50 protein-coding genes, 1 pseudogene and 1 riboswitch (1 of these 52 only partly in view) are annotated in these 57312 nt (G+C 72.5%); of the genes and pseudogenes, 35 read left to right on the plus strand and 16 right to left on the minus strand.

What is annotated here, in order from left to right; translation table 11 throughout:
• The coding region (locus AB0B33_RS37695; RefSeq protein ID WP_360781293.1) for a class II fructose-bisphosphate aldolase at positions 1–146 on the minus strand (146 nt) is incomplete at its 3' end.
• Between the two features lie 204 nt (positions 147–350).
• On the opposite strand from AB0B33_RS37695, the gene eno reads away from it, so the two are divergent.
• On the plus strand, positions 351–1634 hold the full coding sequence (eno, locus tag AB0B33_RS37700; RefSeq protein WP_360781048.1) for a phosphopyruvate hydratase: 1284 nt from the start codon (positions 351–353) through the stop codon (positions 1632–1634).
• Positions 1635–1667: 33 nt separating this feature from the next.
• Here the strand turns inward: eno and AB0B33_RS37705 are convergent, their stop codons facing one another.
• Positions 1668–2276, minus strand: coding sequence for a MerR family transcriptional regulator (locus tag AB0B33_RS37705; RefSeq protein ID WP_247024776.1), 609 nt, complete (start codon positions 2274–2276; stop codon positions 1668–1670).
• A gap of 190 nt (positions 2277–2466) precedes the next feature.
• On the opposite strand from AB0B33_RS37705, the gene AB0B33_RS37710 reads away from it, so the two are divergent.
• The 5 genes from AB0B33_RS37710 to AB0B33_RS37730 all read left to right on the plus strand — a co-directional run bounded on the left by AB0B33_RS37710 (position 2467) and on the right by AB0B33_RS37730 (position 7234).
• Complete coding sequence (locus AB0B33_RS37710; RefSeq protein WP_247024774.1) at positions 2467–3198, plus strand: alpha/beta hydrolase; 732 nt, start codon at positions 2467–2469, stop codon at positions 3196–3198.
• The gene (locus tag AB0B33_RS37715) at positions 3195–3737 is read left to right on the plus strand and encodes a TetR/AcrR family transcriptional regulator (protein ID WP_247024773.1); all 543 of its coding nucleotides are present in this window, start codon (positions 3195–3197) and stop codon (positions 3735–3737) included. Before AB0B33_RS37710 ends, AB0B33_RS37715 begins: the two co-directional genes overlap by 4 nt.
• Positions 3738–3822: 85 nt before the next feature.
• A complete protein-coding gene (locus AB0B33_RS37720; RefSeq protein ID WP_360781053.1) occupies positions 3823–4959 on the plus strand; it encodes an LLM class flavin-dependent oxidoreductase in 1137 nt (378 codons plus the stop codon).
• Positions 4956–6239: an NtaA/DmoA family FMN-dependent monooxygenase gene (locus tag AB0B33_RS37725; RefSeq protein ID WP_360781056.1), complete on the plus strand. Its 1284-nt coding sequence runs from the start codon at positions 4956–4958 to the stop codon at positions 6237–6239. The genes AB0B33_RS37720 and AB0B33_RS37725 overlap by 4 nt, the downstream gene beginning before the upstream one ends.
• 101 nt (positions 6240–6340) lie before the next feature.
• Entirely contained in the window at positions 6341–7234 is an 894-nt protein-coding gene (locus tag AB0B33_RS37730) for an ABC transporter substrate-binding protein (protein WP_360781295.1), read from the plus strand.
• A gap of 388 nt (positions 7235–7622) precedes the next feature.
• Here AB0B33_RS37730 and AB0B33_RS37735 read toward each other — a convergent pair whose 3' ends face one another.
• Entirely contained in the window at positions 7623–8441 is an 819-nt protein-coding gene (locus AB0B33_RS37735; RefSeq protein ID WP_360781059.1) for an alpha/beta hydrolase, read from the minus strand.
• A 100-nt stretch (positions 8442–8541) separates the two neighbouring features.
• Here AB0B33_RS37735 and AB0B33_RS37740 point away from each other — a divergent pair, with 100 nt between their 5' ends.
• Positions 8542–8922 (plus strand): helix-turn-helix domain-containing protein, encoded by a 381-nt coding sequence (locus AB0B33_RS37740; RefSeq protein ID WP_247024765.1) that lies wholly within the window; start codon positions 8542–8544, stop codon positions 8920–8922.
• A gap of 16 nt (positions 8923–8938) precedes the next feature.
• Complete coding sequence (locus AB0B33_RS37745; protein ID WP_360781062.1) at positions 8939–11956, plus strand: P-loop NTPase fold protein; 3018 nt, start codon at positions 8939–8941, stop codon at positions 11954–11956.
• Here the strand turns inward: AB0B33_RS37745 and AB0B33_RS37750 are convergent.
• A complete protein-coding gene (locus AB0B33_RS37750) occupies positions 11953–12549 on the minus strand; it encodes a TetR/AcrR family transcriptional regulator (protein WP_247024761.1) in 597 nt (198 codons plus the stop codon). The genes AB0B33_RS37745 and AB0B33_RS37750 overlap by 4 nt on opposite strands.
• A gap of 57 nt (positions 12550–12606) precedes the next feature.
• Between AB0B33_RS37750 and AB0B33_RS37755 the strand changes: the two genes are divergently transcribed.
• Complete coding sequence (locus AB0B33_RS37755) at positions 12607–14076, plus strand: FAD-dependent oxidoreductase (RefSeq protein ID WP_360781065.1); 1470 nt, start codon at positions 12607–12609, stop codon at positions 14074–14076.
• Here AB0B33_RS37755 and AB0B33_RS37760 read toward each other — a convergent pair.
• A complete protein-coding gene (locus tag AB0B33_RS37760) occupies positions 14073–14735 on the minus strand; it encodes a lytic polysaccharide monooxygenase (RefSeq protein WP_247024757.1) in 663 nt (220 codons plus the stop codon). The genes AB0B33_RS37755 and AB0B33_RS37760 overlap by 4 nt on opposite strands.
• Positions 14736–14893: 158 nt before the next feature.
• Between AB0B33_RS37760 and AB0B33_RS37765 the strand changes: the two genes are divergently transcribed.
• A complete protein-coding gene (locus AB0B33_RS37765; RefSeq protein WP_247024755.1) occupies positions 14894–15349 on the plus strand; it encodes a MarR family transcriptional regulator in 456 nt (151 codons plus the stop codon).
• On the opposite strand, the gene AB0B33_RS37770 is transcribed toward AB0B33_RS37765, so the two are convergent.
• Positions 15321–16475: an alpha/beta hydrolase gene (locus AB0B33_RS37770; protein ID WP_360781070.1), complete on the minus strand. Its 1155-nt coding sequence runs from the start codon at positions 16473–16475 to the stop codon at positions 15321–15323. The genes AB0B33_RS37765 and AB0B33_RS37770 overlap by 29 nt on opposite strands.
• A gap of 188 nt (positions 16476–16663) precedes the next feature.
• Between AB0B33_RS37770 and AB0B33_RS37775 the strand changes: the two genes are divergently transcribed.
• Together AB0B33_RS37775 and AB0B33_RS37780 are read left to right on the plus strand one after the other, a co-directional pair.
• The gene (locus tag AB0B33_RS37775; protein WP_360781073.1) at positions 16664–17317 is read left to right on the plus strand and encodes a VCBS repeat-containing protein; all 654 of its coding nucleotides are present in this window, start codon (positions 16664–16666) and stop codon (positions 17315–17317) included.
• A 60-nt stretch (positions 17318–17377) separates the two neighbouring features.
• Complete coding sequence (locus AB0B33_RS37780; protein WP_360781076.1) at positions 17378–18208, plus strand: NAD(P)H-binding protein; 831 nt, start codon at positions 17378–17380, stop codon at positions 18206–18208.
• Here AB0B33_RS37780 and AB0B33_RS37785 read toward each other — a convergent pair.
• The 3 genes and pseudogenes from AB0B33_RS37785 to AB0B33_RS37795 form a co-directional block, all read right to left on the minus strand.
• A complete protein-coding gene (locus tag AB0B33_RS37785; RefSeq protein ID WP_360781079.1) occupies positions 18205–18552 on the minus strand; it encodes a transposase in 348 nt (115 codons plus the stop codon). The two genes, AB0B33_RS37780 and AB0B33_RS37785, sit on opposite strands and share 4 nt — an antisense overlap.
• Before the next feature lie 118 nt (positions 18553–18670).
• Positions 18671–18886, minus strand: a pseudogene (locus AB0B33_RS37790) (transposase); the annotation flags it as partial.
• A gap of 23 nt (positions 18887–18909) precedes the next feature.
• Entirely contained in the window at positions 18910–20079 is a 1170-nt protein-coding gene (locus AB0B33_RS37795; protein WP_360781082.1) for an MFS transporter, read from the minus strand.
• 82 nt (positions 20080–20161) lie between these two features.
• On the opposite strand from AB0B33_RS37795, the gene AB0B33_RS37800 reads away from it, so the two are divergent.
• Complete coding sequence (locus AB0B33_RS37800) at positions 20162–20698, plus strand: ABATE domain-containing protein (RefSeq protein WP_247024745.1); 537 nt, start codon at positions 20162–20164, stop codon at positions 20696–20698.
• Between the two features lie 53 nt (positions 20699–20751).
• Here the strand turns inward: AB0B33_RS37800 and AB0B33_RS37805 are convergent, their stop codons facing one another.
• A complete protein-coding gene (locus tag AB0B33_RS37805; protein WP_247024743.1) occupies positions 20752–21186 on the minus strand; it encodes an OsmC family peroxiredoxin in 435 nt (144 codons plus the stop codon).
• Entirely contained in the window at positions 21173–21631 is a 459-nt protein-coding gene (locus AB0B33_RS37810) for a MarR family transcriptional regulator (protein ID WP_360781087.1), read from the minus strand. The genes AB0B33_RS37805 and AB0B33_RS37810 overlap by 14 nt, the downstream gene beginning before the upstream one ends.
• Before the next feature lie 273 nt (positions 21632–21904).
• Between AB0B33_RS37810 and AB0B33_RS37815 the strand changes: the two genes are divergently transcribed.
• A complete protein-coding gene (locus tag AB0B33_RS37815; RefSeq protein WP_247024739.1) occupies positions 21905–22408 on the plus strand; it encodes a DinB family protein in 504 nt (167 codons plus the stop codon).
• Here AB0B33_RS37815 and AB0B33_RS37820 read toward each other — a convergent pair.
• Positions 22395–23165: a DUF1295 domain-containing protein gene (locus tag AB0B33_RS37820; RefSeq protein WP_247024738.1), complete on the minus strand. Its 771-nt coding sequence runs from the start codon at positions 23163–23165 to the stop codon at positions 22395–22397. The two genes, AB0B33_RS37815 and AB0B33_RS37820, sit on opposite strands and share 14 nt — an antisense overlap.
• Complete coding sequence (locus AB0B33_RS37825) at positions 23162–24436, minus strand: cyclopropane-fatty-acyl-phospholipid synthase family protein (RefSeq protein ID WP_360781091.1); 1275 nt, start codon at positions 24434–24436, stop codon at positions 23162–23164. The genes AB0B33_RS37820 and AB0B33_RS37825 overlap by 4 nt, the downstream gene beginning before the upstream one ends.
• 82 nt (positions 24437–24518) lie before the next feature.
• Between AB0B33_RS37825 and AB0B33_RS37830 the strand changes: the two genes are divergently transcribed.
• The 11 genes from AB0B33_RS37830 (at position 24519) to AB0B33_RS37880 (ending at position 33632) form a co-directional block, all read left to right on the plus strand.
• Positions 24519–25787, plus strand: coding sequence for an FAD-dependent oxidoreductase (locus AB0B33_RS37830; RefSeq protein WP_360781094.1), 1269 nt, complete (start codon positions 24519–24521; stop codon positions 25785–25787).
• Positions 25781–26515 (plus strand): DUF1365 domain-containing protein, encoded by a 735-nt coding sequence (locus AB0B33_RS37835; RefSeq protein ID WP_360781297.1) that lies wholly within the window; start codon positions 25781–25783, stop codon positions 26513–26515. The genes AB0B33_RS37830 and AB0B33_RS37835 overlap by 7 nt, the downstream gene beginning before the upstream one ends.
• A complete protein-coding gene (gene sigK / locus AB0B33_RS37840; protein WP_360781097.1) occupies positions 26508–27113 on the plus strand; it encodes an ECF RNA polymerase sigma factor SigK in 606 nt (201 codons plus the stop codon). Before AB0B33_RS37835 ends, sigK begins: the two co-directional genes overlap by 8 nt.
• Positions 27114–27124: 11 nt before the next feature.
• The gene (locus AB0B33_RS37845) at positions 27125–27880 is read left to right on the plus strand and encodes an anti-sigma factor (RefSeq protein ID WP_360781299.1); all 756 of its coding nucleotides are present in this window, start codon (positions 27125–27127) and stop codon (positions 27878–27880) included.
• A 244-nt stretch (positions 27881–28124) separates the two neighbouring features.
• A complete protein-coding gene (gene ftsZ, locus AB0B33_RS37850; protein WP_360781100.1) occupies positions 28125–29432 on the plus strand; it encodes a cell division protein FtsZ in 1308 nt (435 codons plus the stop codon).
• A gap of 82 nt (positions 29433–29514) precedes the next feature.
• On the plus strand, positions 29515–30219 hold the full coding sequence (pgeF, locus tag AB0B33_RS37855; RefSeq protein ID WP_360781103.1) for a peptidoglycan editing factor PgeF: 705 nt from the start codon (positions 29515–29517) through the stop codon (positions 30217–30219).
• Positions 30216–30944: a YggS family pyridoxal phosphate-dependent enzyme gene (locus tag AB0B33_RS37860; protein WP_360781106.1), complete on the plus strand. Its 729-nt coding sequence runs from the start codon at positions 30216–30218 to the stop codon at positions 30942–30944. Before pgeF ends, AB0B33_RS37860 begins: the two co-directional genes overlap by 4 nt.
• Positions 30945–31041: 97 nt before the next feature.
• The gene (gene sepF, locus AB0B33_RS37865; protein ID WP_360781109.1) at positions 31042–31641 is read left to right on the plus strand and encodes a cell division protein SepF; all 600 of its coding nucleotides are present in this window, start codon (positions 31042–31044) and stop codon (positions 31639–31641) included.
• Positions 31642–31756: 115 nt separating this feature from the next.
• A complete protein-coding gene (locus tag AB0B33_RS37870; protein ID WP_013224824.1) occupies positions 31757–32032 on the plus strand; it encodes a YggT family protein in 276 nt (91 codons plus the stop codon).
• Positions 32033–32084: 52 nt separating this feature from the next.
• Positions 32085–32933 (plus strand): DivIVA domain-containing protein, encoded by an 849-nt coding sequence (locus AB0B33_RS37875; RefSeq protein WP_247024724.1) that lies wholly within the window; start codon positions 32085–32087, stop codon positions 32931–32933.
• A gap of 123 nt (positions 32934–33056) precedes the next feature.
• Positions 33057–33632 carry a hypothetical protein gene (locus tag AB0B33_RS37880; protein WP_360781113.1) on the plus strand — a complete coding sequence of 192 codons (576 nt, stop codon included), beginning with the start codon at positions 33057–33059 and terminating at the stop codon, positions 33630–33632.
• Positions 33633–34145: 513 nt separating this feature from the next.
• On the opposite strand, the gene AB0B33_RS37885 is transcribed toward AB0B33_RS37880, so the two are convergent.
• A complete protein-coding gene (locus tag AB0B33_RS37885; protein ID WP_360781116.1) occupies positions 34146–34892 on the minus strand; it encodes a metalloregulator ArsR/SmtB family transcription factor in 747 nt (248 codons plus the stop codon).
• Between the two features lie 64 nt (positions 34893–34956).
• On the opposite strand from AB0B33_RS37885, the gene AB0B33_RS37890 reads away from it, so the two are divergent.
• A complete protein-coding gene (locus AB0B33_RS37890) occupies positions 34957–36525 on the plus strand; it encodes an MFS transporter (RefSeq protein ID WP_360781120.1) in 1569 nt (522 codons plus the stop codon).
• Positions 36526–38974: 2449 nt separating this feature from the next.
• Here the strand turns inward: AB0B33_RS37890 and AB0B33_RS37895 are convergent.
• Positions 38975–40744, minus strand: coding sequence for an HSP90 family protein (locus tag AB0B33_RS37895; protein WP_360781123.1), 1770 nt, complete (start codon positions 40742–40744; stop codon positions 38975–38977).
• 470 nt (positions 40745–41214) lie between these two features.
• On the opposite strand from AB0B33_RS37895, the gene ileS reads away from it, so the two are divergent.
• From ileS to AB0B33_RS37935, 8 genes are all read left to right on the plus strand, one after another.
• Positions 41215–44373, plus strand: coding sequence for an isoleucine--tRNA ligase (gene ileS / locus AB0B33_RS37900; protein WP_360781126.1), 3159 nt, complete (start codon positions 41215–41217; stop codon positions 44371–44373).
• Positions 44374–44452: 79 nt separating this feature from the next.
• The gene (locus AB0B33_RS37905; RefSeq protein WP_360781129.1) at positions 44453–46075 is read left to right on the plus strand and encodes a penicillin-binding transpeptidase domain-containing protein; all 1623 of its coding nucleotides are present in this window, start codon (positions 44453–44455) and stop codon (positions 46073–46075) included.
• Between the two features lie 142 nt (positions 46076–46217).
• A complete protein-coding gene (locus tag AB0B33_RS37910; protein WP_360781132.1) occupies positions 46218–46901 on the plus strand; it encodes a metalloregulator ArsR/SmtB family transcription factor in 684 nt (227 codons plus the stop codon).
• Between the two features lie 97 nt (positions 46902–46998).
• Positions 46999–48477 (plus strand): potassium/proton antiporter, encoded by a 1479-nt coding sequence (locus AB0B33_RS37915; RefSeq protein WP_247024708.1) that lies wholly within the window; start codon positions 46999–47001, stop codon positions 48475–48477.
• A gap of 265 nt (positions 48478–48742) precedes the next feature.
• A riboswitch (SAM riboswitch) is annotated at positions 48743–48857 on the plus strand.
• Between the two features lie 39 nt (positions 48858–48896).
• Positions 48897–50297, plus strand: a complete 1401-nt coding sequence (locus AB0B33_RS37920) for an aminotransferase class V-fold PLP-dependent enzyme (RefSeq protein ID WP_360781136.1) — start codon at positions 48897–48899, stop codon at positions 50295–50297.
• Between the two features lie 16 nt (positions 50298–50313).
• Positions 50314–50931, plus strand: a complete 618-nt coding sequence (locus AB0B33_RS37925; protein ID WP_360781140.1) for a hypothetical protein — start codon at positions 50314–50316, stop codon at positions 50929–50931.
• A 77-nt stretch (positions 50932–51008) separates the two neighbouring features.
• Positions 51009–51605 carry a signal peptidase II gene (gene lspA, locus AB0B33_RS37930; protein ID WP_247025186.1) on the plus strand — a complete coding sequence of 199 codons (597 nt, stop codon included), beginning with the start codon at positions 51009–51011 and terminating at the stop codon, positions 51603–51605.
• Positions 51602–52531 (plus strand): RluA family pseudouridine synthase, encoded by a 930-nt coding sequence (locus tag AB0B33_RS37935; protein WP_247024703.1) that lies wholly within the window; start codon positions 51602–51604, stop codon positions 52529–52531. The genes lspA and AB0B33_RS37935 overlap by 4 nt, the downstream gene beginning before the upstream one ends.
• Here AB0B33_RS37935 and AB0B33_RS37940 read toward each other — a convergent pair.
• Positions 52528–53553, minus strand: a complete 1026-nt coding sequence (locus AB0B33_RS37940) for an AsnC family protein (protein ID WP_360781143.1) — start codon at positions 53551–53553, stop codon at positions 52528–52530. The two genes, AB0B33_RS37935 and AB0B33_RS37940, sit on opposite strands and share 4 nt — an antisense overlap.
• Before the next feature lie 135 nt (positions 53554–53688).
• Here AB0B33_RS37940 and AB0B33_RS37945 point away from each other — a divergent pair, with 135 nt between their 5' ends.
• On the plus strand, positions 53689–57312 hold the 5' portion of the coding sequence (locus tag AB0B33_RS37945) for a DUF885 domain-containing protein (RefSeq protein WP_360781146.1). Its footprint extends 3000 nt past the window's final position; only the first 3624 of its 6624 coding nucleotides appear in the window; its start codon is at positions 53689–53691; its stop codon lies beyond the right edge, outside the window.

Here is a 57312-nt window from a genome sequence, read left to right on the forward strand (position 1 = left end):
ATGCCGTCGCTCTCCGCCTCGGCGAACCCGCGGATGGCGGCGTTCACGGTCTCGGACGAGGTCACGTTGATGGCGGGGTAGGCGAACTCGTTCGCCTTCGCCCGGTCCAGCATCTCGCGGTAGACCTCGGGGGTCGCGATGGGCATGCGGGCTCCACTTCGGACTCGGATGGGGTTCGGCCGGAACGCTAGCGGCGCGATGCTGGGGTTTTCCCCAGTGGCGCCCCGGTAGAACGGTGGTACCGGTCCGGCCGGTGGCAGGTGACGACGTCGTCCCGCCCGTGCCGTGTTCGTCCCGCCGGCCTTCCCCTGAACCCGAGGTGCGACCCCGTCGTGCCGCTGAGGAGAAAAATGACTGCCATCGTCCAAGTCACCGGCCGGGAGATCCTGGACAGCCGCGGCAACCCGACGGTCGAGGTCGACGTCGAGCTGGCCGACGGGTCGTTCGGGCGCGCGGCGGTGCCGTCGGGTGCGTCGACGGGCACGCGCGAGGCCGTCGAGCTGCGGGACGGTGATCCGAGCCGGTTCCTCGGCAAGGGGGTCCGCAAGGCCGTCGACGCGGTGAACGGCGAGATCGCCGCCGCGGTCGTGGGTCTCGACTCGCGGTCGCAGGTCGAGGTGGACCGGGTGCTGTGCGAGCTGGACGGCACGCCGAACAAGGCGCGGCTGGGCGCGAACGCGATCCTCGGGGTGTCGCTGGCGGTGGCGAAGGCGGCCGCGCAGGCGCACGTGCTGCCGCTGTACCGGCACCTGGGCGGGGAGGGCACCTACCGGCTGCCGACGCCGATGATGAACATCGTCAACGGCGGCGCGCACGCCGACAACGGGATCGACTTCCAGGAGTTCATGATCGCGCCGGTCGGCGCGTCGAGCTTCGCCGAAGCGGTCCGGGTCGGCGCCGAGGTCTTCCACACGCTGCGCGGGATCCTGCGCGACGCGGGGCACAGCACGAACGTCGGCGACGAGGGCGGGTTCGCGCCGCAGCTCGACACCGCCGAGCAGGCGCTGGACTACGTCGTGCGTGCGATCGAGCGGGCCGGGTACGTGCCCGGCGACGACGTGGCGCTGATGCTGGACCTGGCCGCGTCGGAGTTCCACGAGGACGGGATCTACCACTACCGCGGCGAAGGCGTGAAGCGCTCGGCGTCCGAGCACGCCGGCTACCTGCGCGACCTGGTCGCCCGGTACCCGATCGCGTCCATCGAGGACGCCATGGCGGAGGACGACGTCGCCGGCTGGCAGCTGGTGACCCGCGCGCTGGGCGAGGAGATCCAGCTCGTCGGCGACGACGTCTTCTGCACCAACGTGGCGCTGCTGTCGGAGGGGATCGAGCAGGGCGTGGCCAACGCGATCCTGGTCAAGGTCAACCAGATCGGCACGCTGACCGAGACGCTCGACGCGGTCGAGGTGGCTTCGCGCGCCGGCTACGGCGTCGTGCTTTCGCACCGCTCAGGGGAGACCGAGGACACGACGATCGCCGACCTTTCGGTCGCCGTGGACTGCGGTCAGATCAAGACGGGGTCGCTGTCGCGGGCCGACCGCACGGCGAAGTACAACCAGCTGCTGCGGATCGAGGAGGACCTGGGCGCGGCGGCGGAGTACGCGGGCCGCGCCCCGCTGAACCGGAAGCGCTGAGCGAGCCGGCGCCGGGGCCCGCGGGTCCCGGCGTCAGGCTTCGGCCGGTGCCGCGCCCAATGCGTCGACGAGCGCGAAGTGCCGCAGCCCGGCGAACAGCCGCTCACCGAGCAGGGTCGCGATGAGCGCGGTCTCTGCCGGGCGCCGCGCCGGCCCGACGTCGTCGATCAGGGCCGCGTCGACGGCGGCGACCTCGCGGGCGAGCGCGAGGTAGTCGGCGAGCCTGCCGGAGACGGCGTCGTGCCCGAGACCGTGGCAGACGGCCAGCACGGTGACCAGGTTCGCCACGGCGGGATCGGTGTCGTCCGCGGGCTCGCCGAGCAGCTCGCCGACCCGCCCGAGCGCCCACGCCCGCGCCGGCGCGGAAACCGGCCGCACGGTGACCCGCCCGTCCTGCGCGACCCCGAGCACGACCCGCGCCGCACGGCCGGCGTCGAGCGCGCCGAGCACGTCGGCCACCTCGGCCAGCGACAGCCCGCCGATCTCGCGCAGCGCGCAGACCAGCCGCAGCCGCTTGACGTGCTCGGGGGAGTACTGCGCCTGGTTCGGCCCGACCCGGCGGCCGGCGGGCAGCAGGCCCTCGCGCAGGTAGTACTTGACGGTCGCGACCGGAACACCCGTCTCCGCGCTGAGTTCAGCCATCCGCATTGCGCCCGGTTCCCCCTTCTCCGCCCGCTCGCGCGGGGAGTCCAGTGAACCGCCCGCGGCCGCGCCGGGCCCAGCACCGGGCGCGAAGTCTGGTGGGATGCCCAGATTTCGGGCCCGCTCGACTAAGTGGGACAATGTCCCGTATGTTAAACGGGACAACGTCCCACTTGAAGGGTGACCGTTCATGACGACGACGTACGTGCTGGTCCACGGCGCTTGGCACACCGGCCAGGCCTGGGCGCGAGTCGTACCCCGGCTGGCCGCGAGCGGCAGCCGGGTCTTCACCCCGACGCTGACCGGCTACGGCGAGACCACCCACCTGCTCGGCCCGGACGTCGGGCTCGGCACGCACACCGCCGACGTCGTGCGGCTGCTGGTCGAGGCCGACCTGCACGACGTCGTCCTGGTCGGGCACAGCTACGCGGGCCTGGTGATCTCCGCGGTCGCCAACCAGGTGCCCGAGCGCATCGCGCGGCTGGTCTACCTCGACGCGATGGTGCCCACCGACGGCGAGAACGCGCTCGACGTCATGCCGGTCACGCGCACCATGCTCGGGAACGGCTGGCGCGTCCCGCCGCTGCCCGAGCTGCCCGCGCCCTTCGGGCTGTTCGGCGTGACCGATCCCGGGGACGTGGCCTGGGTGCGGACCATGCTGTCCGACCAGTCGCTGCGCTGCCTCGAAGAGCCGGTGGCGATGGACAACCCGGCCCTCGCCGCGATCCCGCGCACCCACATCCACTGCACCGTCAAGCCCGCGGGGTTCGACCGGCGCCCGGTGCCCGCCGTGCAGCCGAACGGCGAGCCCGCCGACGTGCGGGAGCTGGCCACCGGCCACGACTGCATGATCACCGAGCCGGCGGGGCTCGCCGCGCTGCTGCTGGACGTCGGGGAGCGGGCCGGTAGCCTGCGGACGTGAAGCGTGCCGACGCGCGGCGCAACGCCGAGAACGTCCTGGAGGCCGCGGCCGCGGTGTTCGTGACCACCGGCGTCGAGGCGCCCATCCGGGAGATCGCCGCACGGGCCGGGGTGGGCACGGCGACCATCTACCGCCACTACCCGACCCGCGCGGACCTGATCCTCGCGGTCTACCGGCTGCAGGTCGAGTCGCTGGCCGAAGCCGGCCCGGCGCTGCTCGCGGCCGGAGGAGGCCCGCACCGGGCGCTGGTGGCGTGGATCGACCGGTTCGTCGACTTCGTGATCACCAAGCAGGGGCTCGCGTCGGTGCTGCAGTCCGACGACCCGTGCTACGACCCGCTGCACGCCTACTTCCTCGAGCGCCTCGGCCCGGTGTGCACGCAGCTGCTGGAGGCGGCCGCGGAAGCCGGCGAGATCGCCCCCGGCCAGGACCCGTACGAGCTGATGCGCGGCGTCGGCAGCCTGTGCGCCGGCGCGGGCGCCGCCTACGACCCGCGTCACCTCGTGCGGCTCCTGGTCAACGGGCTCCGGCGCGCCTGAGCCGTCCGAGGGGTGGAACGCCCGCCGCCGGCCGGAGCGGTTTCTGCACGATGACCGCGTACCCCCGGCGCGAGCGAGGAACGCGATGAGATTCCAGGTCCTGGACATCCTGCCCCACCTGACGAACCCGGTGACCGGCCGCCGGATCCGCACCGACGAGCGCTTCGCGCAGGCGCTCACGTCGGCGCGCTACGCCGAGGAGTTCGGGTTCGACGCCGTCGCGCTCGGCGAGCGCCACGCCGGGCACTTCCTGAGCAGCGGCGTCACCGTGCTGCTGGGCGCGATCGCGGCGACGACGAGCCGCGTCCGGATCCAGACCGGCGTCTCCGTGCTGTCGGTGCACGACCCGCTGCGGGTCGCCGAGGACTACGCCACCGTCGACCAGCTGTCCCGCGGGCGGCTGGAACTGGTGATCGGCAAGGGCAACGAGCTGCGCCAGCTGCCGATGTTCGGCATCGGGAACGGCGACCAGTGGGACGCGCTCGCGGAGAAGTACGCGCTGCTGCGGCGGCTCTGGCGCGAGGAGGACGTCACCTGGACGGGCCGCTTCCGCGGTCCGCTCGACGCGGTCACCAGCCTGCCGCGCCCGTTCGCCGGCGCGCCGCGGGTCTGGCACGGTTCGGCCACGACGTCGACCTCGGCCGAGCTGGCGGCGCGGTGGGGCGACCCGCTCTTCTCGGCCAACGCGATCCAGCCGCGGGACAACTACACCGTGCTGATCGAGCACTACCGGAAGCACTACGCCGAGCACGGCCACGACCCGCGTTTCGCCTACGTCGGGGCAGGGGCGGGGTTCCTGTACCTGGCCGACACCACGCAGGAGGCGCGGGAGGCGTTCGGCCCGACCTACGAGCGGATCGTCGAGTACTTCAACCAGCCCGGGAACCACACGCCGGGCAACGCGATGGAGTTCCCGACGATCGACGACGCGATCGCGCGCGGCCCGGTCCTGGTCGGCAGCCCGCGGCAGATCACCGAGAAGATCCTGTGGTGGCACGAGGCCTACGGGCACGACCTGCAGTCCTTCAGCCTGCCGACGATGATCCCGCACGAGCAGCAGCTCGCGATGCTCGAACGCTTCGCCGCCGAGGTCGTGCCCGCCGTCCGCGCCGCGGCTTCGACGACACTGTGGACGGAGCACGATCCCTACGGCGGCCGCCCGGCCGTCCACGGGCGCACCGCCGCCGACGCGGCACGGACCGTCGAAGGAGCCTCGCTGTGAAGTCCCTGCACTTCAACGCTTTCATCTGGCCGAACGGCTACCACGAGTCCGCGTGGCGGGTGGTGGACGACGACGTCCGCGGCGTGCTCGGGCTGCCGTACTACGCCGGCATCGCGCGGACCGCCGAGCGCGGCCTGATGGACTCGATCTTCCTCGCCGACAACATCGCCATCGCCGAATACCGCGCCACCCACCTGCCGCAGACGCAGTTCGACCCGATCGCCGTGCTCTCCGCGCTGGCCGCGGTCACCGAGAAGATCGGCCTGATCGGCACCGGGTCGACGACCTACAACAAGCCGTGGGAGCTCGCGCGGAGGTTCGCGACGCTGGACCACCTCAGCGGTGGGCGCGCGGGCTGGAACATCGTCACCACCATCACTTCGCTGGCGGCGGCGAACTTCGGCGAGAAGGCCCACCCCGACCACGCCGACCGGTACGAGCGCGCGCACGAGTTCGTCGACGTCGTCACCCGGGTGTGGGACAGCTGGGACGCCGACGCGATCGTCGGCGACCGCGAGAACGGCGTCTGGGCGGACCGCGCGAAGCTGCACGCGCCGCGGTTCCACGGCCGGTTCTACGACGTCGAGGGCGTCCTGCCGTTCCCGCGGCCGCCGCAGGGGTGGCCGGTGCTCGTCCAGGCGGGACAGTCGGCCGCCGGGATCGGGCTCGCGGCCCGGTACGCGGAGCTGGTGTTCTCCGGGCCGCCGTCGCTGGAGGCGGCGGTGAAGTTCCGCGCGGAGCTGGACGCCCAGGTCGTCGCGGCGGGCCGGGACCCTGCCGGCGTGCGCGTGCTGCCCGCGCTGATGGTGACGCTGGGCGGCACCGAGGCCGAGGCGAAGGCCCGCGCGGAGCGGCTCGAAGAGCTGGCCAGCCCGGAGTTCCGCTGGCAGAACGCGTTGTACACGGCGGGCCTCGACCCGGACGCGTTCGACCCGGACGCCCCGCTGCCCGCCGAGCTGCGGGCGGAAGGCGGCTCGTCCCGGCTGCAGCAGCTCGCGGCGGCCGCGCGGGAGCGGCCGGAGGCCCCGCTGCGCGAGATCGCGGCCCGGATCACCGGGGGAGCGGGGCAGGTCCACTTCGTCGGCACGCCGGAGCAGCTCGCCGACCACGTGCTCACCTGGCAGGACGCCGGCGCCGTCGACGGGTTCACCATCATGGGATCGACGCTGCCGTACGAGCTGACCGCGTTCGTCGACCACGTCGTGCCGATCCTGCAGGCCAAGGGCCGGTACCGGACCGAGTACGAGGGCTCGACGCTGCGTGAGCACCTGGCCGGGTGACTCCCAGCATGTGGTTTCTGTCGGTGGTGCTGGTTAGGGTCGGAGACCGTCCGATCTTGACGACAGGAGTGTGGGACGTGGGCTGGACCCGGAACATCCGAGTGGCCGCGCTGGTGGCGGTGGCCGCTCTGGGCCTGACAGCGTGCGGCGGCGGGGACGACAAGCCCGCCGCGGCGGGCAAGGGCGGGGCGCCGATCGTCGTCGCGTCCTTCAACTTCACCGACAGCCAGATCCTGGCCGAGATCTACGCGCAGGCGCTGGAGGCCAAGGGCTACCCGGTGACGAAGAAGCTGAACCTGGGCTCGCGGGAGCTGATCTACCCGTCCCTGAAGTCGGGCGAGCTGCAGTTCATCCCGGAGTACCAGGGTTCCGCGATCGCGGCCGGCTTCGGCAAGGAGCCGGTGAAGGACGCGAAGGGCGAGCACGAGCAGCTGGCGAAGCTGCTCGAGCCCAGCGGCGTCTCGCTGCTGGACTACGCCGCGGCCGAAGACAAGAACACCTACATCGTGAAGGCGGACCTGGCCCAGTCCAAGGGCCTGGCGACCATCGGTGACCTGAAGAAGCTGGACAAGGTCGTCCTGGCCGGAGGTCCGGAGTGCGAGAAGCGCGCGACGTGCTTCAAGGGCTTCACGGACGTGTACAAGCTGACGAACGCGACGTTCCAGACGGTCCAGGAGCTCGGGCCGCGCGCGCAGCAGCTCGATTCCGGCGCGGTGACGGTGATCCCGGTCGACTCGGTGAGCCCCCTGGCCGGTGACCCGAAGTACGTGGCGCTGAAGGACGACCTGAACATCGTGCCGACCGAGAACGTGGTCCCGGCGGTGACCAAGAAGGTACTGGACGAGCGAGGAGCCGACTTCGCGGCGGCGGTGAACGCGGTGAGCGCGAAGCTGACGACGGAGGGGATGCGGGAGCTGAACAAGCGAGTGGATTCGGAGGGCGAGAAGGCAGCGGACGTGGCGAAGGACTGGCTGGGACAGCAGGGCTTGGGCTGACGCTTCGAGGACCCGGGCGCCCGCCCGGGTCCTCCCTCACCAGCAGCTGCTCGGCCGGCGGTCGGCCACAGCTCGGCTGCTCGGGGCGTGGATCGTGCACTTCTTCTGCGCGCTCGGCATGGTCGTCGTCTGCCTGTGGCTGCTGGGACCCCTCGCACACTGGGACCTGCTCGGGAAGCCTCGCCCGCGGGGTTGTCCCACGCCGGCGTCGCGGCGGCCGACGCCCAGCTGCGAATCTCGCCGCCGGAGGGCCGTCAGCGCCTGCGGCGCACCGGTTCCGCGGCACTTGTGGAACCGGCAGGGGCCAGTCAGGCGTGGTACATCCGCGCCGGTTGTTCGAGTCGGCCTCGGGCGTAGCGCTCGTTCGGCGTTGGCCGGTCAGCTCCGGTCAGCCGGCGAGCAGCAACGGCACCAGGGCGTCGGGCCGGTCCAGCGGGATGATGTGGCCGCAGTCCTCGAGCAGGTGCTCCGTGAGGTCGTCGGCCACCGGGCGCAGCTGGCGTGCGAGCGCAGCACCCACCGGGTGCGCGCCGATCGCCGTGGTGGGCACCGTGAGGCGGCCGGCCGCGGTGGCCTCCGCGATCTGCCGCGCGCTCTCCGGCATCGCCCGGTAGTGGCCGAAAGCGCTCCGCAGCGCCTCACTCCCGGTGTAGGCCGCGGTGAAGTGGTCGCGGACCGCGGGCGGCACCCCACGCCCGTGCGTCCCCGCGGCGAGGAACCAGTCGATGTACTCGGCCTCGTGCCCGGCGAGCACCGTCTCCCCGAGTCCGGGGACGGCGTGGAACCCGAACCACCACGGCGGCCCGCCGGCCAGAAAGTCCTCGGCGCCGGGCAGCCGCCCGAGCAGCGACTCCATCAGCACGAGCCGCCGCACCCGCTCCGGCCGTCGCATCGCGAGCAGGAACGCGGGTGGCGCACCCGCGTCGATGCCCGCGACCGTCGCCTCGGGTTCGCCCAGCGCGTCGAGGAGCGCCTCGGCGTCGTCGGCGAGGGTTCCGGCGTCGTAGCCGCCGTCGGTGCGGGTGGTCGCACCGAGGCCGCGCAGGTCCGGCGCGATGACGCGGTGGTGCCGGGCCAGGTGCGGGACGACCTCCGTCCACAACCGCCAGGTGTGCGGGAAGCCGTGCAGCAGCAGAAAAGCCGGTCCCTGCCCGGCGACGGCCACGTTCACCTCGATGCCGTTCGCCCTGACCCGCTGCTCGCGCACGTGACCTCCTCAAAGGGGTTACCATTGGTTACCGGCTGAGCGTAAGTAACCAGCCCGGCCGAGCCAAGAAGGCACTTCCCCGACAGGTGGTGAGCTCCAGGTGACCCCCTCACCCCGAGGCACGCGCGGCGACCTCTTCGACCCCGCCTGCCCGACCCGCAAGCTCCTCGACCGCATCGGCACGAAGTGGACGTCGATGGCGGTCAAGGTCCTGGCCGAAGCCGCCCCGGCCGAGGTGCGGTTCGCGGAGCTGCAACGCCGCATGCCGGGCGTCTCGCAGAAGATGCTCTCGACCACCCTGCAAAGCCTCACCCACGACGGCCTGGTCGCCCGCCGGGTGGAGCCGACGGTCCCGCCCAAGGTGCACTACCGCCTCACCGAGCTGGGCCTCTCCCTGGAGGTCCCGCTGGCCGCGTTGCGCACGTGGGCGGAGGAGAACATGCCGGCGATCGACCGGGCGCTGAAACAATCGACCGGCTGAGGGCGACTCACCGGTGGTGAACGACACCCCGCCCACCGTCAGGCGAATCATCGAGGAGGAGGGCCGCACGCCGGGCCCCCGGATCGCCGAGTTCGCCTCGATGGTCTCGGCCGCGCAGCGGTACCGCCGCGAGCAGGGCGCGAGCGACACCACCGGCGTCACCAGGTCCACCGCGCTCCTGGCGCTCATGATGATGGACGAGGACATCAGGCGCGCGTTGCTCAAAAGCGGCGTGGAACCCGATCGGCTCGGCTCGATCCTCTCGCTCGAGCGAGTCACGTTCAGCTCGGCCGGCGAAGAAGGAGCGGTGCACGAGTGGTTCGCCCGCGCCCTCGCCGCCCACCTGCGGTCGCTGCCCCGCGACCAGCAGGTCGTCGACCTGGCCGACATCGCCGTCGCGATCATGCGGTCGGCCCGTGACGACCGAGGCGGCGCGTTGCCGGAACGGCTGAGGCAGATGGGCGCCGACGTCGATGCGGCTTTGACCGGCCTTTCGCGGCTCACCGGGCCGCGCGCCCGCCGTCCGGTACCGTTGTCGCACAGCATGCAGGCGGTGGCCGACAGCCTTCCCGCGACCGGGCTGACCACCGTGGAGATCGTCCGGGCGATCGGACGGCGGCACCCGGAATACGCCGCCGGCCGGCTGGGGTCGGTCGTCACCCGGAGTCCGCGCCGGCAGCGCGACTGGGCCGAGTGGTACGAGCTGGTCACGCGCTGGTTCGACGCCGACGTCGTCGCGAAGACCCGCCACGAGGTGCTCGACGGGCGGCTGTTCCTGCTCGGCCTCGGTCTCGAAGCCCCCAACCTCTTGGACTCGCTCAAGAGCGAAGGCGCCTGGAGCGCGCTGCTCACGGAGATCGACGAGGCCGTCGCCCCGCCCGGCTCACCCCTCTGGCCCGTCCTGAACGGCATCCGCTTCGCCCACGGCTACCGCAACGACGGCACCGGCGGCGCCGACCAGCTGGACGTCCAGGGGTACGTCAACGCCGTCTGCGAAGTCATCACCGATCCCGACGTCACCCCGCCCCTCTCCATCGGCCTCTTCGGCAAGTGGGGCACCGGCAAAAGCTTCTTCATGGAGAAGATGCGTGAACGGATCGCCGGACGCATCCCCGGTGAAGACGGCTTTTCCATCACCCAGATCCGCTTCAACGCCTGGCACTACGCGGACACCAGCCTCTGGGCGAGCCTCGCGATCGAGATCTTCGAGCGCCTGGCCGACCCCGAACCGGTCGATCCCCGCGAGCGGGAGGAGTGGCACCGCAGTCACGGCGACGCGTACCGAGCCGAACGTGAGGCGCTGCTGTCCGAGCTCGAGACCTACCGCGACGCCAAGTCCACATTGGACGCCGAGTGCACGCAACTGGAGGGCGAGCGGAAGCAGCTCGAGGACCGGCGGACCGAAGCCACGGAGAAGCGCAAGGCGGAGATCCAGAAGGTCCGGCTCACCGAAGTCGCCAAAGAACTCGCGAAAAACACCGAAGTACAAGGCAAACTGAAGGACATTTCGAAAGAGCTCGGCTTCGAACCCGCCGTCGACGAACTCACCGGGCTCGGCAAGGACCTCCGCACCACCGCCGGCTACCTGCCGGCCCTCTGGCGTGGCATCGAGTACAAATCCCTGTTCGGGACGCTCGCCGCGGGGATCGCCGTGCTGGCCGTGCTCACCATCGCGCTCGCCGGGCGTGGGGGAGTGGAGTGGCTCTACTCCCTGGGCGCTACCGCCGCCTCGATCGTCGTGGTCACCCAGCAGCTCCGGCCGGCCGCGAAGCGGGTCAACACCGCGCTCGGGCACGTCCAGGACGCGATCCGGATCACCAACGAGGCACGGGAAACCCTGCGGAGCAAGCGAAGCCGTGAGGAGCGCGTCCTCGACCTCGAACTCGCCGACGCCGAACGCGCGATCGCCGAGACCACGCAGGCGATCACGGCGCTCGACGAGAAGATCGCGACGGCGCGTGCCGCCGCCGAGGCGCTCAGCGTCGGGCGGAAGCTGTACGAGTTCCTCAACGATCGCGCCTCCGGGTACCAGAAGCACCAGGGCGTCGTCGGCACGCTGCACCGCGACTTCCGGTTCCTCGACGCCCTGCTGCGCAACCACGGCCGGAGCGTCGAGGCCGGCGTCAAACCCGTCTCCCGGGTCGTGCTCTACATCGACGACCTCGACCGCTGCCCGCCGGCCAAGGTCCTCGAAGTGCTGGAAGCCGTGCACCTGCTGCTCGCGCTGGAGCTGTTCGTGGTCGTCGTCGGTGTGGACCCGCGCTGGCTGAGCAGCAGCCTGTGGCACCAGTACCGCGACCTCGCCGTCGGCGGCGATCCCCGCACCGACGCCTACCTGCGCGGCATGCCGGTCGAGTACCTGGAGAAGATCTTCCAGATCCCCTTCACCCTGCCGGAAATGGAACCCGAGGCCTACGCGCGGCTGATCGGGAGTGTCGCGGACGTCGCGCTGGCGCCCACGTCCGTGCCGGCGGACACGACGGCCACGGTCCGCCCCGACGACTCGGCCACCGGTGAAGAGCGCACGCCGGCCCGGGCCGAGCTGGACGTCGAGCCCGGCTCCGCGGCCGCCGCCGAGCCGGGGGAGCGGATCGGGCTCACCGGGCCCGAGGTGGAATTCGCCCAGCGACTGGGCGCGCTGGTCACCAGCCCGCGCGCGGCGAAGCGGCTGATGAACACCTACCGCCTGATCCGGGCCACCCGGCACGTCGGGTCGCGGTCGCGCTTCCTCGGCGGCGATGGGCGGCCGGGAGAGTTCCAGGCCGTGCTCACCCTGCTCGCGGCGGTCGCCGGGCGCCCGACACTGGCGAACCCGCTGCTCCTCGCCCTCCAGGACGCCGACGGCGACAGCTGGGCCGGCTTCCTCGCGCAGCTGGTGAACGACACCGAGCCCGGCGGGTCGCCGCATGACTTCGCGGAATGGGGGCGCCTGCACCGCGGCCTCGAAGCGGGCCGCCGACCGGGCACGCTCGACGACCTCGCCACCTACCAGCGCTGGGGCCCGGTCGTCGCCCGGTTCGGGTTCACCCTCTAGCGCCGCTCCAGCAACGGCAGGAACAGGTCGTCGACGATCGCCCGGATGCGGGCGGGCGACGGCGTCTTCAGTTCCATCAGCAGGTCGTGTCGCACCAGGTCGAACGGCATCTCGAGCAGCGTGACGGACACGCGCTCCAGGTCGAGCTCGCCGCGGTCGTGGGCGCGCCGGTACAGGGCCCGCTCGCCCGGGCGTGCCGCCTCGCCCAGCACCCGCGTGCGGACCTGCGCCGGGGTCAGGCCGGTGCCGGCCAGCAGGCCCGAGTACGCGGTGGCCGCGGCGATGGCGAAGAACGTGGCGCGGGTTTCGCTCACCGCCGCCAGCTCGGCGAGCAGGTCGCCGCGCAGGGTGCCGGTGTCGGGGATCGCCACCCGGTGGGTGGCCCGGTAGTGCTCGAGCGCGGCCATGACGACCTCGTCCTTGTGGGCCCAGCGGCGGTAGAGCACGGCCTCGCTGGTGCGCGCGCGGACGGCGATCGACTCCATCGTCAGGCGCGCGTACCCGGTCTCGATCAGCTCGTCCCAGGCCGCCGCGAGGAGCTCGGCTTCGAGCTGCTTGCCGTGCCGGCGACGGCGGACGGGTTCGGTGGCCATGCGCTCACGATAGGGCTACGCTGACAAGAAAGGAAAAACTTTCTTGGGGGTAGGAAGATGCCGACCGAAGTGCTGATCGCCGGCGCGGGCCCGACCGGGCTCACGCTGGCCTGCGAACTCGCTCGCGGCGGCGTCCCGTTCCGCCTGGTCGAGGCCGCTCCCGGTCCGCGGCCCGGCTCGCGCGGCAAAGGCGTCCAGCCGCGCACCCTCGAGGTGTTCGACGACCTCGGCGTCGTCGGCCGCGTGCTCGCCCACGGCCGGCTCGCGATGCCGATCCGGTCGACCGCGCCCGACGGCGGGGTGACGACGAGCGGTGCCGAACCGGCGGGGGAGCGGCCCGACATCCCTTACCCGGCGAGCCTGATCACGCCCGAATGGCGGGTCGAAGAAGCACTGCGGCTGCGGCTGGCGGAACTCGGCGGCGCCGTCGAGTTCGGCACCGCGCTCGACGGCTTCGAGCAGACCGGCGACGGCGTGACGGCGGTGCTCGTCAAGGACGGCCGGCCCGAAACGGTCACCGCGCGGTGGCTGGTGGGGTGCGACGGCGGCCACAGCGTCGTCCGCAAGCGGGCCGGGATCCCGTTCGAGGGCGAGACCCGCGACGAGGTGCGGATGATCGTCGCCGACGTCGGTGTCGACGGCCTGGACCGCGACGCCTGGCACATGTGGCGCCACCCCGAAGGACTCGTCAACCTCTGCCCGCTGCCTTCGACGGATCTTTTCCAGTACCAGGCGAGCATCGCGCCCGGGCAGGATCCCGGGCTCGGTCTGGTGAACCTGCAGGAGATCCTCGACCGGCGGAGCGGCCGCACCGACCTCCGCCTGGGCGAGCCGGAGTGGGTTTCGTTGTGGCGGGCCAACGTCCGGCTCGCCGCCCGCTACCGCGAAGGACGCGTGTTCCTCGCCGGCGACGCCGCGCACATCCATTCGCCGGCCGGCGGGCAGGGGATGAACACCGGTATCCAGGACGCGCACAACCTCGGCTGGAAGTTCGCGGCGGGCGCCTCGCCGGTGCTGCTCGACAGCTACGAAGCCGAGCGACGACCGGTCGCCGCGGACGTGCTCGCGCTGTCCGACGCGCGTCTCAAGCTGGCGGTCGAGCAGAAGGGCATCCCGATCCGCCGGGACACCAAGACGATGCAGCTGGGCGTGAACTACCGCGGCTCGGTCCTGGCGCGCGACGACCGCGACGAGACGGCCGCGCTCCGCGCCGGCGACCGGGCCCCGGACGCGACCGGTCTGTCGACAGTGGACGGTGATCGCCGGCTGTTCGACCTGACCCGCGGCGGCCGCTTCACGGTGCTGGACTTCGGGACCGCGGAGCTTCCGCCGGACCTGACGACCTACCGCGTGGTGGCGCGACCGGCCGGTGCCGGCGAACTCGCCGACACCGCCGGTCACCTCGCCACCGCCTACGGGGCGACCGGCAGCACGCTCGTGCTGATCCGCCCCGACGGCTACGTCGGCCTGATCTCCGACGCGGGGGACGGCGAGGCGGTTTCGGCCTACCTCGCCGCGCTCCGCTAGCCGAAGTTCACGTCACTGCACCACATGTACGTCTGGTCCAGGTGCGAGGCCTGCCAGATCGTGAACACCACGTGCCGGCCCCGGTAGGCGCCGGACGTCTGGACGGTGAACGTGATGTCCTTGGCCGGGGCGTACTTCCCGGTCTGGGTGACGAAGTCGAGGTTGCCCCAGCCGAGGCGCTGCGTGGTGGGGTCGAACCCGTTCTTGCTGACGTAGACCCGGAAGTAGTCGGCGCCGTGGCTGGCCTGGTCGTACAGGTGCATGGCGAAGCTGCTGCCGAGGCTGGTCGCCTTCCACGCGCCCGGGGTGTTGAGGGAGTTGTTGCGGGACAGGGCGTTGCTGCAGAGCTGCCCGTCGGGGGTCAGGCCCTGGAAGTTGCCGCCGAGCCCGTCCCGCAGCGCGCTCATCCAGTTCCACATGGTGTCGGCGTTGGCCTGGAAGGCCTGCCAGCACATGGGGTCCTGCTGCTGCATGGCCGGGTTCGTGTGCTGGCTGCCCCAGTCCGTCCAGCACTGGTAGGCGCGGGTGGCGGGGCTGACGATGGTGCCGTGCGCCGACGCGGCCGGGACTCCGATGAAGAGTCCGGCGAGCGTGGCGATGATCAGCGCGAGGACGCTCCGCCGTCGGGTGACGGACCTGGAGCTGCTGCACTTGCGCATGGATGGGCCTCCATTCTCGGCGATGAGTGGTGCTGATCCATGTGGGAGCGCTCCCAGTGCGGAAGGGAGCTTAGCGGCGAATCGGGCAAAGTTCAACCAACAAGGTGGCCGTGCTGTTGGTCTGTTCCGCACGAGAGCCGGGTCGTTAAGGTGATGACGTGGTGACCCGGGCGGAGCGCAACGCGACGGACCCCGATCTGGGCGTCCTGTCCGGCCGGCTCCTGTTCGCCGTCCAGCGCGAGCTCTTCGCCACGCTCGCCGCCCAGGGCTTCGACGACCTGAAGCCCCGGCACGGCGCCGTGCTCGCGTACCTGGACGACGGCGGCGTCCGGGCGACCGAGCTGTCCCGGTCGTCCGGGCAGCACAAGCAGATCATCGGGACGCTCATCGACGAACTGGAAGCCCTCGGTTACGTCGAACGGCGGCCCGACCCGCGCGACCGGCGCGCGAAGCTGATCTGCCCGACCGGGCGCGGGCTCGCCCAGATGCGCGCGGCCGACGCGATCATGGCCGCCATCCAGCAGCGGCACGCCGACCGCGTCGGGCCGCGGGCCTACCAGGAGTTCAAGCGGGTGCTCGCCGACATCACCGAGCACCAGCGCGGCCGGTCCTGACCCCGATCCACTCGACGACGGCCGGCCAGGCCGGGTTTCCTGGCTGCAGCACGTCGAAGTGGCCACCGCCGTCGACATCGAGGTAGCGGGCCTCGCCGCTCTTCTCCGCGTAGCGGCGGCTCCACTCGGCGGGGACCACTTCGTCCGCGCTGCCGTGCACGGCCAGGACCGGGACGCCCGCGTCGGCCAGTTCGAGCGGCGACGTCCAGCGGTAGCGCTCGGGGTGGTGCCCGCCGAGCAGGAGGGGCACGACGCCGTCGCCGACGGTCTCGGCGAGGGCGGGCCACAGGTCGGGACGCGCCGGCTCGGGCGCGCCCTGCGGCGGTTCGGCACCGGGGTCGGTGAGGACGGCGCCGGTACCGGCCGCGGCGGCCGCTTCGAGGTCGAGCGCGCCGGCCAGCGTCACCACGCCGACCGGCGTGATCTTCGGGCCGGCGCCCGGCGCGTCCGGCGGGAGCACGCCGCGGTGCGCGGCCCACGCGGCCAGGTGCCCGCCCGCCGAGTGCCCGAGCAGCACGACGCGGCCGGTGTCGAGGGCCGGGTCCATGCCGTCGAGGGCGTCGACCGCGGCGGCGACGTCGAGGAACGTGCCGGGCCACCCGCCGCCGGGCTCGCCGAGCCGCCGGTACTCGACGTTCCACACCGCGTACCCGCGGGCGACCAGGTCGTCGGCGACGCCGGTGGTCTGGCGGCGGTCCCAGAGCGCGGTCCAGAAGCCGCCGTGGAACACGGTCACGACCGGGAAGGGGCCGTCGCCTTCGGGCAGGTACAGCTCGCCGACCTGCGACGGCCCGGGTCCGTAGACGACGGTGCGCACGCGGCGCGGACCGTCCTCGGCGTCGTCGTAGCGCACCCCGCGCTCGGCGCCGACCAGCCCGCCGATGGTGCCGAAGAAGGCGGCGATCGCGGGCAGGTTCGCGCCCTTGGCCTTCGACTCGTCCCACGCGGTGTCGTCGGTCCACTCCACGAAGTCCAGCCATGTGGTCTCGTCGACGCGGACCAGGCGCGCGGACAGGAACCCGCGGCGGTCGGCCCGGAACGCCGCCACCATGCCCGGGCGCGCGTCCAGCATCGCCCGGGTGTTCTCCGGAGTCACCGTGAAGGTGGTCATTTCGATGACGGACATCGCCGGCTCCTCGCTCGTTCCAGATAGTCAAGATTTATGACTAAATCCGGCCGGCCGGCATTCCGCGGTGAGGGCAGTTGCGTTCGTGTGGCACATCACACTCCGAGTGCACTTGATCCACTCGTGGCCGTCTTTCTTCGTGAGAGCACTTCCGGTGAAAAGATCACCGGAAGGTGGAGGGAGATCTCATGAACCGCATCGGAATCGTCCGCACCGCCACGGTCACCGGCGTCGCCGCCGCGCTGGGCCTGGCCGCCGTCGTGCCGGCGCTGGCCGCGCCCGCTGCCGACCCGGTCACCACGGTCGCCGACCTGAACGGCGACGGCGAACTCGAGACGGTGACCGCGCAGCTGGTGGGGGACGACCAGGTCATCTCGGCCACGGTGAACGGCACCTACACCTCGATCCACCTGCCGGCGGACAGCCAGGCCGGCCTCGAGGCCCCGCGGGTGGCCGACCTCAACGGCGACGGCCGCGCCGAGCTGATCGTGACCCAGTCGGTCGGCGCCAACACCACGTTCTTCTCCGCGCTGCACTTCGACGGCCGCAACCTCAGCCCGGTCGTCGGCCCGGACGACCAGCCGTTCTCGCTCGCCGAAGGCGGCGGCGTCGCCGCGCACCTCGGCTACCGGTGCACGCCGTTCGAGGGCGGCCGCGCGTTCGCGGTCGTCGCCAGTGAAAACGACGACGTCAGCCGCCCGACCGACCGGTTCACCTACTCGGGCACGCGCACGGTCTACACCCTGCGCGACGGCGCGTTGAGCATCCAGGAGTCGACGCCGATCACCGCCCGGCCGGCGACCGACCCGCTGCTCGCGGTGGACGCGGCCAGCTGCGCCTGACCCCTCCGTTTCCCGTATGCCGTACGATGTCGTACGACATACGGGAACGAGGAGGGTGCGATGACGATCCTGGTGACGGGCGCGACCGGCAGCGTGGGGCGCCTGGTGGTCGACGAGCTGCTGGCCACGGGGGTGCCGGTGCGGGCGCTGACCGTCGACCCCGGTCGCGCGAAGCTGCCGCCGGAAGCCGAGGTGGTGGTCGGTTCGCTGGCCAAGCCCTCGACGCTGCCGGTCGCGCTCAAGGGGGTCTCGGCGGTCTACCTGGCACCGATGGCGCGAACCGTGCGGCGGTTCTGCGAACTGGCGGCCGACGCCGGTGTCGAGCGGGTGGTCGCGCTGTCGGGCAGCAGTGTCGGGGACGGCCACGAGGGGTCCAGCGGCAACGAGTACGGCGCCGTCGAGGCGGCTGTCCGGGAAGCCGGGTTCGCTTGGACCTTCCTGCGGCCGGGGGCGTTCATGAACAACACGCTCGACTGGGCCGACATGGTCCGCGCGGGCGAGGTCCGGATGGCGTTCGGCGACGCCACGCAGACGCCGATCGACCTGGCCGACATCGCGGCGGTGGCCGCCCGGGTGTGCACTTCGGACGGACACGTCGGCGCGACGCACGTCCTCAGCGGGCCGGAGGCGATCAGCCTGCGTGAACAGGTCTCGACGCTGGGATCGGTGCTGGGCAGGGAGATCCGCTTCCACGAGCTGACCCGCGACGAGCAGCGCGCGCAGTGGATCGGTTACGGCGTCCCGGAAGCAGCCGTCGACTGGCTGCTCGACGGCTTCGAGGAGACGCTGCGGCACCCGCAGGTCCCGACCGGCGTCGTTCAGGACCTGCTCGGCCGCCCCGGGACGACGTACGCGCAATGGGCGGCCGCGCGGCGGGACGTCTTCGCCTAGGACGTGTCCTGGGGATCTTCATCGGAGATGGAGCGGTGATAGGCCGCTCGTTTGGCACAATTGCGCAGCTTGTGGAGGCTGGAGTCGAAAGCCGTCTCCTTTGCCTTGCGACGGGCGATCTGGTCCGCGCGTTCGGGAATGGTGGCCTTGATCCTGCGCGACCGCAGAGCCTTGTGTGTGCTCGGGTGGGTGTAGGCCTTGTCGGCCAGTACCCGCCCGGCCCGCACCTGCTGCCCGTTCACGTCGAGATCCCGGATCTCGTCCAGCGGCGGCGGCAGGTGCGGGTTGTCGCCGGCCTGACCGGGGGTGAGTTTCACCGCCAAGGGCAGCCCGCGCGGCGTCAACGGCCAGGTGAAGTTTGGTCGTCAGTCCTCCGCGGGAACGTCCGAGGCATTCCCCGTCGATGGCGAGGATGCGGCCGGCGCCCGGAAAAAGGGGGCTGTGCGGACTGGATCGAAGACGCTCGTGCGCGGTCTTCCCCGGCCCGTACCGCTCAGGCAGGTCACGCCATGGTGCACCGGTCCGCTCATTCCACAGAATCGCGTTGATCACCTGCCGGTGACTCCGCCGCCCACCTCGCCGCCCCGTCTCTGCAGGTAGCAAAGCCTCGATCCGCGCCCACGCCTTGTCTGTCAGCTCACCACGCCCAACCACAACCCATTGTCTGCACACGATCATGAACAAGATCCGCAGGACACGTCCTAGACGCGGGTGCGGGCCATCCCGGCCAGGCCGAGCAGGGGGAGCACGCCGGCGAAGACGACGACCGCCGTCCAGCCGCCGAGGTGGAACGCGATCGAGCCGGCCTGGGAGCCGATCGCGCCGCCGATGAAGAACGTGCCGAGGTAGATGCTGTTGACGCGGGCGCGGGCCGACGGGTCGAGCTGGTAGATCACGTGCTGGCCGGTCACCAGCGTCGCCTGGACGGCCATGTCGACGGCGATCGCGGCGATCGCCAGCAGGACGACGTTGTGCGCGCCGAACCCGGCGAGCGCGAAGGCGGCCGCGCACAGCACGAAGGCGCCCGCGGTGAGCCGCCGGCCGTGGCCGTGGTCCGCCCACCGCCCGGCCAGCGGCGCCACCGCGGCGCCGGCCGCCCCGGCCAGCGCGAACAGGCCGACGCCGAGCTGGCTGTAGTCGAACGGCGGCGCGGTCAGCACGAAGGCGATCGTCGTCCAGAACGCGCTGAAGGCGCCGAACATCGCCGACTGGTACAGCGCGCGGTGGCGCAGCGCGGGGTGCTTGCGCCACATGGCCAGTGTCGAGCGGATCAGCTGCCCGTAGGGGACGTCGGTCTTCGGCGCCCGCCGCGGCAAGGTGAACCGCAGCACGACGGCGAGCGCGGCCATCGCCGCCGCCGAGATCAGGAACACGACCCGCCAGCTCGTCACCTCGGCCAGGAAGCTGGCGACCACGCGCGAGAGCAGGATGCCGAACAGCAGCCCGCTCACGACCCGCCCGACGATCCGGCCGCGGATGTCGTCGGGGGAGAGGTCGGCGGCGAACGGGATGAGGATCTGCACGACGACCGACGTCGAGCCGACGAGCAGGGAAGCGAGCAGCAGCACGGCGAACCCGGGCGCGACGCCGGTGACGACCAGGCCGCCGCAGGCGACGGCGAGCAGCGTCGCGACGAGGCCGCGGTTCTCCAGCCGATCCCCGAGCGGGACGAGCAGCAGCATCCCGGCCGCGTAGCCGATCTGGGTGGCGGTGACGACCCCGCCGGCCGCGGCTTCGCCCACCCCGAACGTCCCGCGCAGCTCGGCGAGCAGCGGCTGGGCGTAGTAGAGGTTCGCGACCGTCAGTCCACAGGAGACGGCCAGCAGCAGCACCAGCCAGCCGGGCGGCGCCTGCTGCTTGGTCTCGGTCATGCGTGCCCCCAGGATCGGCGGAACCGGTTTGATCGGTTCCCGACGGTACCAGTCAAACCGGTTCCGGCGTACTGTGACCCTTATGACGGAACGCTTCCGCTCGGGCGCGGGCAGGCTGTGCCTCGACTTCGTCCGCACGCTGCGCTACCGCGGCACGCCCGCGGAGACGGAGGAACTCCCGGACGCCGCGGCCTGGGGAGCGTGGATCGACCAGCTGGGCCCGTTTTCCTCGCCGGTCCGCCCCGCGGATGTCGACGACGCCCGGAGCGCGCGGGAGGCGATCCACGAGCTGCTCACCGGCGCGGTGCGGCCGTCCTCGCGGCAGCGGTTGAACCGTTTCGCGGCGCTGCCGGTACCGGCACCTTCGCTGACGTCGTCGGGCGGAGTGCGTTGGCAGGCCGAGGATCCCGCGTCGGCGATGCTGGCCCTGCTGGTCCGCGACGCGCTGGACCTGGCGACGTCCCCGGAGTTCGCGCGGGTCCGCCGGTGCGCGGGCCCGGCGTGCGGCGCGCTGTTCCTGGACACCTCGAGGCCGGGCACGCGCCGGTGGTGCTCGATGGAGATCTGCGGCAACCAGGCCAAGAAGTCGACTTATCGAGCCAAGGCGACCACCCGCTGACACGGGAACGGCCCCTCGCCTGAACCGGTGAGGGGCCGTCCGCGGGGCGGGGCTCAGTTGAGGGCCGCGTCCAGGGTGATCGTCGTGCCCGCCAGCGCCTTCGACACCGGGCAGGTCTTCTCCGCGGTCTCGGCGTACTCGGCGAACTGCTCCGCCGTCACGCCCTCGATGGACGCGCGCAGCGTGATGGCGATGCCGCTGATCTCGAAGCCGCCGCCGGCCGCCGGGCCGAGCGTGACCTCCGCGCTCACGTCGATCGAGTCCGCGGTGAGCTTCTGCGCCTCGAGCACGCCCGACAGGTTCATCGCCAGGCACGACGAGTGCGCCGCGGCGATGAGCTCTTCGGGGCTGGTCTGGCCGTCCGGGTTGCCCGCGCGGGTCGGGAACGAGACGGAGAACGTGCCCGCGTTGGACGAGTCCAGCGTGACCTCGCCCTTCCCGTTCTGCAGTCCGCCGACCCAGTGGGTGGTCGCGTCACGGCTGGGCATCAGGGCCTCCAAGTGAGTAGGCGGCGGCCGACGCCGTCAGCCGCCGCAGGGTGTCGATGAGCTGCCGCCGCTCGGTGTCGTCGAGGCCCAGCGCGCAGCCGATGGCCGAGGGGACACCGGCGGCGCGCGTACGCGTCGAACGGCCTTCCTCGGTCAGGCTGACCACCACGGTGCGTTCGTCTTCGGGCAGCCGCGCCCGGGTGACGAGCCCGTTGGCCTCGAGTCGTTTGAGCAGCGGGGAAAGCGTGCCGTAGTCCAGGTGCAGCGCCTCGCCGATCTCCTTGACCGGCCGGGCGTCGGACTCCCACAGCACCAGCAGCACCAGGTACTGCGGGTAGGTGAGACCCAGCTCGCCCAGCAGGGGACGGTACGTGTCCGTCACCGCTCGCGACGCCGCGTAGAGCGCGAAGCAGGCTTGCTCGTCCAGAAGGAACTCGTCCGGCACGTTCGCAAACCTAGCCCACGATTACATCGTGCGCAAGGTGTTTGCGGATCCGGGTTGCCTGCCAGCGGGAGACCGCCTTGCTCGAGGGCTCGGGGACCGGATTCCCCGGGCGGCCGGGGCGGGTTCGGCTCACGCTCGGTTCGCGTGGCGGGCGGGGTGCGGGAGGAAGGCAGGTCGCCGACCGGGCGATGCCGGCGCGGCTCGTCTCAAGCCGACTCCGGGCCACGCGCCGCACAGCCGAAAGTGTCGGACCCCTCTGGCAGAGTCCCCGCCATGACCCGACCCGAGCGCCCGAAAGTCCCGCTGACCGGCGGCGAGCGCGAAATCCTGACCAGCCAGCTCGACTACCTGCGCGCCACCGTCGCCTGGAAGTCCGAAGGCCTCACCGACGAGCAGGCGCGGCGCGTCCACCTGCCCAGCGAGCTGACCACCGTCGCCGGGCTGCTCGGCCACCTCACCCTGAACGAGTGGTTCTGGTTCGCCGTCGTCGTCGACGGTGAGGAGGACACCTGGGACGAGCGGCTCGAAGCCGATCCCGACGCCGAATTCCGGTTCGCCGCCCAGACGCCGGTGCCGCAGCTTCTCGCGGACTACGCGAAGCAGTCCCAGCGCAGCCGGGAGATCGTCGCGGCGCGCGATCTCGACGACCAGGTGACGCACAAGGGCGAAACGTTCAACGTCCGCTGGGTGCTCACCCACATGATCGAGGAGACCGCGCGCCACACCGGTCACTTCGACGTGCTGCGCGAGCTGACCGACGGCCTCACCGGGGAGTGACCTTCTTGGGCGGCAGCGGGAAGAAGCCGCTCGTGCGCTCGACGTAGTGCGCGTACGCCGGGCGGGTCTTCGCCATGCCCTTCTCCAGCATGGGTTTCCCGGTGCCGCGGGCCAGGGTGAACGTCATCGCCACGGGGGAGAGGATCGTCAGCGCGCCCGGCCACGTCGAGCAGGCCAGCAGGTAGAGGCCCCACCACACGCACGCGTCGCCGAAGTAGTTCGGGTGCCGCGTGTAGCGCCACAACCCCGTGTCGAGCACCTTGCCCTTGTTCGACGGGTCGGCCTTGAACCGGCGCAGCTGGTCGTCGCCGATCGTCTCGAAGCCGAACCCGAGCAGCCACACCGCGACGCCGAGCCAGCCGAGCACGCCGATCCCGGTGCCGTACATCGCGAACTGCACCGGCAGCGAGACGAAGTACAGGATCAGCCCCTGGAACAGGTACACGCGCACGAAGATCCGCAGCGGCTCCTGCCGCATCCGCGCGTACCGCGGGTCCTCGGGCAGCTTGTGGTTGCGCAGGTGCAGGTGCAGCGAAAGCCGCCCGCCCCAGACGACCGTCAGCACCAGCACCACCAGCCGCAGGTACAGCGGCCCGTCGCCGAAGGGGAACGCGGCCAGCGCGACGACCGCGAAGCCGAGTCCCCAGAACGTGTCGACCGTGTCGTAGCGCTTGCGGGCCCGCGCGATCCCGAAGGTCACCAGCACCGCCACCACCGTGACGCCGGCGGTGAAGAGCAGCGTCGTGCCGAGCGTCATCGCAGCCACTCCCGCGTCGCCGGCATCCCGCTCGTCCCGTCCGGGTGCGGTCGCACCGACAGGATCTGGTCCACGCCCATCCGGTTCTCCTCGAACGCCAGTGCCCCGCCCACCAGGTACAGCCGCCAGACCCGCGCGCCGGTCTCGCCGATCAGCGCGACGACGTCGGCCCAGTTCGCCTCCAGGGTGTCGGCCCAGGCTCGCACCGTCCAGACGTAGTGCTCGCGCATCGCGTGCACGTCCCGGACCTCGAGGCCCGCGTTTTCCAGGTGCTCGACCGTCCGGCCCACCGGGCGCATCGTCATGTCGGGGGCGATGTACCGCTCGATGAACGCGCCGCCGCCGGGGGCGACGTTCCCGCGGGACATCTGCTGGATCAGCACGCGGCCGCCGGGCTTGACCATCTTGTGCAGCGTCGCCGTGTACGCCGGGTAGTTCACCTCGCCGACGTGCTCGCCCATCTCGATCGACGCGACCGCGTCGAACGGCGCGTCCGGCAGCTCGCGGTAGTCCTGGCGGCGGACCTCGACGCGGTCTTCGAGGTCGTGCTGGGCGAGCCGGGCGCGGATGTGCTGCAGCTGCTCGCCCGAGAGCGTGATGCCCACGGCGTGCACGCCGTGGTGCTTGGCCGCGTGGACCAGCAGCGAACCCCAGCCGCAGCCGATGTCGAGCAGCCGCATGCCCGGGCGCAGGCCCAGCTTGCGGCAGATCATCTCCAGCTTGTCGTGCTGCGCTTCCGCCAGGCCGTAGCCCGGTTCGTCGGAGGTGAAGTACGCGCTCGAGTAGGCCATCGACTCGTCCATGAGCAGCTGGTAGAACGCGTTGCTCAGGTCGTAGTGGTGGGCGATGGCGGACCTGTCGCGCAGCAGGCTGTGCAGCTTCCCGGTCAGCCGGGCCTCCTCGGCGGGCGGCTTCGGCGGCGGTCCGACGACGCCGAGGCGGGCGGCGAGCTTGACGGCTTCGGCCCAGTCCGCCGGGCCCATTTTCACGCGGTTGAGCTCCCCCGAGCGGGTGAGGGCCCAGATCCGGCGGAAGCCGTCCGCCAGATCTCCTTCGACGTCGAGGTCTCCGGTGACGTAGGCGCGGGCGAGCCCCAGCTCGCCCGGTGCGTAGAGCAGGCGCCGCAGGGCGCGGCGGTTGCGCAGGACGACGGTGGGCGCGTCCACCGGACCCACCCGGGTCCCGTCCCAGGTCCGGAGGCCGACGGGGAGCTGCCCGCCGAGGAGCTTCCCGGCGAACGAGGCGAGGCGGTGCGCGGTGCTGTTCGGCATGTCCGGGATTCGCTCCGCCCCGCGCGGTGGATTGGTGCCGCCGCCCGCCAATCCACATCCGCACCGGTGGCGAAGTACCGGTGTGGAGATCACGGGAGAACGCATCGCCGTCATCGGCAGCGGGGTGGCCGGGCTGACGGCGGCATACCTGCTGCAACGCAAGTACGAGGTCTTGCTGTTCGAGGCCGACGACCGCCTGGGCGGGCACGCGCACACGCACGACGTGCCGAGCTCGCACGGCGGCACGATCGGCGTGGACTCCGGCTTCATCGTCCACAACGAGCGCACCTACCCGACCCTGCTGCGGCTGTTCGCCGAGCTCGGCGTCCGGACCCGCGACACCGAGATGTCGATGAGCATCCGCTGCGACGGCTGCGGCCTGCAGTACGCCGGGGCGAAGGGGCTGGCCGGGCTGTTCGCCCAGCGCGGCAACCTCGCCCGGCCCCGCTACCTGCGGATGCTCGCCGAAGTGAAGCGGTTCCACCGGCACGCGAAGCGGCTGCTGGCGGCGAAGGACGCGGGGGACGTCACCCTCGGCGCGTTCCTCGCCATCGGCGGCTACACGCGCTACTTCGTCGACCACTTCATGCTGCCGCTGGTGTCCACGGTCTGGTCCGCCGACCGCAGCGACACCCTCCGGTACCCCGCGCGGTACCTGTTCGAGTTCCTCCGCAACCACGGCATGCTCTCGGTCAAGGACTCGCCGTCCTGGCGGACCGTCACCGGCGGGTCCCGCGAATACGTCGAACGCGCGGCGAAGCAGCTGACGGCTGTCCACCTCTCGACGCCGGTGCGGTCGGTGCTGCGGACCGCGAACGGCGTCGAGATCCGCGACGACGCCGACACGCCGCACCGGGTCGACAAGGTCGTGGTCGCCACGCACGCCGACCAGGCGCTGGCCCTGCTGGCCAACCCGACCGCCGCCGAGCGCGAGGTGCTCGGCCCGTTCCGCTACTCCGCCAACGAAGCCTGGCTGCACACCGACACGAGCGTGCTGCCGTCGCTGGCCGACGCGCGGGCCGGGTGGAACTACCGCGCGCCCGTCTGCGGCGCGCCGACCGGTGCCGTCCAGGTCAGCTACGACATGAACCGGCTGATGCGGCTCGACGAGCCGACCGGCTACGTCGTCACGCTGAACCCGGGCGACGGCCCCGAAGCGACGCACCTGGTCGCGCGGATGCGGTACGAGCACCCGGTCTACACGCCGGAATCCGTTGCCGCGCAACGACGGCTGCCCGAGCTCAACGACGGCGTCTTCGCCTACGCCGGCGCCTACCACGGCTGGGGCTTCCACGAGGACGGCTGCTCGTCGGGGGCCCGCGCCGCCGAAAGCCTCGGGGTGACCTGGTGACGAACGCGCTCTACGACGCCACGGTCGCGCACGTGCGGCGGATCGACCCGCCGCACTCCTTCGCCCACCGCGTGTACCTGTGGCTGGTGGACCTGGACGCGCCGCCGCGGCTGCCGTGGTGGCTGCGGCCGTTCGCGCGCTTCGACCGCCGCGACCACTTCGTCGCGAGCGACTCGCGCGGGATCCGGGAGAAGCTCGACGCGTGGCTCGCCGAGCGCGACGTCGACCTGCGCGGCGGCCGGGTCGTCATGCTGGCCGCCGCGCGCGTGCTCGGCTACGTCTTCAACCCGATCAGCGTCTACTGGTGCCACGACCCGGACGGGCGGCTCGAGTGCGTCGTGGCCGAGGTGCACAACACCTACGGCGGGCGGCACGCCTACCTGCTGCGCCCCGACGAGACCGGCCTCGCCCGCGCGGCCAAGGAGTTCTACGTCTCGCCGTTCCAGGAGATGGACGGCGAGTACCGGATGCGGCTGCCCCACCCGGAAGCGTTGCTCGACCTCACGGTCGCGTTGCGCCGCGGGAGTTCCACACCGCTGGTCGCTACGCTGCGGGGAGTCCGCCGCCCGGTGGACCCGCGGTGGCTGGCCCGGCTCGTGCTGGCCCGGCCGCTGCTCCCGCAGCGGGTGTCCGCGCTCATCCGCCGCCACGGCGTCGCACTGTGGCTGCGGAAGGCGCCGGTCATCGCGCGCACCCCGCAGAACGCCGGAGGACAGCTGCATGGATGAGCAGGCTCGACGGCGCCCGTTGGCGCCGGTGCCCGCCGAAGTGCCGGCGGGTCCGACCGCGGAAGAGCTCATGGTGCGCGTCGCCAAGGGCGACGAACGAGCCTTCGAGCTGCTCTACGACCAGTTCGCGGGCCCCATCTTCGGGCTCGTCCGGCGGATCGTGCGCGACGCGGCCCAGTCCGAAGAGGTCGCCCAGGAGGTCCTCGTCGAGCTGTGGCGCACCGCGACGCGGTACGCGCCGGAGAAGGGGTCCGCGCTGAACTGGGCGATGACGCTGGCGCACCGCCGCGCGGTCGACCGGGTCCGCTCCGCCCGGGCCAGCACCGAACGCGAGCAGAAGGCGACCTTCGAAGCCGCCCGCGGCCGTCCCTTCGACGAGGTCGCCGAGTCCGTCACCGCGCGGCTCGAACGCTCCCAGGTGCGCAAGTGCCTGTCCTTCCTGACCGATCTGCAGCGCGAGTCCGTGCTGCTCGCCTACTACCAGGGCTATACGTATCGCGAGGTGGCCGAAGTGCTGTCGACGCCACAAGGAACCATCAAGACGCGGCTGCGGGACGGGCTGATCCGCCTGCGGGACTGCCTGGGGGTGACCGCTTGAGCACGCCGGAAATGCACACCCTGGCCGGTGCCTTCGCCCTCGACGCCGTGTCGGACGTCGAGCGCGCGGAGTTCTCCCGCCACCTCGAGCAGTGCGAGTCGTGCGCCCAGGAGGTCGCCGAGCTGCGCGCGACCGCGGCGCGGCTGGGCGCGGCGATGGCCGAGGAGCCGCCGCCGGAGTTCAAGGACCGGGTCCTGGCCGCCATGCACGCCACCCGCCAGCTGCCGCCGCGCACCCGCCCCGGCTCGCCCGAGCGGTACCGCCGCTCGGCGCGCGCCCCGCGGTGGGCGGTGTTCGTGGCCGCCGCGGCCGCCGTCGTCGGGCTCGCCGCCGGTGGCGTGTTCGGCGGCATCGCGCTCACCCAGCAGCGGCAGCTCGAGACCGCGCAGAGCCGGCTCGACCAGGCGCGGGACCGCTACGAGCCGGTGGCGGCGCTGCTCGCCGCGCCGGACGCGAAGACCGCGCACGGCGAGGCGCCCGCCGGCGGCGGGGTGACGGTGGTCCTGTCGAAGTCGCTGAACCGCGTGATGGTGATGGACGCCGGGCTGCCGTCGCAGCCGGGCGGGAAGGTCTACGAGGCCTGGCTGATCACCGGTTCGGCCGCGCCGCGCTCGGCCGGCGTGATCGCCGCTTCCGACGACGGCGGCCTGGTCGTGGCCGAGGGCATCGGGAACGCCGACCACCTCGCGGTGAGCCTCGAGCAGGCCGGGGGATCGCCCAGCGGGACGCCCACCGACGTGCTCATGAGCATGCCCGTGCCGGCCTGATCCGGGTGCCATACCAGACCGGGCCGGAGCGGTGCTCGCGGCTCCTCGCTCTTGCGCGCTCGAACGTGTTGTGGCAAAACACCTTTGCGACACACGGCGTGCCTACTGGATTAGAGCGTGCCTGGTGCCTACCGTCCTGCCTAACGTCGGCAGTTGACATAACTCTCAATCTGGGGTTTAGGTTGAGAGTTCGATCACCCGCCGGCGGGCTGTACGGGCACAACGATCAGGAAGGCGGACTTCGATGACGCCCCCGCACAACTACCTTGCGGTGATCAAGGTGGTCGGCATCGGCGGTGGCGGCGTGAACGCCGTGAACCGCATGATCGAGGTCGGCCTCAAGGGTGTCGAGTTCATCGCGGTGAACACCGACGCCCAGGCACTGCTCATGTCCGACGCCGACGTCAAGCTCGACATCGGCCGCGAACTCACCCGGGGCCTCGGCGCGGGTGCCGCCCCCGAGGTCGGCCAGAAGGCCGCCGAAGACCACCGTGAAGAGATCGAAGAGGTCATCAAGGGCGCCGACATGGTGTTCGTGACGGCCGGCGAAGGCGGTGGCACCGGCACCGGTGGCGCCCCGGTCGTGGCGCAGATCGCCCGCAAGCTGGGCGCGCTGACCATCGGCGTCGTGACCCGTCCGTTCACCTTCGAGGGCAAGCGCCGCGGCAAGCAGGCCGAGGACGGCATCCAGTCGCTGCGCAACGAGTGCGACACCCTCATCGTGATCCCGAACGACCGGCTCCTGCAGCTCGGCGACATCGGCGTCTCGCTGATGGACGCGTTCCGCTCCGCGGACGAGGTGCTGCTGTCCGGTGTCCAGGGCATCACCGACCTGATCACCACCCCGGGCCTGATCAACCTCGACTTCGCCGACGTCAAGAGCGTGATGTCCGGCGCGGGCTCGGCGTTGATGGGAATAGGGTCCGCACGCGGTGAAGGCAGGGCCATCCAGGCGGCCGAGAAGGCGATCAACTCGCCGCTCCTCGAGGCCTCCATGGACGGTGCGCACGGCGCGCTGCTTTCGATCGCGGGTGGTTCGGACCTGGGCCTGTTCGAGATCAACGAGGCCGCCTCGCTGGTGCAGGAGTCGGCGCACCCCGACGCCAACATCATCTTCGGCACGATCATCGACGACTCCCTCGGCGACGAGGTCCGCGTCACGGTGATCGCGGCCGGGTTCGACGCCGGCGCGCCGACGCACAAGAAGCTCGACCCGTCGACCTTCGGCTCCGGCTCGCGCCAGTCGTCGACGACCGCGTCGGCCTCGGCCGGCCAGGTGTCGAACCCGCCGGCCCCGTCGTCGGGGGCCACCCCGGTGCCGTCCACGGGCAGCTCCGGCTACCCGGTGGCGCCGCCGCGCTCGCACTCGCCGCTGCCGTCGGCGACCGGCGGACAGCCGTCCGGCGGTCTCCCGCAGCCCGGCGGCGGCTCGCGCGGCTACTCGCCGATCGGCTCCAACTCGACCCAGGGCAGCCTGCCCGGACGCGCGATGCCGGTCCACGACGACCCGTCGGACGACGAGGTCGACGTCCCGCCGTTCATGCGGCGCTAGGTCAGCTGCTGTCCGTGAAGGCCACCTCGGGGAACTCGTAGTTCCTGGAGGTGGCCTTCACGGCGTTTGGGAGGATGGGGACATGCGGGTACGGCGAGTGGTGACGACCAGGGCGGGCGGCGCGTCGCGGCCGCCGTACGACACCTTCAACCTGGGGGACCACGTCGGCGACGACGAGGGCGACGTCTACGCCAACCGCAAGCGCCTCGCGGCCGAGCTGGGCCTGGCCGAGGACAAGCTGGCCTGGATGGAGCAGGTCCACGGCCGCACGGCGACCACTGTGGACGGCTCCGAGACCGGCGCCGCCGAAGCGACCGACGCGCTGGTGACCGCGACCCCGGGCGTCGCGCTCGTGGTGCTGGTCGCCGACTGCGTGCCGATCCTGCTGGCCGACGCCGAGGCCGGCGTGGTCTCGGCGGTGCACGCGGGTCGCGTAGGCACGCGCGTCGGCGTTGTCCCGGCTGCCGTGGCCGCGATGCGCGAAGCGGGCGCCGAGCCACACCGGATCGAAGCGCTGCTCGGCCCGGCCATCTGCGGCGACTGCTACGAGGTCCCCGCGGAAATGGCCGCCGACGTCGAGAAGCACGTCCCCGGCAGCGCCTGCAAGACCCGCAAGGGCACGCCCGGCCTCGACCTGCGCGCCGGTCTCTGGCGCCAGCTCGCCGACCTCGGCGTCGGCAAGATCGGCGTCGACCCGCGGTGCACGAACGAGGACAAGACGCTGTTCAGCTACCGCCGCGACGGGACGACCGGGCGGATCGCCGGCATCACCTGGGTCGAAGCGTGAGCGACCGGAAGGCCGAGCTGGCCGGGAACCTCGCCGAGGTCGAAGCGCGGATCGCCGCCGCCTGCCGCGCCGCCGGGCGCGCCCGCGACGAGGTGAAGCTGATCGCCGTCACCAAGACCTTCCCGGCGTCGGACGCCGCGCTGCTCGCCGACCTCGGCGTCACCGACCTCGGCGAGAACCGCGACCAGGACGCCGGGCCGAAGACGCTCGAAGTCGCCGAGCTGCGGCCCGGGGCCCGCCTGCGCTGGCACATGGTCGGCCGGCTGCAGCGCAACAAGGCACGGTCGGTGGTCGCCTGGGCGCACGAAGTGCAGTCCCTCGATTCGGCGCGGCTCGCCGACGCGCTCGCGAAGGCGGTGCGTGCGGCCCGGGACGCGCAGATACGTGACGAACCCCTCGACGTGCTGCTCCAGGCCAGCCTCGACGACGACCCCGCGCGCGGCGGCTGCCCCCTCGGCGAGCTCGGTGCGCTCGCCGAGCACGTCACCCACATGGATGAGCTGCGGCTTCGCGGGCTGATGGCCGTCGCGCCGCTCGGTGCCGACCCCGCCGCCGCCTTCGAACGCCTCGCTCGCGCGGGTGAGGCGCTCCGCAAAGATCACCCGAATGCCGCAACGGTGTCCGCCGGGATGAGCCATGATCTCGAACAGGCGATCACGCACGGCTCAACCTCTGTGCGTGTCGGAACCGCGTTGCTCGGTGGACGCGGTTTAGCCTCGCCGTAGGGAGCTCGCACGGCCGTCACGTTTAGTGGCCGTCCGCGCGGGGCATTGACGGCGTGGAGAATCGTTGGTGCGGGAGCGGCTAGGGCTAGGGAGAGGCATGAGCGCGCTGCAGAAGCTGAAGGCCTACTTCGGGATGGTGCCCGCTGACGACGATGGCTACGACGCCGAGGACGATTACCGGCGCGGTTACGACGACGAGTACGACTCCTACGAGGAGCCGGCTCCCCGGTCGTCCCGCTCACGGTACCGCGACGTCGACGACACGTACGACGAGCCCGTCAGCCGCAGCAGGTCACGCTCCGTGCCCAGCTCGGAGCCGGCCGTCCACGGCGCGCTCGCGATGGACCGGCAGCCGGAACCCGTGGCACGGCTCCGGCCGGTCACGGAGCCGGTCGTGCGCCAGCCGGTGCGTGACCCGTTGAGCCGGATCACGACACTGCACCCGACGAGCTACGCGGAGGCGCGGGCGATCGGGGAGCACTACCGCGAGGGCATCCCGGTGATCATGAACCTCACCGAGATGGAGAACGCGGACGCGAAGCGCCTTGTGGACTTCGCGGCCGGGCTGGCGTTCGCGCTCCGCGGGTCGATGGACAAGGTCACCAACAAGGTGTTCCTTCTCTCACCGCCCGATGTGGACGTGACCGCCGAAGACCGTCGGCGGATCGCCGAAGGGGGATTGTTTTTGCGGGGCTGAAGTCGCGCGGACCGCTGAGCGCAAGCAGACGTGATTTTGTCGACTCGATGCGGCGTCGACCCCCTTGACTGCGTCTTATGGCCGGACGCCTGGTTAGAGTAGGCATGTGGAAGCTGTGTGGCTGGTCGTCTGGTACGTGCTGTTCGCCTTTTGGCTGCTGCTGACGGCGCGGATCGTGGTCGAACTCGTCCGGACGTTCGCGCGTGAGTGGCATCCGGCCGGAGGGGTTGCGGTGACGCTCGAGACCATCTACACAGTGACGGACCCGCCGGTCCGGTTGTTCAGAAGGATCATTCCGATGGTCCGGATCGGCGGCGTCGGACTGGACTTGTCGATTATGGTGCTGCTGTTGGTTGTGTTCTTCGCGATGCAACTGGCGACTCCAAGTTGATCGGGGAAACTTGGGTGGACCCTGCAGGCCATGGAGTGCGTGAGGTGATCTGATGTCGTTGACCCCCGCTGACGTGCATAACGTTGCGTTCAGCAAGCCGCCCATCGGCAAGAGGGGCTACAACGAGGACGAGGTGGACGCGTTCCTCGACCTGGTGGAGACCGAGCTGGCCCGCTTGATCGAAGACAACAACGAGCTGCGCCAGCAGATGGAACAGCTCGACTCCGAGCTCGAGTCGACTCGAAGCGAGCTCGACAGTGCCAAATCTGCACAGCCCCCGATGCGTGAAGAGCCGTCGCGCCGGCTGGCGCCGGTGCCGCCGCCGCAGTCCGCCATGGAGCAGACCCAGGCGCACTCGATGGTCGGCGACAGCACGGAGCCGAACGTGCAGGCGGCCAAGGTCCTGGGCCTCGCCCAGGAGATGGCCGACCGGCTGACCGCCGAGGCGAAGACCGAGTCCGACGGGATGCTGGCCGAGGCCCGCACCAAGTCCGAGCAGCTGCTCTCGGACGCTCGGGCGAAGTCCGACTCGATGGTCAACGAGGCGCGCACGCGCGTCGACACGATGCTGAACGACGCGCGGACCCGGGCCGAGACGCTGGAGCGCCAGGCGCGCGACAAGGCGACGACGCTCGAGCGCGAGTCGCAGCGCAAGTACACCGAGACGATGAACAGCCTCAACTCGGAGAAGAGCGGGCTGGGCAAGAAGATCGAAGAGCTGCGCACGATCGAGCGGGAGTACCGCACGAGGCTGCGCGGGTTCCTCGAGTCCCAGCTGCGCGAGCTCGACGACCGCGGTTCCGCCGCGCCCGCGTCGGCTTCGTCGGGCTCCGGCCAGTCGTCCGGCTCGTCCAGCGGCGGCCAGGGCTACTCGTTCGGCCCCCGCGCCGAAGCCGGCTGATTTTCCTTCCGGGCCTGCCCCGCCGGCACGAGCCGGCGGGGCAGGCCACGGTTCGGAGTCGATCCGGTACGGCACGTGGGTGGGTCGCAGGCCGATCTTGCCCGGTTCGTGCTCTAATGCAGCGTGCTTTACATCGTGCTGGTACTGGTACTGGCGGCTCTGGGGTTGCTCGTCACCGCGCTGATCACCGCTTCTTCGCTGTGGGCGTGGGTTTCCATCGGCCTGTCGGTACTGGCGGGCCTGCTCCTGGTGGCCGACTGGCTGCGCCGCCGTCGCCGTGCTTCGGCCGCGTCGGCTCCGGAGCCTGCCGAGTCCGCGCCCGAAGCGGAGCCGGCGCCGGAACCCGAGCCGGCCGAGGAGCAGACGACGCTGATCCCGAAGGCCGGCGAGCTGGGCGACCCGGCCGACACGCCCGAGCCCTCGCCTGAACCTGAACCCGTCGCCGCGGAGGAACCCGCCGAGGACGAGGAAGCGGAACCGGACGAGGAGAAGACCCCGGCCGCCGACATCGCGCTCCTGGCGGACCTCGAGGACGAGGTCGTGGTCGTCGACGAGCACCCGCGTTACCACTTGAGGGCCTGCCCATGGCTCGGCAGGCGCGAACTGATCCCGATCGGCATCGGCGAGGCCCGCCAGCTCGGCTTCACCCCGTGCGGCCGCTGCGCCCCGGACGCGACCCTGGTGGCCGCTCACCGTTAGGCCGCGAGGGTGGGCGGTCCCGTGGGCCTGGACCTGCACGCGCTGCGCGATCTTGGTGGCCGCCCACCGCTGAGCCGACAGGCCGGGCCGGCCCCGGATTGGTGGCCGCGCACCGTTAGGCCGCCAGTCGGGCCGGTCCTGTGGGACTGGGCCTGCATGCGCCGCGCGGTCTTGGTCCGCTCACCGTTAGCCGCGAGGTTGGCCGGTCCCGTGGGCCTGGACCTGCACGCGCTGCGCGGTCTTGGTGGCCGCTCACTGTTAGCCGCGAGGTTGGGCGGTCTCGTGGGACTGGGCCTGCATGCGCTGCGCGGTCTTGGTGGCCGCCCACCGCTGAGCCGACAGGCCGGGCCGGCCCCGGATTGGTGGCCGCGCACCGTTGGGCCGCCAGTCGGGCCGGTCCTGTGGGACTGGGCCTGCATGCGCCGCGCGACCTTGGTGGCCGCCCACCGCTAACCCGCCAGGCAGGGCCAGCCCCGGACCTGGCCCTGCTGCGCGACCCTGATGTTCCCACCGCTAAGCCGCCAGACCGGCCAGTCCCAAGTGGATCGCCAGCGCCCGCGCCCCTTCCGGTGTGAGCCGGATCGCTCTCTGGGCTTCCGCACGCCGTCGGACCCAGCCCGCTTCCGTGAACCGCGTCGCCACCGCCGCGCCCAGGGCGCCTGCCAGGTGGTGGCGTTGCTCGCTCCAGTCCAGGCAGAACTTCAGCAGCGGCCGGCGTCCGGTCGAGGCCGCGGCCAGGTCGATGCCCAGCTCACCGAACACCGGCTCCGCCGCCGGGCCGAGGGAGTACGGGTGTTCGCGCAGCGGAGCCGAAATCCGGTCGCCCGCGCGCCGTCGCGTGTCCGGGGCTCCCGCCAACGCGCCCCGCGCCAGCAACGCCGACGTCACCGCGACCCCGAGCCGGCCGGCCAGGTGGTCGTAGCACGTCCGGGCCGTCCGCAACGCCTCCGCGCGCGTGCCCTCGCGCAACGACGTCACCGGCTGGGACGGCGAGAACCGCGCCAGCGTCTCCAGCAGCTCCGCCGGGTCCGGCCCGGCCAGCCGGTAGAACCGGTGGCGCCCCGACTTCTCCGCGACGACCAGGCCCGCCGCCCGCAGCTTCGCCAGGTGCGCGCTGACCCCCGGTGCGGACAGCCGCGCCTCGGCGGCCAGCACGGACGCCGCCAGCGCCCGGCCGTCGGCGAGGGCGAGCAGCACCCCGACCCGCGCCGGGTCCGCGAACAACGCGGCGGTGCGGGCGATGTCGGCGTCCCCTTCCACTTCTCCAGGATGCCCCCGGCACGCTTCCACCGCGACGGAAGCGTCCGCGCGGTGCACTGGAGGCATGCTCCTGTTCACCTTGTGCGCCGGGATGCTCCTGGTGCAGCTGGACGTCACGGTCGTCAACGTCGCCCTGCCCATCGTGGGCACCGGCCTGCACGCGGATCTCGCCGCGCAGCAGTGGGTGGTCGACGGCTACACCGTCGTCCTGGCCGCGTTCCTGCTCACCGGCGGTGCGCTCGGCGACGTCGTCGGCCACCGCCGGATCGTCCTGACCGGCTTCGGGCTGTTCGGCGTGGCGTCGGCGGCGTGCGGGCTCGCGGCCACGGCCCCGGAGCTCGTCGCCGCCCGCGCCGGCCAGGGGCTGGGCGCGGCGCTGCTGCTGCCCGGCACGCTCGCCGTCATCACCAACGCCCACCCGGGACGCGCCGAGCGGGCCCGCGCCCTCGGTGTCTGGGCCGGGGTGTCCGCGCTCGCGCTGGCGGCGGGCCCGGTGCTGGGCGGCGCGGTCGTGACGCCGGGGGGCTGGCGGCCGGTGTTCTGGCTCAACGTCCCGATCGTGCTCGCGGCGGCCTTCGCCACTTGGCGGCTCGTGCCGCGGGGAGAGCGGGCGCCCGGCCGGCTCGATCCGGCGGGTGCCGCCACCGCCGCGCCCGCCCTCGGCGCCGGCGTGTACGCGGTGATCGGCGGGAGTGCGGTGGCCGCGGTGGTGGCGGCCGTCGCGCTGGCGGCGTTCGTGGCCGTGGAGCGCCGGTCACCGGACCCGATGCTGCCCCTGGACGTCGTCGGGCGGACGCTGAGCGCCACCTTCGTGGCGGCGGCGATGAACTTCGTCGGGATCGGCGCGATCCTGGTGCTGACGCTGTACTTGCAGGGTGTGCGGCACGCGTCCCCGCTGACGGCGGGGCTCGAGGTGCTGCCGTTGTTCGGCCCGCTGTCGGTGCTGGCCCCGATCGCGGGCCGGCTGACCGCCCGGTTCGGGCCGCGGACGCTGATGGTCGCCGGGCTCGCGCTGGGGGTGCTCGGGATGGCGAACCTGGTGCTGCTCGGGGAAAACAGCGGCTACCCGGCCCTCCTGCCGACGCTGCTGGGCCTCGGCGCGGGCATGGGCCTGCTGACGACGGCGGTGGTGACGGCCGCGGTGTCCGGCCTCCCGCCCGGGCGGGCGGGGGTGGCCAGCGGGGTCAACAACACGGCCCGCCAGGCGGGCGGCGCCCTCGGGGTGGCGGTGCTGGGCGCGGTGGCGGGGACGCCGGGGGAGGGGTTCCTCGACGGCCTGCACGTGGTCGGCGTGATCGCGGCGGCCCTGTGGCTGACGGCGATCGGCGTGACACTGGCGGGCGTGCGGAACCCTTCCCCCGCACCGGTTCAGCCCTCGAGTTCCGCCAGCAGCGCCTCGATGTCCGCGCGTTGCCCGGCCGCCTCTTCCGGCAGCCGCGACAACGCCGCGGTCAGCACCTCCCGGGCCTCCGCCACCTTCCCGAGGTCGCGCCACAACCGTCCACTGAGGACGTCCGCGGCCACCGCCGGGCCCTCGGCTTCCATGGCCCGCAAGGCTTCCGCCGCCGCCGTGGCGCGGGGAAGCGCCTCCGCCGGACGCTCCAGGTTGGCCAGCAGCCGGGCGCCGTCGTAAGCCGCCAGTGCGCTTTCCCACTCGAACTGCGGTCCTTCGCCCGTCACCGCGTCGGCCACCGCCAGCGCTTCCTCCGCACTCGCGGGTTCGCCGGCCCACAGCCACGACAGCGCCGCGCGACGGCGGTTGCGCAGTTCCTCGGCCGGCAGCCCGGCCGTGTGGAAGTACGAAGCCGCGGTGGTGAAGTCGGCCGCCGCTTCGGCGTCACGGTCCAGCCGGTCGAGGACCTCGGCCCGGGACTCCGTCGCCTGCCCCGCCGCGGCCTCGTTCCCCATCGCCGCGAAGTGCCCGGCGGACACGGCGAACAGCTCCGCCGCCTGGACCTCGCGGTCCAGCTCCTGGCACGCCTTCGCCAGCAGGTACCGGCCGCGCGCCAGTTCGTGGTCTGCGCCCGCCCGCTCCAGGACCGCTTCGGCGTCCTCGATCGCTTCGGCCGCCTCTTCCGGACGGCCGGCGTCCAGGGCCGCGGCCGCGAATTCGACGCGGGCCACCGCCGCGTCCACGTCGGCGCCGAGCGCGGTGAAGTCGCCGGCGGCGGCCCGGAAGCCGGCGGCGGCGTCCTCGGGGCGGCCGAGGTCGTTGGCCAGGTGCCCGCGCAGCTGGTGCAAGCGCGCCGACGCCGACCGGTCCGTGCCCGGGTCGATCGACGTCGTCTCGGCGAACGCCGTCTCCCGGTCGCCGAGGCCGGCCCGGAACTGGACGCCCAGCAGCCGCGAGTTCGCGGCCCGTTCGGGCGAACCCAGCTCCGTGTACCGCTCCGCCGCGTCCACGACCAGCTCGATCGCGCCCGGGAGGTCGCCCTGGTTCGCCAGCACCAGGGCCCGGCGCTGCAGCCACGCCGCGGCGAGCTCGGGGGTGGCGCGGACCGGTTCGGCGGCCCGGTCGAGGACGTCGGTGGTGGCGTCGAAGTCGTTCCGCGCGAAGTGGAGCACGGCCACCCGCAGCAGGGCGCGGGCGTGGTCGGCGGGCTCGCCGATGGCCGCGAGGCGCGCGGCGGACGCTTCGAGCTCCTCGGCCGCGCCCGGGCGGTCCCCGGCCAGCGCCGCGAACAGGATTTCCTTGCCCCGCGCGGCTTCCGCCCCGACGGCGTCGCCGGCTTCCTCGAACACCCCGGCCGCCCGCGCGAAGCCGCGGCTCGCGGCCTCGAGGTCGCCGGGCAGCTCGGCGTCCGCCGCCGCGGTCAGCCGCCGGGCCCGCAGCGTCCCCGACGGTTCCGGGCACACCTCGTCGAAGCGGGCCCAGACGTCGTCGGGCGAGCGGCCCAGCCGGGCCTCCTGCTCGCCGAGGTCGGCCAGCTCCGCCGGCGACTCCGGCCAGACCCGGGCGGGTGCGGGAACCGGCTCGGGTGCGGTGGTCCCGGACAGCGGCAGGTGCTCGACGAGCGGTTCGGCGGCGAGCACCGCGCGGACCCGCTTGCCCTGTTCGGCCGTGCCGTTGCGCGCGTCGAACCGCGCCGCGATTTCCAGCGCGCGCCCGGCCAGCTCGTCTCGCAGCTCGGCCACCGTGGTCGTGCCCCCGGCGCGGCGCACCGGCGCGTCGCCGTGGCCGCCCTCGGCCACCAGCCGCAGGTTCAGCGCGGCCGCGGCGGCGAACTCCTGCTCCGCGTACGGCGTCGGCGGCGCCTCGAGCCAGCCGAGGTGCCGCTCGACGAGGTCGAGCCCGCGGGCGTGGTTCCCGGTCAGCGCGCAGAACGCGAGGTGCGTGGCGATCGACTGCAGCTGCGCCGGGTCGTGCCGCATCGCCCGGTACGCGCGGCGGTGCGCCTGCACGGCGTCGTCGTACCGGCCGATGTGGACGTAGGGGAGCAGCAGCTCGGTCAGGATGTGCTGCGGCTGCTCGACGCAGCTGAACTCCCCGCCCAGCACCGGCTCGGCCACCTGGGCGGCTTCGGCGTACCGGCCGAGCCAGTTCAGGTGCGCGACCTTGTCGCTCGGTTCGCAGCCGACGCAGTCGGACATCCGGCCGCGGGGCGCGGCCGACCACAGCCGGTACTGCTCGGCGGCCGTTTCGCGGTCGCCGATGTGCCGCGCGAGCACCGCGCGGTACTGGTGCACCGGGTTCATCGAGTACCCGGCCTGGCGGTACCGGCGTTCCATGTCGTCGAGCACGGCGCGGGTGCGGTCGAGCGGCACCTCCGGGAAGGTCGCCATCGACCCGGCCATGAACTTGAAGTACCAGTGCAGGTCGTGGGTCCAGCGCGAGTCGGCCTCGCCGCGGTCGTGCACCGCCAGGCACCACGCGAACGGCACGAACGCCTTCGCCGGCTCGCCGCCCTGCTGGTAGGCGCTGGTGATCAGGATCCGGGCGCCGAAGCGCAGCTCGGGCGAGCCGTGGGCGTCCGCTTCCCGGAGCCCGGCTTCCAGCGCGGCGATCTGGGCGCGCCCGCGCGGCAGCCGCTCGGCGGCCCACAGCCGGTCCCAGACCTCCTGCTCGCCGGCGGTGGGGGTGGTCATCGGGTCTCCTCTTCGGGGACGGCCTGCTCCAGCAGGCCGAGGAACGAGCGGTTCAGCAGCGCGGCGTCGGCCGGCCGGATCGGGTGCCTGCCGAAGAGCAGGGCCTGCCCGTAGAGCGACTCGACGGCCAGCCCGCGCAGCGTGTCGTCCCGCAGCAGGCTGATCCGCCGCACCAGCGGGTTGCGGTGGTTGAGCACCAGCTGCGGGCGGTCGTCGGCCGGCTTCTCGAACGCCGAAAGCACCCCCGCCCACAGCTCGTCGACCTGCTCCTTGGTGGCCCGCAGCTCGCCGGCGAACGCGGCGGCCCGGTCCAGCAGGTAGAGCACCGGCAGGCTCGAGGGCTGGAACTCGCGCAGCACGACCTCGCAGCCCAGCCGGTCGAGGTGGCGCTGCGCGGCCGCGACGAACGGCCGGGTGGCCAGCGCCGTGGCGCTGTCGAGCTCGGCGAACGCCGTGGTGAGGTCGCTCGGGTCGAGCCGGGTCACCACCAGGTCCGGTTCGAGCGCCCGCAGCCGCTCGGCCAGCTCGCTGTCGTAGGTGTAGCCGCCGTTGATCACGGCGATGTCCTGCGCGGCCGCGACCCCGGCCAGCTGCTGGAACTCGTCGGTGGTGGCGCAGTAGCGCAGCAGCCCGTAGCGGCCGCGGAACTCGGCCATGGTCATCCGGCCGACGTTGGTCTCCAGCGGCCACCACTGCTCGACCAGCCGCAGCATCTCGTCGTCGTGCAGGGCGAGGGCCTTGACGCCGAGGTGGTGGATCCCGAGGAACCGGTTCAGCCGGTCGGGCGCGGTCCGCGCCAGCCCGGCGAGCCAGCCGCGCAGCCGGTCGCCGAGCGCCTCGCGCGCCGCCTCCAGCTGGCCGTCGTCGTAGAGCGCTTCCCGGCCCGCCGTCGGCCGCAGCTCGCCCGCGTCGACGACGCAGCGGGCGAAGAACGCCCAGTCCGGCAGCAGCCCGGGCGCGTTTTCCGCGAGCAGCATCCGCTTGAGGTAGACGCGGTGGCCACCGTGCTCGGCCGGGCTGGCCGGGAACGGCAGCACGTACGCCACGCCGGTCAGCCCGGCGGCGGGCACGTCCAGCTCGACGACGTCGAACGGCGTGAAGCCCAGGGTGTCCTGCGCGTAGCCGACCAGATCGGCCTGCCGCCGCCCGGGCGCGCGGTCGTCGTGGGCCCACGGCACGGGGGTGGTGACCGGGCGGCCGTCGACGGTGATCCCGAACGGCAGCATCGAGCCGTAGAGCGTGGCCAGCTCGGTGACCGTGCCGGGGACGAACCACTCTTCGGCGCCGGGGCGCGCGGCGAGGGTGACCGTGGTGCCCGGGGTGTCCCGTTCGCCCGGTCCGATGGCGTACGTGCCGTCGGAGCGGCCGGTCCACGTGACGGCCGGGCCGCCGCCGGCCGAGCGCGTCACGACGCGCACCTCGTCGGCGACGAGGAACGCCGACAGCAGCCCGATCCCGAACTGGCCGAGGAACTCGTGGCGCTGGAAGCCCAGTTCGTCCCTTTTGGAGCTGCGCCCGATCGTCGCGAGCAGCTCGTGCACCTGGGCTTCGGTCAGCCCGATCCCGGTGTCGGTCACGCGCAGCACGCCGTCGCCGGCCTCGATCGCGATTTCGGTGGGCGCACCGGGTTCCCGCGCCTGGCGCGCGGTCACCGCGTCGATGGCGTTCTGCAGCAGTTCCCGCACGTACACGCGCGGGCTCGAGTAGAGGTGGCGGCTGAGGAGGTCGACGACCCCGCGAAGATCCACCTGAAAAGTGCGGCTCACCGTGAAAATTTCCCCCGTGGGTTTCCGGCCGCGGACCTTCGGGCGGCCTGCGGTCATGCTACTGCGCCATTCGTCGCCGATCCGACGGCAGCCACGGCGGAAACCCCACGTGGGGCGGATCGGCTGCGGACCGTGTCCGCCTGCTTTCGGTCGGATCGGCAACGGAGGGATCGCCGCGGCGGTCGCGTTCGTTTCCGGTGCGCCCCTCGTGGCAACGGGTTGCGCGGGGCGGTTAACCTGGTACCAGCAAGGCGCCGATCCGGCCATCACCGGGGAGCCTCCGGAAGAACCGAGCTTCACCGCTCTCAGTAGAACCGGACGGGTGCGGCCCGTGACAGCCGTCGAACGAAGCGGCCCGCGAGAGCGGGCAAGCGGGGTGGTACCGCGGAACGCCGCAAGGCGTCTCGTCCCCGTGTGGGTGACCGGGAGCCGGTCGTCCGTACGAGAGCGACGAACCGAGGAGCACCCGGATGTACCCCCAGGCCCAGCTGAACGACGGTGCGGGCGTCCCGTCGCAGCCGTCCTTCCCCGAGCTGGAGAAGCAGGTCCTCGCCTACTGGGAGACGGACCGGACGTTCCAGGCGACCATCGACGCGCGCCCGGCCGGCGAGCGCGGCGACAACGAGTACGTCTTCTACGACGGCCCGCCCTTCGCCAACGGCCTGCCGCACTACGGCCACCTGCTCACCGGGTACGTCAAGGACCTGGTGCCGCGCTACCAGACGATGAAGGGCCGCAAGGTCGAGCGCCGCTTCGGCTGGGACACCCACGGCCTGCCCGCCGAACTCGAGGCCATGCGCCAGCTCGGCATCACCGAGAAGGCCCAGATCGACGAGATGGGCATCGCGAAGTTCAACGAGGTGTCGCGCGAGTCCGTCCTGCGCTACACGAACGAGTGGCGCGACTACGTCACCCGCCAGGCCCGCTGGGTCGACTTCGACAACGACTACAAGACCCTCGACGTCAGCTACATGGAGTCGGTGCTGTGGGCGTTCAAACGCCTGTGGGACAAGGGACTCGTGTACGAGGGCTACCGCGTCCTGCCGTACTGCTGGCGCGACGAGACGCCGCTGTCCAACCACGAGCTGCGGATGGACGACGACGTCTACGCCACCCGCCAGGACCCGGCCGTCACCGTCGGCTTCCGGCTGCAGGACAACGGCACCGAGCTCGACGGCACCTACCTGCTGATCTGGACGACGACGCCGTGGACGCTGCCGTCCAACCTCGCGACGGCGGTGCACCCGGACGTCGACTACGTCGTCGTCGAGAGCGACGGCAAGCGGTTCCTGCTCGCCGAAGCACGCGTCGCCGCGTACGCGCGGGAACTCGGCGAAGAGCCGCCGGTCGTCGCGCGCTACACCGGCGAGCAGCTGCTCGGTACCCGCTACGCGCCGCCGTTCCCGTACTTCACCGGCACCGAGAACGCGCACCGGGTCCTCCCCGCGGACTACGTCACGACCGAAGACGGCACCGGGATCGTGCACATCGCGCCCGCCTACGGTGAAGAGGACAAGGTCGTCACCGACGCCGCCGGCATCACCCCGGTGACGCCGGTCGACGCGCAGGGCAAGTTCGACGCGACCGTGCCGGACTACGCCGGCCAGCAGGTGTTCGACGCCAACCCGAACATCATCCGCGACCTGAAGAACGGCACGGGTTCCGCGGCCGAGCAGGGCGCGCTGCTGCTGCGCCACGAGACTTACGACCACCCGTACCCGCACTGCTGGCGCTGCCGCAACCCGCTGATCTACCGCGCGGTCTCGTCGTGGTTCGTCGCGGTGACGCAGTTCAAGGACCGGATGATCGAGCTGAACCAGCAGATCACCTGGTACCCGGAGAACGTCAAGGACGGCCAGTTCGGCAAGTGGCTGGAGAACGCGCGCGACTGGTCGGTCTCGCGCAACCGCTACTGGGGCACGCCGATCCCGGTGTGGCAGTCCGACGACCCGGCGTACCCGCGCACCGACGTCTACGGCTCGCTCGACGAGCTGGAGGCGGACTTCGGCGTGCGGCTGGACAACCTGCACCGGCCCTACATCGACGAGCTGACCCGGCCGAACCCGGACGACCCGACCGGCAAGTCGACCATGCGCCGCGTCGAGGACGTCCTGGACGTCTGGTTCGACTCCGGCTCGATGCCGTACGCCCAGGTGCACTACCCGTTCGAGAACGCCGAGTGGTTCGAGCACCACTACCCGAGCGACTTCATCGTCGAGTACATCGGGCAGACCCGCGGCTGGTTCTACCTGCTGCACGTGCTCGCGACGGCGCTGTTCGACCGGCCGGCGTTCCGCGCCTGCGTCTCGCACGGCATCGTGCTGGGGTCCGACGGCGCGAAGATGTCGAAGTCGCTGCGCAACTACCCGGACGTCAACGAGGTCTTCGAGCGCGACGGCTCCGACGCCATGCGCTGGTACCTGATGGCGAGCCCGATCCTGCGCGGCGGCAACCTGATCGTCACCGACAAGGGCATCCGCGACGCCGTCCGCCAGGCCGTGCTGCCGCTGTGGAACTCGTACTACTTCCTCGCGCTGTACGCGAACGCCGAGGGCGTGGCAGGCAAGTGGCGCACGGATTCGCCGAACGTGCTCGACCGGTACGTCCTGGCGAAGACGCACGAGCTGGTCACCGACGTCGAGTTCGCGATGGACAGCTACGACGTCGCGGGCGCGTGCCAGACCGTGCGGGACTTCCTGGAGGTGCTGACCAACTGGTACGTGCGCCGCTCGCGGGACCGCTTCTGGGCCGGCGACCAGGACGCGATCGACACGCTGCACACAGTGCTCGAGGTGACTTCGCGGGTCACGGCGCCGCTGCTGCCGCTGACCACCGAGGTCGTCTGGCGCGGCCTGACCGGTGGCCGCTCGGTGCACCTGACCGACTGGCCGAACGCGCTCGACCTGCCCGCCGACGCGGCGCTCGTCACCGCGATGGACCGGGTGCGGCAGGTGGCGTCGTCGGCGCTGTCGCTGCGCAAGGCGAACAAGCTGCGCGTGCGGCTGCCGCTGTCGTCGCTGGTCGTGGCGGCCGAGGACGCCGAGTCGCTGACGGCCTTCGCGGACATCCTGCGCGACGAGGTGAACGTCAAGGCGGTCGAGCTGACCACCGACGTCGCCGCGCACGGCGGGTTCGAGGTCGCGGTCAACGCCCGCGCCGCCGGCCCGCGGCTGGGCAAGGACGTCCAGACCGTGATCAAGGCCGTCAAGGCGGGCGACTGGTCGCTGCAGGGCGACACCGTCGTCGCGGCCGGGATCGCGCTGCAGGAGGGCGAGTTCGAGCGCCGGCTGGTCGCCAAGAGCGGCGGCGCGGCGGCCGAGCTGCCCGGCGGGTCCGGGCTGGTCCTGATCGACACCGAGGTCACGCCGGAGCTGGCGGCCGAAGGCGTGGCCCGCGACCTGGTCCGGGTCGTGCAGCAGGCCCGCCGCGACGCCGGGCTCGACGTCGCGGACCGGATCGCGCTGACCGTCGACGCCCCGGCCGACGTCGTCGAGGCCGCCCGGGCGTACGAGGAGTTCCTGGCCGCGGAGGTGCTGGCGACGTCGGTGGCCTACGAGCCGGTGGGCGAGGGCTTCGCCGGCACGGTCGGCGACGGCACGAAGGTGACCGCCGGGGTCGCAAAAGCCTGACGCCGATCGTGAGTGGCAAGTAAGGTGCTGACCCGACTTGCCACTCACGGTCGTGGCGGGCACGGGGGAGGGAACCGGGATGAGTCCTGGCAAGAGACGCGGGATCCTGATCGGCGGCGCGCTGCTGGTCGTCGCGGTCGTGGTGGCGGCGTTCTTCGTGCTCAACGGCGGGGACACGGCGCCGACGGCGGAAGCCGGGGCGACTTCGGTCGACAACCCGGGCGCGCTCGACCCGCACTCGGCGATCACCGAGTACCTGCAGGACCTGACCGAGAACAACCCCGACGCGGCCGCCCGGCTGACCGACGACAACGCGGCGGCCGCGGTGGCGCTGCGGGACGCCCGGAACACGCTGAACCCGACGTCGGTCGGCGCCAAGCTGACCCTGCTGCAGCCGACGCCGGCCGGCGCGAAGACGACCGGGGGCACGTTCACCTTCTCGTGGTCGCTGAAGGGCGGCCTGTGGAGCTACGACGTGCAGTTCCAGCTCGGGCTGGCCGGCGGCAAGTGGCTCGTGCACTGGGCGCCGTCGCTGCTGCACCCGAAGCTGGAGGCGGGCCAGCGGCTGGTGGTGGGCACCGTCGCGACGGACACCACCGCGGTCGCCGACCGCGACGGCAAGCCGCTGCTCATCGCCGGGTCGGGCGGCCTGCGCCCGGTCGAGGGCAACCCGGCGCCGCTGCTGCGGTCGGCGCTCGCCGGCCAGGTCACGGCCGCTTCGGGCAGCGGGTTCGCCGTCCAGCGCGTCGACGTCGGCGGGAAGAGCCTGGAGACGCTGTTCGGGAAGCCGGCCGACGCCGGGTCCAAGCCCCTGACGTCGAGCTTGAGCCTGTCCGCGCAGAACTCCGCGCAGGCCGCGGTCGACGGCTACCCGGGATCGGCCATGCTGGTCGCGCTCGACACCGGCTCGGGCGACCTCCTCGCCGTCGCCCAGAACGCGGCGGCCGGGAACTCCCCGAAGGCGCTCAGCGGGCTGTACGAACCCGGTTCGTCGTTCAAGATCGCGACGTCCGTGGCGGCGGTCCAGCAAAGCGGGCTCACCGCGGGCTCGCCGGTGGACTGCCCCGGCGTCGCCACGATCGGCACGCGCACGGTGCGCAACGAGGACTTCGAGCTGGGCGCGACGAACCTGCAGACGGCGTTCGCGCGGTCCTGCAACACGACGTTCGGGCAGCTCGCGCTGGCGCTCCCGGCGGACGGGCTGAAGAAGGCGGCCGACGAGCTGGGCCTCAACGCCGACTACGAGATCCCCGGCATCAAGACGGAGCTGGGCAAGGTCGAGCCGGCGGCGAGCAAGGACGAGCAGGTCGAGGACGGTTTCGGCCAGGGCCGCATCCAGGCCAGCGCCCTCGGCGGCGCGGTGATGGCCGCGACGGTGGCGGCGGGCAAGGCGATCACGCCGAGGCTGTGGCACGACCTCCCGACCACGGTGGTCAAGGGCTACTCGGCCCCGCCCGCGGCGGTGCTCGGCGAGGTCCGCAAGCTGATGCGCGCGGTGGTGACCAGCGGAACGGGCCGAGCCGCGGCCGGCGCGGGAACGGTGTTCGGCAAGACGGGCACGGCCCAGTTCGGCGACGGTTCCGACGCGACGGGCTGGTTCGTCGGGTACCGGGGGACCGTGGCGTTCGCGGTGGTGCTGGAGAACTCGAACGACTCAGGCCCGGCGGTCACCCTGGCGGCGAAGTTCCTGAAAGCGCTCTGACCGCCCAAGCCGCACTTTCACGTGAAAGTGCGGCTCCCAGGTCGGCACTTTCACGTGAAAGTGCCGGGTCCTTGGACGGAACTTTCCCTATGAAAGTGACGCTTCGGCGGGGGTCGAAGGGTGGAGCTCGTAGCGTGGGGGCATGGAGACGATCGCCCTCGCCGAGGTCGCCGCGGTGCTCGCCGACCCGAGCCGGGCCACCATGTGCCTCGTCCTGCTCGACGGGCGGGCCTGGACCGTCGGCGAGCTCGCGAAAGCGGCCGGGATCGCGCTCTCCACCGCCAGTGAGCACGTCACGCGGCTGTCCGACGCCGGCTTCGTCGCCCGCGTCAAGCAGGGCCGCGCCAGCTACGTGCGGATCGCCGACCCGCGCGTGGCCGAGCTGATCGAGCACCTGGCCCAGCACGCCGCACACCGCCCGGTCACCGGGCTGAAGGCGTCGCTGCGGGTGAAGCGGCTCGGCTTCGCGCGCACCTGCTACGACCACCTCGCCGGCGTGCTCGGGGTCGCCCTCCGCGACGGCATGCTCGCGACCGGGCTCGTCGACACCGCCGACGGCCTGACGCTGACCGGGCACGGCCGCGAAGTCCTGGACGGTCTCGGCGTGCCGGTCGCCGCCGGGCGGCGGGCGCTGCTGCGCGACTGTCTGGATTGGACGGAGCGCCGCGACCACCTCGCCGGCGCGCTCCCGGCGGCGTTGCTGGACCGGGCCGTCGACGCCGGCTGGGTCGTCCGCGACGGGCACCGCGCGGTGAAGGTCCTCCCGGCGGCGCGGCGGCCGTTCACGGCGCTCGGGGTCGAGCTCGACGCGCTCGGCTGTCCTTAACACACCGGGTGTCCGACTCGCGGCAGCGGTACACGAACGTGTTAACCCGCCCGCCTCACTATTCTGAGGGCCCCACGGCACTCGGGAGGGAGGCGGCATGGACCAGCTTCCCGTGCTGCTCGGCGTCGGCGGCGTCGTGCTGCTCGCCTCCGTGCTCGCCGTGCGGGTCTCGATCCGGCTCGGCCTGCCCTCGCTGCTGCTCTACCTCGCGATGGGCGTGCTGCTGGGCGAAGCCGGCTTCGGCATCCGCTTCGACAACCCCGAGCTGACCCAGTCGCTCGGCCTCGCCGCGCTCGTCATGATCCTCGCCGAAGGCGGGCTGACCACGCGGTGGTCGGCCGTCAAACCCGCGCTGGGCATCGGTATCGCACTGTCCACAGTGTCCGTCGTGGTCAGCGTCGCGGTCACCGGCGCGGCCCTGCACTGGCTGCTGGGCCTCGACTGGCGGATCGCGCTGCTGTGGGGCGCGGTGCTCGCCTCGACCGACGCGGCGGCGGTGTTCTCGGTGCTCCGCTCGGCCGGGATCGGCAAACGGCTCACCGGCGCGCTCGAACTGGAGTCCGGCATCAACGACGCGCCGGCCTACATCGCCGTCGTCGTGCTGGCCGAAGGCACCACTGTGGACTGGTCGCTGCCGCTGCTCGTGGTCTACGAGCTCGCGGCCGGCCTGGCCATCGGGCTCGCGTTCGGCTGGCTCGGCGGGATCGCGCTGCGCCGCGCCGCGCTGCCGGCGACCGGCCTGTACCCGCTGGCCACGGTCGCAGTGTGCGTCGTGGCGTATTCGTCCGGGCAGCTGCTGCACGCGTCCGGGCTGCTCGCCACCTACGTCGCCGCGCTGGTGCTCGGCAATTCGCGGCTCCCGCACCGCTCCGACACGCTCTCGTTCGCCGAGGGGCTGGGCTGGCTGGCCCAGATCGGGTTGTTCGTGCTGCTCGGCCTGTTCGCCTCGCCGGGCCGGCTGCTCGACGCGATCGTGCCCGGCCTGGTCGCGGGCGCCGTCGTGCTGCTGCTGGCGCGGCCGATCTCGGTCGTGCTGGCGATGCTGCCGTTCCGGCTGCCGTGGCGGGAACAGGCGTTCCTGTCGTGGGCCGGACTGCGCGGCGCGGTGCCGATCGTGCTCGCCATGATCCCGCTGTCGCACGGGGTGCCCGGCGCGCAACGGCTGGTCGACGCGGTGTTCGTGCTGGTCATCGTGCTGACGCTGCTGCAGGGCGCGACGCTCGGCCCGCTCGGGCGCTGGCTCGGGCTGGCGAAGAAGTCCGAGGCGCACGAGATCGAGGTCGACTCGGCCCCGCTGGACGAGCTCGGCGCCGAACTGCTGCAGGTGCGCATCCAGCCCGGGTCCAAGCTGCACGGCGTGTACCTCTCCGAGCTGCGGCTCCCCGTCGGCGCGACGGTCAGCCTGGTCGTCCGCGGCGAAGCGGGCTTCACCCCGCAGAAGACCAGCCGGCTGCAGGAGCACGACCAGCTGCTGGTGGTCACGACGTCGGCGGTGCGCGACGCCGTCGAGCTCCGGCTGCGCGCCGTCGACCGGGCCGGGCGCCTGGCCCGCTGGAAGGGCGAGTCGGGTCGCTGACGCGGCCGGCTCTCGTTCTCATGGGTGGCTACCCGCGCCGCTCGCCGCCACCGGCCACCTGCAGCACCGCGCCGGCGGCCACTGGGTGACCCTCGACCACGCCGAGCAGTACGAAGGCACCGCGACGCACCTCGCCGACGACGCCGTGATCCCGCTGCCCGGCCGGTTCCGCGCGAAGCTCTGACCAGGGCGCGCTGTGAACGGCGTCTCAGAATGTGAGGAGGGGGTTGGCCACCCGGCGCGTTCTCGGTTACCTTCTGTGCCAGGTCATGAGTGCCAGCGCGAAGCCCCGGCTTGCTGGCCGGCAACCCTCCTACCGCGGTGGGGTGCCCCGGGTGAAGACCGGGCCGGTCGCGTCCCGCGACGGGCAAGCGCGGGCCCCTCGCCGGGGTCCCCCGGACCGCCGAGGAGGCACCCCGATGACTCTCGCCATCGACCGCACCAGCGCCACGACTTCCGGAACCCCGCACGCCGCCGAACCGGGTCTCGCCACCGCCCCGGCCGCCCGTGGCACCGAATTCCTTGCCCCGCAGGGCATCCCCACTGTCGCCGGCGCGGCGCTGCGCGTCCCGCTCGTCACCGGCGAAACCATCGGGTACGCCAACCTCGACCACGCGGCGAGCGCCCCCTGCCTCGACGCCGTCCGCGCCAAGGTCGACGAGTTCCTGCCCTGGTACGCCAGCGTCCACCGCGGCGCCGGCTTCGCCTCGCAGGTCTCCACCAAGCTCTACGAGCGCACCCGCGACGTCCTGCGCCGGTTCGTCGACGCCCGCCGGACCGACACCGTCGTCTTCACCCGCAACACCACCGACTCCTTCAACCTGCTCGCCCGCAGCCTGCCGCGGCACACCACCGTCGTCGTCTTCGACACCGAGCACCACGCCGCGCTGCTGCCGTGGCAGGGCCCGAACGTCCGGCGGATCCCGGCCCCGCGCACGCGTCTCGCCGCAGTGTCCGCTGTGGACGAAGCACTCGCGGGTTCCCCGCAGGGGCCCCGGCTCGTGGTCGTCACCGGCGCGTCCAACGTGACCGGTGAGCTGCTCCCGGTGGCCGAAATCGCCGCCGTGGCGCGGAAGCACGGCGCCCGCATCGCCCTCGACGCCGCGCAGCTCGCGCCGCACCGCCGGATCTCGATCCGGGACCTGGACGTCGACTACGTCGCCGTTTCCGGCCACAAGCTGTACGCCCCCTTCGGCGCCGGCGCGCTGATCGGCCGCGCGGACTGGCTGCGCGCCGCGCGCCCGTACCTCGCCGGCGGCGGCGCGACGAAGCTCGTCACCGAAGACGCCGTCGTCTGGAACGACGGCCCCGAGCGCCACGAAGCCGGTTCGCCCAACACCGTCGGCGTGTACGCGCTGGGCGTCGCGTGCGAGACCCTCTCCCGCGACTGGGACGCCGTCGTCGCGCACGAACAGGCGCTGCTCACCCGGCTGCGCAAGGGACTCGAGAGCATCCCGGGCTGCGCCGAACTGCGCCTGTTCGACGCGCCGGTCGACCGCGTCGGCACGGTCAGCTTCACCGTCGCGGGGTTCGACCCGGGCTGGCTCGCGGCGGTCCTGTCCGCGGAGTACGGCATCGGCGTGCGCGACGGCGCCTTCTGCGCCCACATCGCGGCCAAGCGCCTGATCGCCGTCGCCGGCGGCGAGGGGCAGCAGGCGATCCGCGTCAGCCTCGGCCTGGGCAGCACCGAAGAGCACGTCGACCGCGTGCTGCTGGCGCTGCGCCGGATCGTCGCGCGCGGAGCGGACTGGGAGTACGCGAAGGTGGACGGCCGCTGGGCGCCGGTCGGCGACCCGCGGGAGCTCCCGCCGTTCTGCTGAGCGTTAGCCTGGCCCGATGGGGAGAGGACCGCGTTTCTGGTTTCCGCTGGCGTTGCTGGGTTTCGCGCTGATCGGCGCGGCGGTGGTGCGGCTGCTGTCGCGCCGGAGCCCGGCCGAGGGCGACGCCGTGAACCTCGTTTCCGGACCGCTGGAGCAGCAGCACCTCGGCACCGGCGGCGTCGGCGGCACGGGCTACCCGGCGACGCAGTTCTTCACCCAGGACACCTACTACGCCGCGGGGGCGGAGCTGCCCGCCGGGCCGGTGTGGCTGGTCGCGCTGCTCGTGGTGGTGGCCGGCACGGCCGTCTGGTACGCCCTCGCGCTGCGCCCGGCCCGCACCGGGTGGTTCGTCCTCGGCACGCTCGGCGCGCTGCTCGCCGTCCCGCTGCTCGACCTGGTGGGGTCCTGGCAGTTCCGGCTCGGGGACGGGCTGCGCGGCCCGCTGCTGGCCACCCTCGGCCTGCTGGTGCTCGCGGCGTACGAACGCAGCGTGTTCCTCCTGGTCACCGCGGCCCTGTTCGCGCTCGTGGCCGTCGTGCTCTCGGCGGACCTCGTGGGCGTGCTGCTGGCGGCGCTCGTCCTGCTCGCCGCCGCCTTCGCCGCCCTGCTCCGGCACCGCCGCGACACCGCTTGACCAGCGCCGTGGACAATGGACCGGTGAGCACCGAGCCCAGCCGTTCCGAACCCGACACCGCCGCGCCCGAAGAGGCGGTGCCCGACCCGGCTGCCGACGCCCCGGAGAACCCCGAGGTCCCGGCGAAGCCGTTGCTGCCGAAGCGGCGGGTCGGCTGGGTGTTCGCGATCGCCGTCGTGTTCTGGGCGATCGACCTGGTGACGAAGAACCTGGTCACCGCCAACCTGGAGGGCAAGGAGCCGGTCAAGATCCTCGGCGGGCTCATCTACCTGCAGGTGATCCGCAACCCCGGCGCCGCGTTCTCGATGGCCACCGGCATGACGTGGGTGCTGGCGCTGGTCGCGCTCGCCGTCGTCATCGCGATCATCTGGCTGTCGCGGCGGCTGCGCTCGATCGGCTGGGCGATCGGCCTGGGCCTGGTGCTCGCCGGGGCCACCGGCAACCTGACCGACCGCATCTTCCGCGCGCCCGGCGGGCTGCAGGGCCACGTCGTCGACTTCATCTCGGCGTTCGCGCCCAACGGCAAGGGCTTCGCGATCTTCAACATCGCCGACTCGGCGATCTGCGTCGGCGGCGCGCTGATCGTGCTGCTGTCCCTGCTGGGCAAGGACTACGACGGCACGTCGACCAAGGACAAGAAGAAGATCGAAAAGACGCAGGAGGAGCAGGCGTGAGCTCGCGGATGCTCCCGGTGCCCGACGGGCTCGACGGGATGCGGGTCGACGCCGGCCTCGCCAAGCTGCTGGGCCTGTCCCGCACGGTCGTCGCCGAACTGGCCGAGTCCGGGGACGTGCTGCTCGACGGCCGTCCCGCCGGCAAGTCCGACCGGCTCTCCGGCGGCGGCCTGCTGGAGATCACCCTGCCGGAGCCGGCCAACCCCGTCGAGATCGTCGCGGAGCCGGTCGAGGGCATGAAGATCCTCCACGACGACGACGACATCGTGGTGATCTCGAAGCCGGTCGGCGTCGCCGTGCACCCGAGCCCGGGCTGGACCGGACCGACGGTGGTCGGCGGCCTCGCCGCGGCCGGCCTGCGCATCGCGACGTCGGGCGCGGCCGAGCGCCAGGGCGTCGTGCACCGGCTCGACGCGGGCACGACCGGCGTGATGGTGGTGGCCAAGAGCGAGCACGCGTACACGGTGCTGAAGCGCGCGTTCAAGGAGCGCACGGTCGACAAGGGCTACCACGCGATCGTCCAGGGCCACCCGGACCCGACGCGCGGCACGATCGACGCCCCGATCGACCGCCACCCCCGCCACGACTACAAGTTCGCCGTGGTCCAGGGCGGCCGCCCGAGCGTGACGCACTACGAGGTGGTCGAGGCCTTCCGGGCCGCGTCGCTGACGCACATCAAGCTCGAAACCGGGCGCACGCACCAGATCCGCGTCCACTTCTCGGCGCTCCGGCACCCCTGCGTCGGCGACCTGACCTACGGCGCGGACCCGGTGCTGGCCCGCCACCTCGGCCTGAGCCGCCAGTGGCTGCACGCGAAGACCCTGGCCTTCGCCCACCCGGCGGACGGCCGGTGGGTGGAGTTCGAGTCCGAGTACCCGGACGACCTGGCGAAAGCGCTGGAGACCCTGCGGGACGAGAGCTACTAGTCCTCGATCGCCCAGGTCAGCGTGCGCTCGTCCGGCTCCGGCCGGGGGCTCCACCGGACCGACACCACGCGCGTCGCGTCCGGCAGGACGTACACCGTGTGCCCGCCGAGGGTTTCGCCCGGTTTGACGCCGATCTTGTGCGGGGGCCGCGAGGTCAGCGAGACCGGCGCCTTGCCGATCGCCGTGCCGTCGGCGGCGATCAGCTCGAGGTAGTTGTCGGGCAGCGACGCGAACGGGATCGCCCCGCGGTTGGTGATCTCGGTGTGCACGACCACCGCGCGCTCGCCGTCCTCCAGGCGGTAGCCGGCCGCGCTGAACAGGTAGTCCGCCGGGTCTTGGACCTCCAGGAGCTGCACCGACAGCTGCTCGCCCTCCAGGCCCTGGGTCTCCATGACCTCGCCGAGCCGGCCGCGCTTGCCCGTGCCGGCCGGTTTGACCGGCTCGTCGCCGCGGGCCCAGGACGCCGTCTGCGGCAGTCCCCAGGTGCTCACGGCGGGGTCCACCGGCGGCGGCGTGAACGAGCGCGGTGGCTGCGGCGGGCGCGGCGGCGGGCCCGGGTACCGCCCGGACGGCGTGCCCTGCACGTTGTACGCCCCCGACGGCGCACCTTGCACGTTGTAGGGACCCGAAGGCGCACCCTGCACGTTGTACGGGCCGGAGGGCACACCCTGGACGTTGTACGGCCCCGACGGCGCGCCTTGGACGTTGTACGGCCCCGGCGGACCGCCCTGGACCGGCGGCGGCTGCTGCGGTACCGGCTGCGACGGCGGCGCCGGGTACTGCTGCTGCGGCGGCCGGTTCGCCCACGACGGCGGGGCGCCGGCGATGGCCGCCCGCAGCCCCTGCGGGTCGCTTTCCACGCCGACGAGCAGCGGGAGCCCGCTGCCGGACAGCGCCACCAGCCGGTAGGCCACCTCGCGGGGATCCATGCCGACCTTGGCCGCGAGCTCGTGCACCGCGGTCTTGCCGAGTTCGGCGAGCGCGGCGAGCAGGCGGGCATCCACGGGATCGGTCACGGCCACTCCCGGAACGCTACCGCTTCGCCCGTCCGGCCGTACCGAAGGCCGTCCACCCCCGGCGTAATGCGCGCCGTTTCTGTCGGTGATCTCCGTTAGGGTCGCGGGCGAGACACCGATCGAAGCTGGGGGGTCCTGCCCATGACCGCGGTCACCGAACTCGCCGACGAGTTCGTCGAAGCGCTGTTCGCCGCCGATCCGCTGACGCCCGCGTTGCTGGGCATCCGCCCGGCGGAACCCGGTCTGCCCGACCAGTCCGCCGAAGCCGAGCGCGCGTTCCGGGCGCGGCTGGCGGAGTTCCGGGAGCGCGCTCGCGCGATCGCCGCCGACGGCCTCTCGGCCGAGGACCGCGTCACCCGCGAGGTGCTGATCTCCACGGCCGAGAACCGCATCGCGTCGGCCGAGAGCCGGATGGCCGAGTTCACCGTCACCGACCTCTCGATCGGGCCCGCGGCCGGCCTGCTCCTGGCGCTGCCGATGACGACCGTGACCGCGGGCGAGGCCGCGCAGGCGCAGCTCGGGCGGCTCGCCGCCGTCCCGGAGTTCCTCCGCCAGTCCGCCCGGCGCCACGCCGAGGGCATCGCCGACGGCCTGGTCCCGGTGGCCCACCTGGTCGACGCCGCGATCGCCCACCTCGACCGCTACCTCGCCGACCCGGCGGCCGACCCGCTGCGCCGCCAGCCCGCGCCGGACGAAGAGTTCGAGCGGCGGCGCGAGGAGCTGCTCACCGACGTCGTGCGCCCGGCCTTCGCCGAGTACCGGGCGTTCCTCGCCGACGAGGTGAAGCCGCACGGGCGGCCCGAAGACCGGCCCGGCCTGTCGTGGCTGCCGGACGGCGAAGCGACGTACGCGCGCTTGGCGCGGATGCACACGACGACCGAGCACACCCCGGCGGAACTGCACCGGATCGGGCTCGACGTCATCGACTCGCTCGCCACCGAGTACCGCGAGCTGGGCCGGAAGGCGTTCGGCACCGACGACCTCGCCGAGATCTTCGAGCGCCTGCGCACCGACCCCTCGCTGCGCTGGGGCAGCGCCGACGACCTGCTGGACACCGCCCGCACCGCCGTCGCCCGCGCGGCCGCGGAGGCGCCGAAGTGGTTCGGCCGGATCCCCGAGGAGCAGTGCACGGTCGAAGCGGTGCCGTCGGAGGTCGCGCCCGGCGCGCCCGCGGCGTACTACCTGCGCCCGGCCGCCGACGGCTCGCGGCCCGGCATCTACTTCGCGAACACCCACCAGGCCACCGAGCGGCTCCGGCACATGGCGGAGACGACCGCGTTCCACGAAGCCGTGCCGGGGCACCACTTCCAGCTCAGCATCGCGCAAGGGCTCACCGAGCTGCCGCTGCTGCGCCGCATCGGCGGCTTCACCGCGTACATCGAAGGCTGGGGGCTCTACAGCGAGCGCCTCGCCGCGGAGATGGGGCTCTACTCCGACGACATCGCCCGGCTCGGCATGCTGGCCGGCGACTCGCTGCGGGCGGGCCGGCTGGTCGTCGACACGGGGCTGCACGCGTTGGGCTGGAGCCGCCAGCAGGCCATCGACTACCTGCTGGAGCACACGCCGGAGGCGCGCCCCGAGATCGAGTCGGAGGTCGACCGCTACATCGCGTGGCCGGGCCAGGCGCTGTCGTACATGGTGGGGCGGCTGGAGATCCAGCGGAACCGGGCCCGCGCCGCCGAGCGGCTCGGCTCGCGGTTCGACGTCCGCGCGTTCCACGATCTCGTGCTGGCCGGCGGCCCGCTGCCGCTGTCGGTGCTGACCTCCGTCGTCGACGAGTGGGTGGCCGGGCACGGTGACAGCGTGGGCGGCCTGGCGAACGAGCTCGTCGAGCTGACGTTCGAGCAGGAGCCGATGACCCCGTCGATCCTGGGCCTGCCCGGCGACCACGACCGGCTCGGCGACCAGAGCCGGGCCGGGAAGGAACGCTTCCGGGCCTCCTACACCGCGCTGGCGGCCCGTGCGCGGGCGCTGCCCGCCGAAGGCCTGTCGCGGGAAGAAGCCGTCACGCGCGAGGTCGTCATCGCCGCCGCCGAGGTGGAGGCCGACCGGCTGGGCGCGCGCACGGCCGACATCGCGGTCAGCGACGGGCTCACCGCGCCCGCGCTCGAGCTGCTGATGTACCTGCCGTACTACAAGCTCGACGACGAGAAGAAGGCCCGCGGCTACCTGGCCCGGCTCGCCGCGGTCGAGTCGTTCCTGGCGACGCTGACCGAGCGGCAGCGCGAGAGCCTCGCCGACGGGCTCGTCCCGCCGGCGTACCTCGCCCGCGTCGGCGTCGAGTACATCGACCGCTACCTCGCCGCACCGGAGCGGGACCCGCTCAAGGTCGGCACGACCGCCGCCGTCGAAGGCTTCGAAGCCGAGCGCGACCGGTTGCTCGCCGAGATCGTCCACCCGGCGTACGCGCGCTACCGCGACTTCCTGCGCACGGAGGTCGAGCCGGTCGGGCGCCCCGACACCGCACCCGGGATCAGCCACGTCCCGGGCGGTGCGGAGCGGTACGCGGCGCTGATCCGCGCCGAAACGACCACCGAGCGCACGGCGCAAGACCTGCACGAAACCGGGCTGGCGCTGATCGAAAAGCTCGGGGAGGAGTACCGCGAACTCGGCGCGAAGGTGTTCGGCACCACCGAACTCGCGGAGATCTTCGACCGGCTGCGCACCGACCCGGCCCTGCGCTGGCGCGACGGCGACGAGCTGCTGTCCGCGGCGCGGGACGCCATCGCCCGTGCCGAAGCCGTCGCCCCGCGGTGGTTCTCGCACCTCCCGGCGGAGAAGTGCGAGGTCGCGCCGGTCCCCGAGGCCGACGCGGCGAGCGGCACGATCGCGTACTACCTCCCGCCGTCGCTCGACGGCACGCGGCCGGGCACCTACTACGCGAACACCCACGAAGCGGAGAAGCGGCCGCGGTTCACCAGCGAGGCCATCGCCTTCCACGAAGCCGTGCCGGGCCACCACTTCCAGCTCAGCCTGGCCCAGGAGCTGAGTGACCTGCCGCTGCTGCGGCGGGTCGGCATGTTCAACGCCTACGCCGAGGGCTGGGGCCTGTACGCCGAGCGCCTCGCCGACGAGATGGGCCTGTACTCCGACGACGTCTCGCGCTTCGGCATGCTGACGCAGGACTCGATGCGGGCCGGCCGGCTGGTCGTCGACACCGGGCTGCACGCGCTGGGCTGGAGCCGGCAGCAGGCCATCGACTTCCTGGTCGAGCACACGCCGATGGCGCGGCTGGAGATCGAAGCCGAGATCGACCGGTACGTCGCCTGGCCCGCCCAGGCGCTCGGGTACATGGTCGGGCGGCTGGAGATCCAGCGGCTGCGCACCGAAGCCGAAGTGGCGCTGGGGGAGCGGTTCGACATCCGCGGCTTCCACGAAGTCGTGCTGGGCCACGGCATGCTGCCGCTGTCCGCGCTGGCCAAGGTGGTCACGGACTGGGTGGCCGACCAGGGCGACACGCCCGACCGGCTGGCCGACGACCTGCTGGCGCTCAACTTCGAGCGGCAGCCGCTGTACCCGTCGGTCTTCGGGCTGCCCGGCGACCACGGCAAGCTGCCGGACCCGGGCGCGGAAGACCGCTTCCGGGCCGGGTACGCGGCGATCGTCGCGCGGGCGGAGGCGCTCGACCCGGCGGGGCTGCCGGCCGCCGATCGGGTCACCCGCGAGGTCGTGCTTTCCCAGGCGCGCACCGAAATCGACGAGATCGATTCGCGCCGCGGCGACATCGCGGTCAGCGACGGTCTCGGCTCGCCCGCGTTGCAGCTG

Source organism: Amycolatopsis sp. NPDC049159, assembly GCF_040648295.1.
GTDB classification, from domain to species: domain Bacteria; phylum Actinomycetota; class Actinomycetes; order Mycobacteriales; family Pseudonocardiaceae; genus Amycolatopsis; species Amycolatopsis pretoriensis_A.

Bases quoted from the DNA above. Each gene is read 5' to 3' on its own strand.
- eno (WP_360781048.1), top strand. From the start codon at position 351: ATGACTGCCATCGTCCAAGTCACCGGCCGGGAGATCCTGGACAGCCGC.
- AB0B33_RS37705 (WP_247024776.1), bottom strand. From the start codon at position 2,276: ATGGCTGAACTCAGCGCGGAGACGGGTGTTCCGGTCGCGACCGTCAAG.
- AB0B33_RS37710 (WP_247024774.1), top strand. From the start codon at position 2,467: ATGACGACGACGTACGTGCTGGTCCACGGCGCTTGGCACACCGGCCAG.
- AB0B33_RS37720 (WP_360781053.1), top strand. From the start codon at position 3,823: ATGAGATTCCAGGTCCTGGACATCCTGCCCCACCTGACGAACCCGGTG.
- AB0B33_RS37750 (WP_247024761.1), bottom strand. From the start codon at position 12,549: ATGGCCACCGAACCCGTCCGCCGTCGCCGGCACGGCAAGCAGCTCGAA.
- AB0B33_RS37755 (WP_360781065.1), top strand. From the start codon at position 12,607: ATGCCGACCGAAGTGCTGATCGCCGGCGCGGGCCCGACCGGGCTCACG.
- AB0B33_RS37760 (WP_247024757.1), bottom strand. From the start codon at position 14,735: ATGCGCAAGTGCAGCAGCTCCAGGTCCGTCACCCGACGGCGGAGCGTC.
- AB0B33_RS37770 (WP_360781070.1), bottom strand. From the start codon at position 16,475: ATGTCCGTCATCGAAATGACCACCTTCACGGTGACTCCGGAGAACACC.
- AB0B33_RS37775 (WP_360781073.1), top strand. From the start codon at position 16,664: ATGAACCGCATCGGAATCGTCCGCACCGCCACGGTCACCGGCGTCGCC.
- AB0B33_RS37780 (WP_360781076.1), top strand. From the start codon at position 17,378: ATGACGATCCTGGTGACGGGCGCGACCGGCAGCGTGGGGCGCCTGGTG.
- AB0B33_RS37795 (WP_360781082.1), bottom strand. From the start codon at position 20,079: ATGACCGAGACCAAGCAGCAGGCGCCGCCCGGCTGGCTGGTGCTGCTG.
- AB0B33_RS37800 (WP_247024745.1), top strand. From the start codon at position 20,162: ATGACGGAACGCTTCCGCTCGGGCGCGGGCAGGCTGTGCCTCGACTTC.
- AB0B33_RS37805 (WP_247024743.1), bottom strand. From the start codon at position 21,186: ATGCCCAGCCGTGACGCGACCACCCACTGGGTCGGCGGACTGCAGAAC.
- AB0B33_RS37815 (WP_247024739.1), top strand. From the start codon at position 21,905: ATGACCCGACCCGAGCGCCCGAAAGTCCCGCTGACCGGCGGCGAGCGC.
- AB0B33_RS37820 (WP_247024738.1), bottom strand. From the start codon at position 23,165: ATGACGCTCGGCACGACGCTGCTCTTCACCGCCGGCGTCACGGTGGTG.
- AB0B33_RS37825 (WP_360781091.1), bottom strand. From the start codon at position 24,436: ATGCCGAACAGCACCGCGCACCGCCTCGCCTCGTTCGCCGGGAAGCTC.
- sigK (WP_360781097.1), top strand. From the start codon at position 26,508: ATGGATGAGCAGGCTCGACGGCGCCCGTTGGCGCCGGTGCCCGCCGAA.
- AB0B33_RS37845 (WP_360781299.1), top strand. From the start codon at position 27,125: ATGCACACCCTGGCCGGTGCCTTCGCCCTCGACGCCGTGTCGGACGTC.
- ftsZ (WP_360781100.1), top strand. From the start codon at position 28,125: ATGACGCCCCCGCACAACTACCTTGCGGTGATCAAGGTGGTCGGCATC.
- pgeF (WP_360781103.1), top strand. From the start codon at position 29,515: ATGCGGGTACGGCGAGTGGTGACGACCAGGGCGGGCGGCGCGTCGCGG.
- sepF (WP_360781109.1), top strand. From the start codon at position 31,042: ATGAGCGCGCTGCAGAAGCTGAAGGCCTACTTCGGGATGGTGCCCGCT.
- AB0B33_RS37875 (WP_247024724.1), top strand. From the start codon at position 32,085: ATGTCGTTGACCCCCGCTGACGTGCATAACGTTGCGTTCAGCAAGCCG.
- AB0B33_RS37890 (WP_360781120.1), top strand. From the start codon at position 34,957: ATGCTCCTGTTCACCTTGTGCGCCGGGATGCTCCTGGTGCAGCTGGAC.
- ileS (WP_360781126.1), top strand. From the start codon at position 41,215: ATGTACCCCCAGGCCCAGCTGAACGACGGTGCGGGCGTCCCGTCGCAG.
- AB0B33_RS37905 (WP_360781129.1), top strand. From the start codon at position 44,453: ATGAGTCCTGGCAAGAGACGCGGGATCCTGATCGGCGGCGCGCTGCTG.
- AB0B33_RS37910 (WP_360781132.1), top strand. From the start codon at position 46,218: ATGGAGACGATCGCCCTCGCCGAGGTCGCCGCGGTGCTCGCCGACCCG.
- AB0B33_RS37915 (WP_247024708.1), top strand. From the start codon at position 46,999: ATGGACCAGCTTCCCGTGCTGCTCGGCGTCGGCGGCGTCGTGCTGCTC.
- AB0B33_RS37920 (WP_360781136.1), top strand. From the start codon at position 48,897: ATGACTCTCGCCATCGACCGCACCAGCGCCACGACTTCCGGAACCCCG.
- AB0B33_RS37925 (WP_360781140.1), top strand. From the start codon at position 50,314: ATGGGGAGAGGACCGCGTTTCTGGTTTCCGCTGGCGTTGCTGGGTTTC.